The organism is Mucilaginibacter ginsenosidivorans, from assembly GCF_007971025.1.
Lineage (GTDB): Bacteria > Bacteroidota > Bacteroidia > Sphingobacteriales > Sphingobacteriaceae > Mucilaginibacter > Mucilaginibacter ginsenosidivorans.
The window spans coordinates 634,388-692,058 of sequence record NZ_CP042436.1 but is presented as its reverse complement, the minus strand read 5'-3'; the positions used below and the strand labels follow the sequence as shown (position 1 = coordinate 692,058).

General features: G+C 45.0%; 57 protein-coding genes, 1 tRNA gene and 1 pseudogene (2 of these 59 running past the window's edge). 35 read left to right on the top strand and 24 right to left on the bottom strand.

Annotated features, from left to right (window positions below; genetic code table 11):
- From FRZ54_RS03195 to rsfS, 7 genes are all read right to left on the bottom strand, one after another.
- Window positions 1-97 carry the beginning of a PA0069 family radical SAM protein gene (locus tag FRZ54_RS03195; protein WP_147030207.1) on the bottom strand. The gene continues 974 nt to the left of window position 1, outside the view, so only the first 97 of its 1,071 coding nucleotides appear in the window; the start codon lies at window positions 95-97; its stop codon lies off the left edge, out of view.
- Between the two features lie 32 nt (window positions 98-129).
- Complete coding sequence (locus tag FRZ54_RS03190) at window positions 130-768, bottom strand: response regulator transcription factor (protein ID WP_147030206.1); 639 nt, start codon at window positions 766-768, stop codon at window positions 130-132.
- Window positions 737-1,561, bottom strand: a complete 825-nt coding sequence (locus FRZ54_RS03185; protein ID WP_147030205.1) for a sensor histidine kinase — start codon at window positions 1,559-1,561, stop codon at window positions 737-739. The genes FRZ54_RS03190 and FRZ54_RS03185 overlap by 32 nt, the downstream gene beginning before the upstream one ends.
- Before the next feature lie 1,317 nt (window positions 1,562-2,878).
- Window positions 2,879-3,223 (bottom strand): hypothetical protein, encoded by a 345-nt coding sequence (locus FRZ54_RS03180; protein WP_147030204.1) that lies wholly within the window; start codon window positions 3,221-3,223, stop codon window positions 2,879-2,881.
- Between the two features lie 174 nt (window positions 3,224-3,397).
- Window positions 3,398-4,036, bottom strand: a complete 639-nt coding sequence (locus FRZ54_RS03175) for a LutC/YkgG family protein (RefSeq protein WP_147030203.1) — start codon at window positions 4,034-4,036, stop codon at window positions 3,398-3,400.
- A 75-nt stretch (window positions 4,037-4,111) separates the two neighbouring features.
- Window positions 4,112-6,220, bottom strand: a complete 2,109-nt coding sequence (gene ftsH, locus FRZ54_RS03170) for an ATP-dependent zinc metalloprotease FtsH (RefSeq protein ID WP_147030202.1) — start codon at window positions 6,218-6,220, stop codon at window positions 4,112-4,114.
- Between the two features lie 93 nt (window positions 6,221-6,313).
- On the bottom strand, window positions 6,314-6,688 hold the full coding sequence (gene rsfS, locus FRZ54_RS03165; RefSeq protein WP_147030201.1) for a ribosome silencing factor: 375 nt from the start codon (window positions 6,686-6,688) through the stop codon (window positions 6,314-6,316).
- A gap of 15 nt (window positions 6,689-6,703) precedes the next feature.
- Here rsfS and FRZ54_RS03160 point away from each other — a divergent pair, with 15 nt between their 5' ends.
- The 4 genes from FRZ54_RS03160 to pfkA all read left to right on the top strand — a co-directional run bounded on the left by FRZ54_RS03160 (window position 6,704) and on the right by pfkA (window position 10,785).
- A complete protein-coding gene (locus FRZ54_RS03160; protein ID WP_228462609.1) occupies window positions 6,704-7,504 on the top strand; it encodes a biotin--[acetyl-CoA-carboxylase] ligase in 801 nt (266 codons plus the stop codon).
- 9 nt (window positions 7,505-7,513) lie between these two features.
- Window positions 7,514-7,966, top strand: coding sequence for a protein-disulfide reductase DsbD domain-containing protein (locus FRZ54_RS03155; protein WP_147030200.1), 453 nt, complete (start codon window positions 7,514-7,516; stop codon window positions 7,964-7,966).
- 39 nt (window positions 7,967-8,005) lie between these two features.
- Window positions 8,006-9,685 (top strand): protein-disulfide reductase DsbD family protein, encoded by a 1,680-nt coding sequence (locus FRZ54_RS03150; protein ID WP_147030199.1) that lies wholly within the window; start codon window positions 8,006-8,008, stop codon window positions 9,683-9,685.
- 119 nt (window positions 9,686-9,804) lie between these two features.
- Window positions 9,805-10,785, top strand: a complete 981-nt coding sequence (pfkA, locus tag FRZ54_RS03145; protein ID WP_147030198.1) for a 6-phosphofructokinase — start codon at window positions 9,805-9,807, stop codon at window positions 10,783-10,785.
- Here pfkA and FRZ54_RS03140 read toward each other — a convergent pair.
- Together FRZ54_RS03140 and FRZ54_RS03135 are read right to left on the bottom strand one after the other, a co-directional pair.
- On the bottom strand, window positions 10,780-12,561 hold the full coding sequence (locus FRZ54_RS03140; protein ID WP_147030197.1) for a PAS domain S-box protein: 1,782 nt from the start codon (window positions 12,559-12,561) through the stop codon (window positions 10,780-10,782). The two genes, pfkA and FRZ54_RS03140, sit on opposite strands and share 6 nt — an antisense overlap.
- A 60-nt stretch (window positions 12,562-12,621) precedes the next feature.
- Window positions 12,622-13,152 (bottom strand): 5' nucleotidase, NT5C type, encoded by a 531-nt coding sequence (locus FRZ54_RS03135; protein ID WP_147030196.1) that lies wholly within the window; start codon window positions 13,150-13,152, stop codon window positions 12,622-12,624.
- A 149-nt stretch (window positions 13,153-13,301) separates the two neighbouring features.
- Here FRZ54_RS03135 and FRZ54_RS03130 point away from each other — a divergent pair, with 149 nt between their 5' ends.
- From FRZ54_RS03130 to rplS, 10 genes are all read left to right on the top strand, one after another.
- Window positions 13,302-13,889 carry a 30S ribosomal protein S16 gene (locus tag FRZ54_RS03130; RefSeq protein ID WP_147030195.1) on the top strand — a complete coding sequence of 196 codons (588 nt, stop codon included), beginning with the start codon at window positions 13,302-13,304 and terminating at the stop codon, window positions 13,887-13,889.
- Window positions 13,890-13,972: 83 nt separating this feature from the next.
- Window positions 13,973-14,500: a ribosome maturation factor RimM gene (gene rimM / locus FRZ54_RS03125; RefSeq protein WP_147030194.1), complete on the top strand. Its 528-nt coding sequence runs from the start codon at window positions 13,973-13,975 to the stop codon at window positions 14,498-14,500.
- Window positions 14,501-14,801: 301 nt separating this feature from the next.
- A complete protein-coding gene (locus FRZ54_RS24320) occupies window positions 14,802-14,945 on the top strand; it encodes a hypothetical protein (protein ID WP_187359732.1) in 144 nt (47 codons plus the stop codon).
- A gap of 521 nt (window positions 14,946-15,466) precedes the next feature.
- The gene (locus FRZ54_RS03120) at window positions 15,467-16,378 is read left to right on the top strand and encodes a hypothetical protein (protein ID WP_147030193.1); all 912 of its coding nucleotides are present in this window, start codon (window positions 15,467-15,469) and stop codon (window positions 16,376-16,378) included.
- Complete coding sequence (locus tag FRZ54_RS03115; RefSeq protein ID WP_147030192.1) at window positions 16,375-16,809, top strand: hypothetical protein; 435 nt, start codon at window positions 16,375-16,377, stop codon at window positions 16,807-16,809. The genes FRZ54_RS03120 and FRZ54_RS03115 overlap by 4 nt, the downstream gene beginning before the upstream one ends.
- A 2-nt stretch (window positions 16,810-16,811) precedes the next feature.
- Window positions 16,812-17,012 carry a helix-turn-helix transcriptional regulator gene (locus FRZ54_RS03110; protein WP_147030191.1) on the top strand — a complete coding sequence of 67 codons (201 nt, stop codon included), beginning with the start codon at window positions 16,812-16,814 and terminating at the stop codon, window positions 17,010-17,012.
- Window positions 17,013-17,014: 2 nt separating this feature from the next.
- The gene (locus FRZ54_RS03105; RefSeq protein WP_147030190.1) at window positions 17,015-17,491 is read left to right on the top strand and encodes a CoA-binding protein; all 477 of its coding nucleotides are present in this window, start codon (window positions 17,015-17,017) and stop codon (window positions 17,489-17,491) included.
- Window positions 17,469-18,188 carry a VOC family protein gene (locus FRZ54_RS03100; RefSeq protein WP_147030189.1) on the top strand — a complete coding sequence of 240 codons (720 nt, stop codon included), beginning with the start codon at window positions 17,469-17,471 and terminating at the stop codon, window positions 18,186-18,188. Before FRZ54_RS03105 ends, FRZ54_RS03100 begins: the two co-directional genes overlap by 23 nt.
- A 54-nt stretch (window positions 18,189-18,242) precedes the next feature.
- The gene (gene trmD / locus FRZ54_RS03095; protein WP_147030188.1) at window positions 18,243-18,917 is read left to right on the top strand and encodes a tRNA (guanosine(37)-N1)-methyltransferase TrmD; all 675 of its coding nucleotides are present in this window, start codon (window positions 18,243-18,245) and stop codon (window positions 18,915-18,917) included.
- A 167-nt stretch (window positions 18,918-19,084) separates the two neighbouring features.
- Window positions 19,085-19,432, top strand: coding sequence for a 50S ribosomal protein L19 (rplS, locus tag FRZ54_RS03090; protein ID WP_147030187.1), 348 nt, complete (start codon window positions 19,085-19,087; stop codon window positions 19,430-19,432).
- A gap of 163 nt (window positions 19,433-19,595) precedes the next feature.
- On the opposite strand, the gene FRZ54_RS03085 is transcribed toward rplS, so the two are convergent.
- From FRZ54_RS03085 to FRZ54_RS03070, 4 genes and pseudogenes are all read right to left on the bottom strand, one after another.
- Entirely contained in the window at window positions 19,596-20,303 is a 708-nt protein-coding gene (locus tag FRZ54_RS03085; RefSeq protein ID WP_147030186.1) for a phosphatidylserine decarboxylase family protein, read from the bottom strand.
- Between the two features lie 22 nt (window positions 20,304-20,325).
- Window positions 20,326-21,089 (bottom strand): annotated as a pseudogene (locus FRZ54_RS03080) (phosphatidate cytidylyltransferase).
- Between the two features lie 50 nt (window positions 21,090-21,139).
- Entirely contained in the window at window positions 21,140-21,352 is a 213-nt protein-coding gene (locus tag FRZ54_RS03075; protein WP_147030185.1) for a putative signal transducing protein, read from the bottom strand.
- A complete protein-coding gene (locus FRZ54_RS03070; RefSeq protein ID WP_147030184.1) occupies window positions 21,333-22,286 on the bottom strand; it encodes a CPBP family intramembrane glutamic endopeptidase in 954 nt (317 codons plus the stop codon). Before FRZ54_RS03070 ends, FRZ54_RS03075 begins: the two co-directional genes overlap by 20 nt.
- A 42-nt stretch (window positions 22,287-22,328) precedes the next feature.
- Here FRZ54_RS03070 and dusB point away from each other — a divergent pair, with 42 nt between their 5' ends.
- Together dusB and apaG are read left to right on the top strand one after the other, a co-directional pair.
- On the top strand, window positions 22,329-23,321 hold the full coding sequence (dusB, locus tag FRZ54_RS03065; RefSeq protein WP_147030183.1) for a tRNA dihydrouridine synthase DusB: 993 nt from the start codon (window positions 22,329-22,331) through the stop codon (window positions 23,319-23,321).
- Between the two features lie 44 nt (window positions 23,322-23,365).
- A complete protein-coding gene (gene apaG / locus FRZ54_RS03060; protein ID WP_147030182.1) occupies window positions 23,366-23,752 on the top strand; it encodes a Co2+/Mg2+ efflux protein ApaG in 387 nt (128 codons plus the stop codon).
- A 131-nt stretch (window positions 23,753-23,883) separates the two neighbouring features.
- On the opposite strand, the gene FRZ54_RS03055 is transcribed toward apaG, so the two are convergent.
- Window positions 23,884-24,612 (bottom strand): zinc metallopeptidase, encoded by a 729-nt coding sequence (locus FRZ54_RS03055; protein ID WP_147030181.1) that lies wholly within the window; start codon window positions 24,610-24,612, stop codon window positions 23,884-23,886.
- A gap of 61 nt (window positions 24,613-24,673) precedes the next feature.
- Between FRZ54_RS03055 and FRZ54_RS03050 the strand changes: the two genes are divergently transcribed.
- A complete protein-coding gene (locus FRZ54_RS03050) occupies window positions 24,674-25,810 on the top strand; it encodes an NAD(P)/FAD-dependent oxidoreductase (RefSeq protein ID WP_147030180.1) in 1,137 nt (378 codons plus the stop codon).
- A 118-nt stretch (window positions 25,811-25,928) separates the two neighbouring features.
- Here the strand turns inward: FRZ54_RS03050 and FRZ54_RS03045 are convergent, their stop codons facing one another.
- The 3 genes from FRZ54_RS03045 to recQ all read right to left on the bottom strand — a co-directional run bounded on the left by FRZ54_RS03045 (window position 25,929) and on the right by recQ (window position 29,896).
- Window positions 25,929-26,282, bottom strand: a complete 354-nt coding sequence (locus FRZ54_RS03045) for an MmcQ/YjbR family DNA-binding protein (protein ID WP_147030179.1) — start codon at window positions 26,280-26,282, stop codon at window positions 25,929-25,931.
- Window position 26,283: 1 nt separating this feature from the next.
- Window positions 26,284-27,612 (bottom strand): UDP-N-acetylmuramoyl-tripeptide--D-alanyl-D-alanine ligase, encoded by a 1,329-nt coding sequence (locus tag FRZ54_RS03040; RefSeq protein ID WP_147030178.1) that lies wholly within the window; start codon window positions 27,610-27,612, stop codon window positions 26,284-26,286.
- A gap of 127 nt (window positions 27,613-27,739) precedes the next feature.
- Window positions 27,740-29,896, bottom strand: a complete 2,157-nt coding sequence (gene recQ / locus FRZ54_RS03035; protein ID WP_147030177.1) for a DNA helicase RecQ — start codon at window positions 29,894-29,896, stop codon at window positions 27,740-27,742.
- Window positions 29,897-30,300: 404 nt separating this feature from the next.
- Here recQ and FRZ54_RS03030 point away from each other — a divergent pair, with 404 nt between their 5' ends.
- Window positions 30,301-32,796 carry a M14 metallopeptidase family protein gene (locus FRZ54_RS03030; RefSeq protein WP_147030176.1) on the top strand — a complete coding sequence of 832 codons (2,496 nt, stop codon included), beginning with the start codon at window positions 30,301-30,303 and terminating at the stop codon, window positions 32,794-32,796.
- A gap of 71 nt (window positions 32,797-32,867) precedes the next feature.
- Here the strand turns inward: FRZ54_RS03030 and FRZ54_RS03025 are convergent, their stop codons facing one another.
- The 4 genes from FRZ54_RS03025 to FRZ54_RS03010 all read right to left on the bottom strand — a co-directional run bounded on the left by FRZ54_RS03025 (window position 32,868) and on the right by FRZ54_RS03010 (window position 38,130).
- Complete coding sequence (locus FRZ54_RS03025; protein ID WP_147030175.1) at window positions 32,868-35,321, bottom strand: outer membrane beta-barrel family protein; 2,454 nt, start codon at window positions 35,319-35,321, stop codon at window positions 32,868-32,870.
- A 376-nt stretch (window positions 35,322-35,697) separates the two neighbouring features.
- Entirely contained in the window at window positions 35,698-35,994 is a 297-nt protein-coding gene (locus FRZ54_RS03020) for a hypothetical protein (RefSeq protein WP_147030174.1), read from the bottom strand.
- Between the two features lie 77 nt (window positions 35,995-36,071).
- Entirely contained in the window at window positions 36,072-37,730 is a 1,659-nt protein-coding gene (locus FRZ54_RS03015) for a PspC domain-containing protein (RefSeq protein ID WP_147030173.1), read from the bottom strand.
- Between the two features lie 52 nt (window positions 37,731-37,782).
- Window positions 37,783-38,130: a PadR family transcriptional regulator gene (locus FRZ54_RS03010; RefSeq protein WP_147030172.1), complete on the bottom strand. Its 348-nt coding sequence runs from the start codon at window positions 38,128-38,130 to the stop codon at window positions 37,783-37,785.
- Window positions 38,131-38,314: 184 nt separating this feature from the next.
- Here FRZ54_RS03010 and FRZ54_RS03005 point away from each other — a divergent pair, with 184 nt between their 5' ends.
- The 4 genes from FRZ54_RS03005 to FRZ54_RS02990 all read left to right on the top strand — a co-directional run bounded on the left by FRZ54_RS03005 (window position 38,315) and on the right by FRZ54_RS02990 (window position 45,086).
- On the top strand, window positions 38,315-41,563 hold the full coding sequence (locus tag FRZ54_RS03005) for a SusC/RagA family TonB-linked outer membrane protein (RefSeq protein ID WP_147030171.1): 3,249 nt from the start codon (window positions 38,315-38,317) through the stop codon (window positions 41,561-41,563).
- Window positions 41,564-41,576: 13 nt separating this feature from the next.
- On the top strand, window positions 41,577-43,055 hold the full coding sequence (locus FRZ54_RS03000; protein ID WP_147030170.1) for a SusD/RagB family nutrient-binding outer membrane lipoprotein: 1,479 nt from the start codon (window positions 41,577-41,579) through the stop codon (window positions 43,053-43,055).
- Between the two features lie 11 nt (window positions 43,056-43,066).
- Window positions 43,067-43,975: a DUF1735 domain-containing protein gene (locus tag FRZ54_RS02995; RefSeq protein WP_147030169.1), complete on the top strand. Its 909-nt coding sequence runs from the start codon at window positions 43,067-43,069 to the stop codon at window positions 43,973-43,975.
- 139 nt (window positions 43,976-44,114) lie between these two features.
- The gene (locus FRZ54_RS02990; protein WP_147030168.1) at window positions 44,115-45,086 is read left to right on the top strand and encodes a hypothetical protein; all 972 of its coding nucleotides are present in this window, start codon (window positions 44,115-44,117) and stop codon (window positions 45,084-45,086) included.
- Window positions 45,087-45,155: 69 nt separating this feature from the next.
- Here FRZ54_RS02990 and FRZ54_RS02985 read toward each other — a convergent pair whose 3' ends face one another.
- Window positions 45,156-45,563, bottom strand: coding sequence for a DoxX family protein (locus tag FRZ54_RS02985; RefSeq protein ID WP_147030167.1), 408 nt, complete (start codon window positions 45,561-45,563; stop codon window positions 45,156-45,158).
- 61 nt (window positions 45,564-45,624) lie between these two features.
- On the bottom strand, window positions 45,625-46,569 hold the full coding sequence (locus FRZ54_RS02980; RefSeq protein ID WP_147030166.1) for a S66 peptidase family protein: 945 nt from the start codon (window positions 46,567-46,569) through the stop codon (window positions 45,625-45,627).
- A gap of 139 nt (window positions 46,570-46,708) precedes the next feature.
- Here FRZ54_RS02980 and metG point away from each other — a divergent pair, with 139 nt between their 5' ends.
- The 10 genes from metG (at window position 46,709) to FRZ54_RS02935 (ending at window position 54,988) form a co-directional block, all read left to right on the top strand.
- Window positions 46,709-48,781 carry a methionine--tRNA ligase gene (metG, locus tag FRZ54_RS02975; RefSeq protein ID WP_147030165.1) on the top strand — a complete coding sequence of 691 codons (2,073 nt, stop codon included), beginning with the start codon at window positions 46,709-46,711 and terminating at the stop codon, window positions 48,779-48,781.
- Window positions 48,782-48,936: 155 nt separating this feature from the next.
- Window positions 48,937-49,008: transfer RNA gene (locus tag FRZ54_RS02970), tRNA-Arg, on the top strand.
- Window positions 49,009-49,261: 253 nt separating this feature from the next.
- Complete coding sequence (locus FRZ54_RS24875; protein ID WP_317131602.1) at window positions 49,262-49,825, top strand: phage integrase SAM-like domain-containing protein; 564 nt, start codon at window positions 49,262-49,264, stop codon at window positions 49,823-49,825.
- Window positions 49,795-50,478, top strand: a complete 684-nt coding sequence (locus tag FRZ54_RS24870) for a site-specific integrase (RefSeq protein ID WP_317131601.1) — start codon at window positions 49,795-49,797, stop codon at window positions 50,476-50,478. The genes FRZ54_RS24875 and FRZ54_RS24870 overlap by 31 nt, the downstream gene beginning before the upstream one ends.
- A gap of 67 nt (window positions 50,479-50,545) precedes the next feature.
- Window positions 50,546-50,962 (top strand): ORF6N domain-containing protein, encoded by a 417-nt coding sequence (locus tag FRZ54_RS02960; RefSeq protein ID WP_228462608.1) that lies wholly within the window; start codon window positions 50,546-50,548, stop codon window positions 50,960-50,962.
- A gap of 276 nt (window positions 50,963-51,238) precedes the next feature.
- A complete protein-coding gene (locus tag FRZ54_RS02955; protein WP_147030164.1) occupies window positions 51,239-52,210 on the top strand; it encodes an aldo/keto reductase in 972 nt (323 codons plus the stop codon).
- The gene (locus FRZ54_RS02950) at window positions 52,210-53,016 is read left to right on the top strand and encodes a helix-turn-helix domain-containing protein (protein ID WP_147030163.1); all 807 of its coding nucleotides are present in this window, start codon (window positions 52,210-52,212) and stop codon (window positions 53,014-53,016) included. Before FRZ54_RS02955 ends, FRZ54_RS02950 begins: the two co-directional genes overlap by 1 nt.
- Before the next feature lie 76 nt (window positions 53,017-53,092).
- Window positions 53,093-53,944 (top strand): helix-turn-helix domain-containing protein, encoded by an 852-nt coding sequence (locus FRZ54_RS02945; protein WP_147030162.1) that lies wholly within the window; start codon window positions 53,093-53,095, stop codon window positions 53,942-53,944.
- Between the two features lie 87 nt (window positions 53,945-54,031).
- The gene (locus tag FRZ54_RS02940) at window positions 54,032-54,448 is read left to right on the top strand and encodes an OsmC family peroxiredoxin (protein WP_147030161.1); all 417 of its coding nucleotides are present in this window, start codon (window positions 54,032-54,034) and stop codon (window positions 54,446-54,448) included.
- A 39-nt stretch (window positions 54,449-54,487) separates the two neighbouring features.
- A complete protein-coding gene (locus FRZ54_RS02935) occupies window positions 54,488-54,988 on the top strand; it encodes a hypothetical protein (RefSeq protein ID WP_147030160.1) in 501 nt (166 codons plus the stop codon).
- A 66-nt stretch (window positions 54,989-55,054) separates the two neighbouring features.
- Here the strand turns inward: FRZ54_RS02935 and FRZ54_RS02930 are convergent, their stop codons facing one another.
- Window positions 55,055-55,654, bottom strand: a complete 600-nt coding sequence (locus FRZ54_RS02930) for an FMN-dependent NADH-azoreductase (RefSeq protein WP_147030159.1) — start codon at window positions 55,652-55,654, stop codon at window positions 55,055-55,057.
- Between the two features lie 107 nt (window positions 55,655-55,761).
- Between FRZ54_RS02930 and FRZ54_RS02925 the strand changes: the two genes are divergently transcribed.
- From FRZ54_RS02925 to FRZ54_RS02915, 3 genes are all read left to right on the top strand, one after another.
- Window positions 55,762-56,163: a winged helix-turn-helix transcriptional regulator gene (locus tag FRZ54_RS02925; protein ID WP_147030158.1), complete on the top strand. Its 402-nt coding sequence runs from the start codon at window positions 55,762-55,764 to the stop codon at window positions 56,161-56,163.
- A 233-nt stretch (window positions 56,164-56,396) separates the two neighbouring features.
- Window positions 56,397-57,209, top strand: a complete 813-nt coding sequence (locus FRZ54_RS02920; protein ID WP_147030157.1) for an SDR family oxidoreductase — start codon at window positions 56,397-56,399, stop codon at window positions 57,207-57,209.
- 14 nt (window positions 57,210-57,223) lie between these two features.
- A protein-coding gene (locus FRZ54_RS02915) for a helix-turn-helix domain-containing protein (RefSeq protein WP_147030156.1) crosses the window boundary here: on the top strand, window positions 57,224-57,671 show its 5' portion. The gene runs 464 nt beyond the window's last position; 448 of the gene's 912 nt are visible here — the first part of the coding sequence; it begins with the start codon at window positions 57,224-57,226; its stop codon lies off the right edge, out of view.

The window sequence follows — 57,671 nt, the reverse complement described above, 5'->3', positions numbered from 1 at the left end:
CATGCTCAAGTACATATTTGTTCTTCAGGAACTTATTGTGAATATTGACCTGCGCCCCCCTGCCCTTAAAAAAATCGGGATTTTCCTCGTGTGACATAAGACAAATTTGCTAAAAATATTAGCAAATCATCAAACGTCGATCAATTTATTTTTTATCGCGTAAAGGACCAGGCCAATGCGGCTTTTGATCTGGAGTTTCTCAAAAAGCTGGTCGCGGTAGCCGTCAACTGTCCGCGAACTGATGCACATGTGTTCGGCTATCTCTTTGTAGGTAAGCTCGGTGGCTGATAGCTTTAAAAATTCAATTTCGCGGCTATTTAGTTTGGCCAGGGTAAAGTCTATGTTGATATTGTGCACCAGGTGGCGGGTAACGAAATCCGGATAGTATATCTCGTCGTTGGCCACCTTCATTAAAGCATCCTCGAAGTCCACCGGCTCAGCGTCCTTAAGTAAATAGCCTTTTACTCCCATCCTTACCATTGTCAAAACCTTTTCGGCATCTTCAAACATCGAAAGCACAATGATCTTGATGTCGGGATGGTTGGTACGCAGCCATCTTGCTGTCGATATGCCGTCCATTTTGGGCATACTGATGTCCAGCAAAATGATGTCCGGCTTCAATTTGGACTGTATCTTTTTGATCATTTCCTCCCCGTCACCAGCTTCGAAAAGAACGCTGTAATGATGAAAATTATTGATCAAATAAGCTATGCCGCTCCTGAAAAGCCGGTGATCGTCAACTAACGCTATTTGGATGGGGGCCTCCATCGATATATAATTGCTTAAAAGGGTTTAGGGAAACCTTGATACGACAGCCCTCTCCCGGAGCGCTATCAATTGTTGCATTTCCTCCGATCAGTGCAGCACGGTTCCCCATATTTCTTAATCCTGAACCACTTTTATTATTAAGCAATTCAGGCGAAAAACCTGCACCATCGTCTTCGATGCTCAAGGTAAACAAATCATGCTGATATTGCAAGTCGATTTTAAAATGTTTAGCCTTAGCGTGCTTTAACGCGTTATTTAAAGCTTCCTGCAATATCCTGAATAAAACCAGTTCACGCTGCTCACCAAGCGGGTACGGTTGCCCTTCAGTTAAAAATGTAGTTTTTACAAGCTCGCTTTTATTTAATTTTTCAACCTCCCTTTCAATAGTTTTTGTTAAGCCGAGCGATGTTATGTGTTCAAAACTCATGCTTTTTGAAAGGTCGCGCAGGTCGGTTATCGCCTGCGCTATCAGTTCGCGGCTTTCATTCATTTTCGCTTTTTTGGCGTCATCCAGGGTATTCCCCAATGTGCCCATGGAAAGCTTTACAAATGATAGTACCTGTGTAATATTATCATGTATTTCCTTACTAACATGTTCAAAAGTTTGCTCCTGTATCTCTATCTGGGTTTTTAGCACTTCCTGGCGGTAAAAGGCCTCACGTTCTTCCTGATCCTTTTTATTTTTAAGCTGTTTTTTTTGATATAATATCACAAAATATACGATGAACCCGGCCACCAGCGCGAACAGGAACGCGGCGGATAAAACAATAAATCGTATACTTTCATTATCCATGTAAAGGTCTGGCAGGTTTTTTATTGTCAACTAACAGTGAGACGCATATTAAGATGCTGAAAGTATATACACTGCAGGCCCAGAAATAATACAGACTATCTTTTCCCCAATGGTGCCTTGCATAATAACTTAGCAGCCCCAAATTTAGAAACATTGTTATGGAAAACAGTAAAATGGCTGCGTTAAACCAAAAAATACTTTGTTTGATGATGCTTACATTTAGAGGATGCTTTAGCATTTGCCCGAAGAGCAACAAAGCGAGTATGACAAAAAAGGTATTGCTTACCAAATAAACGTTGGATGGAAAGTTTCTGCTGAAAGGTTGTATAAAAGTTGCGTTAATAATAAAAAAAACAATAGCTAAGGTCATCAAAATCAAAATACCCTTTTTGAGGGTTTTATTTTTAATGAGGAGGAGAAAGATGAGCGAGTATAGTATATAATTTCCGATACTTTCAATGTGGGATAGTGAACTGTTATTCTTATGCTGAATGGTAAAGATCTCTCCGGCAAGTTCTGTTAGAAAAGTTATAATCACCGAAAACGTTAAAATTTTAAAAGGATTGGAGAGCCGGCTAAAACGGGTCAGGCCAACTATCAAAACGACGGCGAGGATTATAACATATATTGTCGTTAGCCCAAGCATCTTATTTATGTTATGCGTTATCGACTTTAATTTCTTTATTATCTAAAAGCAGGGATACGCTATTTAAAATATATAATAAATAAAAATTCCCAACCCATAGCAAATAGATGAGGTCTTTTCCCCATTTGTGCTCCGCATAGTAATTCAACAGGCCAAGGTTCAAAAACATAGTAGTGGAAAAGAACAAGATAGAAATGTTGAACCAAAACATGCTCTGCCTCGATATATTTTGTTCAAGCGGATGCTGAAGCATTTGTTTAAAAAGGCATAAAGAAAATATGACATATAAGGCGTCTGTCAAAAGATATATATATGTAGGGAATGATTTAGTAAACGGTTGTATGAAGATAGCGTTTATGAAAAACAATATGAGAATTATTATTACTGAGAAGCGAATAAGATTTTTGGTTGTTTTATTGTAAAAAAAATGAGCATAAATGAGAGCGTAAAAAATATATCCAGAAATGCACTCGAAATGATATATTATATGGTTGTTATTATACTTCCGGGCAAGAATAATTCCTAGCGTCTCCAGGATTAAAGTAACCAGTAACAAGAATGTTAATAATCGAAAAGGAATGGTAAGCCGGCGATAGCGTACCATTCCTATCGCAATAGCAATTCCGAGTAAAATAAGGTGTATCGAAATTAACTTGGACATTTAATATTACTTAATCACACCATGGAGGACAAGGATAAACATTTGTATAAGTGTCACCGGTACTTACAAATGGCGTAGCGGCGCCGGCTTCCGTATTACGTGCTGAACCACTCACCATGAGCGTATTAACGTGATCAGGTTTTCCGGCGTAATCCGGATGCTTTGCTAAATGTACGTGAATTCCATCAACTTTTTCGTTTTTTAAAATACTTTCTAAAGTTTCTCTGTCAATGAAAAATCCGTTAAGATTTTGTCCTTCGGGTGTTTTTAAAGCATGTTCGCCGGCCGCTCTGTTGCGGCTGCGGAACTCTTGCTTAAGGCTTTTAGCCAGTTGGGGATCAATTTTTGAGGCCATGATTTTAGTTAGGGTTTTTAATTAATAATTTAACCACTATACGTGTATATTGAAAAAAAGATACCCCGTGTTTTCACGGTATTTTCAGAAAACATACTTCAATAACTAAATTGTTGCAAAAAAACATCGGATTAGACCGATTCGGGTCGGTTTACTAAAAATTAAAAGAGTGCTTTAACCTTCAAGTAAAAATACGAAAAGTTCCTTAGGGCCGTGGGCGCCCATTACCAGGGTTTTTTCTATATCTGCGGTCCGGCTGGGGCCGGTTACATTACTGATCATAGACGGCAATTGGCTGCCGTATTTATTTTTTATTAATTTAAAGCCGTCTTTCAGATCGGTTAAAATTTGGGAAGTATACGCCAGCACAATATGTACCGGAGGGTATATACTCAACCTGCGGCCTGCCATTCCGGCATTGGACAACAGAATACTTCCATTACGGGCTATTAGGGCCTCGCACAGGGTAAAACCAACTTCAGCTTGCTCAAAATCCTTATCAGTTTCAAAAAAAGGATAATCGTACTTAAGTAATATTTCCTGCAACGCGGGTTCCCAGCAATATATTTTGCGCCATTTTCGCTGGTCGGCAAGGTTCAGCAGGTTATCTATCAGCTGTATCTCGTCTTCACAAAAAACAAATTGCCCGGCTGCTGCGGTAAATTCTTCAGCAAACATTATTTCCGGCGGTTCGTCAGATTGAGGGTAGTGAGGAAGGTCTTCGAGGTTGGGGTAAGGATTGTCACGCTTCTCAAGCAAAGCTTTACGTATCTTTTTTAGCAGCTTTTCTTTTGATGTGGTAATATCCCTCATTGTTATGGTATAAAGCTAAAAGCATAAAGCTGAAAGCCTTGTTTTGGACTTTCAGCTTTATGGTCTCAGCTATTGTTATTCGCTTTTTGCTTCTTTTTCTTCAGGATTCCTGTTAAAAGTACCTGAATGGTCGGCCACACCTTCATGTATCAGGTTTCCGGCAGCAGCTTCCTGGTTGCCACCTTCCGGACCGTTTACAAACTCATCATAGGTTGTACGATGATCGAACGGGCGTTTTCCCAAAATTTCCTCCAGGTCCGATTGGAAAAGAATTTCCTTTTCGAGCAGCTTATTGGCCAGCTTTTCAAGGCCGTCGTGTTTATCAATAAGCAGCTTCTTGGTACGTTCGTACATTAAAGTGATCTGGTTGCGCACTTCAGCATCTATCAGTTCCGATGTTTTCTCCGAATACGGTTTATTGAACTGGTATTCACCCTGCGTGTCGTTAAAAGATACATTGCCTACCTTATCATTCATACCATAAATAGTAACCATGGCATAGGCTAATTTAGTGATCCTCTCCAGGTCGTTCTGCGCGCCTGTTGAGATCTTGCCAAATGTGATGTCTTCAGCCACGCGGCCGCCTAAGGTCATGCACATACCGTCTTCAAGTTGCTCGGTTGTGTACAGGAATTGCTCTTTCGGCAAATACTGGGCATAACCCAACGCAGCAACACCACGCGGCACAATGGAAACTTTAACCAGTGGATCGGCGTGTTCAAGGAACCAGCCTGCAATGGCGTGACCGGCCTCGTGATAAGCAACAATACGCTTTTCTTCGGGGGATATGATCTTATTTTTCTTTTCCAAACCACCGATCACACGGTCTATGGCATCCTGGAAATCCTGCATGTCAACAGCCTCTTTGTTTTTACGGGCGGCAATAAGCGCGGCCTCGTTACATACGTTGGCTATTTCGGCGCCTGCAAACCCAGGGGTTTGTGCTGATAATTTTTTTGCGTCAACACCTTCGGCCAGTTTAACAGGCTTTAAGTGCACCTTGAATATTTGTTCGCGCCCAAGCAGGTCGGGTTTGTCTATAGATACCTGCCTGTCAAAACGGCCAGGGCGTAATAGAGCGGAGTCCAGCACATCCGGGCGGTTAGTAGCTGCAAGGATGATGATACCTGAGTCGGTGCCGAAACCATCCATTTCGACCAGTAACTGGTTCAATGTGTTTTCGCGCTCATCGTTACCACCTACAATGTTATTTTTTCCGCGTGCACGGCCAATAGCATCTATTTCATCGATAAAGATGATACAAGGCGCTTTGTCTTTTGCCTGGCGGAACAGGTCGCGAACACGCGATGCGCCCACACCCACGAACATTTCAACGAAATCGGAACCCGAGAGCGAGAAAAACGGAACCTGCGCTTCGCCCGCGACGGCTTTGGCGAGTAATGTTTTACCTGTACCCGGCGAACCTATCAGCAACGCGCCTTTAGGGATTTTACCACCCAGGTTAGTATATTTTTTGGGATTTTTCAGGAAGTCGACAATTTCCATTACTTCCTGCTTTGCTTCTTCAAGACCGGCGACATCATTAAAAGTTACTGAAACCTGCGCTTCCTTATCAAACAAAGTGGCTTTGGATTTGCCGATGTTAAATATCTGGCCACCCGGACCGCCACCGCTTCCGCCCGACATCCGGCGCATGATAAATATCCACACCGCGGCAAACAACAGGATCATAATGATGCCCTGGAACAGTACATTAGTTAAAATACTATCGTGCTGAACGTAGTCTATCGATACCTTTTCCGAATCGGTGAAATCTTTTTCAGCGGCGTTTATGGCCTGGTTAAGTGTTTCGTACGATGCGTAGGTAAATACATATTGCGGGCCATTATCGTCCGAACCGGTAATGGTTTTACCGCCCCTTACTTCAGCATATTGGGGTTTCGACAAGCTTTCCTTCTTTATAAATACTTCAACCGTTATCAGATCACCGTTTTTATAAGCCTGTAGCTTGGCAACATCATGCTGTTTCAGCATGTTTACTTCAAAATTCTGGTAAGTAGTTGGCTTGGCGTTATTGCTGTTCGAAAACCACCCCACTCCAAGCAGTATTAAAATAACCACCGCATAAAGCCACATAATGTTAAACTTCGGCGGCTTTGACGAAGGTCTCTTATTGGATATCTTCCTTATGGGTTTAGGATTTTCCTGTTTATTATCTTTCATTTTTTCTAAATGCTCAAACGTAAATCATTATTACTATTAAAATTCAGGGGTACAGTCAAGACGCTTCTCCGCAGGTCTCTGTGACTTTCAAACTCAGGCGCTTTTGTAGTATTTAATTTCTGCGTCACCCCAAAGATCCTCTACTCCGTAAAACTCGCGCTTGTCCGTCCTGAAGATATGTATCACTACATCAACATAATCAAGCAATATCCATTCGCCGTATTCAAGCCCCTCTTTGCGCCACGGTTCCTGTTGCGTGGCTTTAAAAATCTCTTCTTCAACACTATTTGCTATGGCTTTTACTTGTGTGGTCGATTCGGCATGGCAAATCACAAAATAATCAGAGACTGAACTGAAGATATTTCTAAGGTCTAATCTCACTATATCGTTTCCCTTTTTTTCCTGTATGCCGTATATGGCCAGTTCAGAAATGTAAGCGGATTCTTTTATCGCTTTGTTTTTTACCATCAAAAAGAATTAGTTTTGAACGCTTTTGGTTTATACATAATTACTTTGCAAAATAACATATTTTCAGGATTATTTGTTGGACAAAATTTAATCACAATTCAACATGTCGATTCTACTAACAATTTCCTGAAAGATTTATTGTCAAATTCCAAGCCAGTTTCCGAAGGTACGGTCATTATGGCAGACAGCCAGTACGCGGGCCGGGGCCAGCAACAGAACCGCTGGCACAGCGAACCCGGGAAAAATCTAACGTTTAGTATCCTGTTAAAGCCGGTCTTCCTGCCTGTACAACAACAGTTCGACCTTACACGGGCCATCAGTTTAGCCATTATTAACGCACTGGAGCCATTTTTGGGCTCAAAATTGAAAATAAAATGGCCTAACGATATCTATTACGGCGATGGAAAACTGGGTGGTATACTAATAGAGAACCTGCTGCAGGGGTCCCTGATAAAGAATTCGGTAATCGGTATTGGTTTAAATATTAACCAGGAACATTTCCCGCCCGAGGCTGCTAACGCAGTGTCAGTAAAACAAATCTTACACAGGGATTATGATTTGAAATTAATATTATCAGAGATTTGTAAAAATGTAGAAATTGCCTATTTGCAGCTTAGGTCAGGCCATTATGACGTTGTAAGGAAAGCGTATTTGTCACGACTGTACTGGCTGAACGAGGTGAAAATATTTAAGGTAAAAGACCGTTTATTCGAGGGAAAGATCGTTGCAGTTCGCGACCACGGGCCGCTGGTTGTTGATGATGGTCATACAACTTCAGAATATAATCAGAAAGAAATTGAATTTTTGAACAAATAATCTATTGATATGAAAAGAATACTGTTGGCTATGATACTGTTTGCCGTAAGCACAGGCGCTTTTGCACAGATCGAACATCCTGTGACCTGGTCATATGCGGCTAAAAGAATTAATAAAAACGAAGCGGTTGTATTTTTACGCGCAACTATACAGCCAGGCTGGCATATATACTCCCAAAATGTTAAAGATGGCGGGCCCATAAAAACGTCCTTCACTTTCTCACCTTCCAAAGAATATGCGCTGATAGGCAAAACAAGCGAACCTGCTCCTCTCACCAAATATGAGGAAGCTTTCAAAATGAATGTTAGCTATTTTGAAAAGACGGTTACTTTTCAGCAAAAGATCAAGCTAAAATCGGCAAATGTTAATGCCGTAAAGGGGCAGCTCGAGTTCATGACCTGTAACGACAGAAAATGCCTGCCACCAGATGATGTTGATTTTAATATCCCCCTGGGTAAATAATTGGTATTGAAAATGACATTTTCCAAAACCCGGGCAGGCATGAAAGCCATTTTATGCACGCTTATAGCAGTTATCGTATTTTCATTTGCCGGATCTGAACGTGCAAACGCGTTTCAAAAAGATCCGGCTGATACAATATCCAGCAGCGACGTTCAGTTTACTACCATTACTACCGCTGCTGATAGTATTGCTGCTGCTAAAAAGAAGCAACAGCAGGAAAAGGTAAAGCCTGCGGCGAAAAGCTACAATGCCCCGGCCAATGAAAAGCCTAAAACTTTATGGCAGGTATTTATAGCGGGCTTTTTGGGCGGTTTTTTAGCCTTGCTGATGCCCTGCATTTATCCATTGCTGCCATTGACGGTTAGTTTTTTTACCAAAAAAAGCGGTAACCGGGCCCGGGGAATATTGCAGTCAGCCATTTACGGCTTATCCATTATTGTTATTTACGTAGCCCTGGGACTGATCATTACGCTGCTTTTTGGTTCCGATGCCCTTAATGCACTCGCAACAAACGGAATATTCAATATATTCTTCTTTTTGCTGCTTGTAGTCTTCGGAATATCATTCCTGGGGGCATTTGAGCTCACACTTCCAAGCTCCCTTGCAAATAAACTTGACCAGAATTCGGACAAAGGAGGCATTATAGGAATATTCTTTATGGCAGCCACCCTGGTTGTTGTGTCTTTTTCATGTACCGGGCCAATAATTGGCTCATTGCTGGTGGACGCTGCTTCGAAAGGCGATCGCTTAGGTCCCGCGGTTGGTATGTTTGGCTTTTCACTGGCCCTGGCGCTGCCTTTTACTTTGTTTGCGCTGTTCCCGTCTATGCTGAAAAGCTTGCCAAAATCAGGCGGGTGGCTCAATAGCATAAAAGTAGTGCTTGGTTTCCTTGAACTGGCGTTTGCTATGAAATTCCTTTCCAATGTCGACCTGGCTTATCACTGGAATTGGTTCGACAGGGAGGTGTTCCTGTCTTTATGGATAGCCATTGGCCTGCTGATGGGGCTCTATCTTATTGGGAAACTTAAATTTTCGCACGACAGCGATTTGTCTTACCTATCGGTGCCAAGGACATTTGTTGCGATCATCGTGTTTTCGTTTGTAGTATATATGATACCCGGATTATGGGGAGCCCCTTTGAAAGTTATCAGCGGATTTTTACCTCCGCCGGCAACGCAGGATTTTGACCTTTCGAGAATTAACACGTCCTCTTCTGCACCTGTACAAAATGTGTCCATTAAAGAAAAGAAGTATGAAGATATGTTTAGCAGGGGTAAGCATGCCGGATTGAACGAATGGTATGATTATGAGCAGGCGTTACAGGTTTCAAAAGAATTGAAAAAGCCAGTTTTGATAGACTTTACCGGATGGAATTGCCCCAATTGCCGTAAAATGGAAAATAGTGTATGGTCTGACGCGGAGGTACGCAAACGTATGCAAAACGATTTTGTACTACTGGAATTATATGTCGATGAAAAAAGCGAACTCCCGGCAGCCGATCAATATACCTCATCATTCAGCGGAAAACATATCACCAGTATAGGGGCGAAAAACAGCGATTACGAAGCCTCAAAGTTTGAAACGAATTCCCAACCATTTTATGTAATTACCGATAGCCAGGGTAACGTGCTTATTCCTCCGCAGGGAGCCAATTACAGCGTGGATAATTACATAAAATTCCTTGATAGCGGGATTGCTGCTTATAAAACTGCGCATTGAGTCAAAAATTAATGTAAATTCGCGGCATAATTGATAGTGTTTAAACAACACCATCAAATACGACTGAATTAATATTAGCGTTTACTTATTTCGGACGGGTGTGAACCTGTCGTAATGCAATGGCCCAAATAAAGAATATCGGACTTTTTACTTCAGGCGGCGATGCCCCTGGTATGAACGCCGCCATCCGTGCGGTGATTCGCACTGCTTTGTTTCACGATGTTGAAGTTACGGGTATCCGCCGCGGATACGAAGGAATGATAAACGGCGATTTTTTCCCGATGGGACGAAGATCGGTATCCAATATCATGCAGCGTGGCGGAACAATTCTAAAAACAGCACGCAGTGCGCAGTTCCGCAGGCCCGAAGGGCGCCAGGCCGCTTACGAACAGGTAAAGAAGTTTAATGTAGACGCGCTGATAGCTATAGGCGGCGACGGCACATTTCGCGGAGCTAAAGCATTTAATGAAGAATTTGGTATCCCGGTTATCGGTTTGCCCGGAACGATAGATAACGACCTTGTAGGCACTGATTTTACGATAGGATACGATACAGCCATCAATACGGTTATTAATGCGGTTGATAAGATACGTGATACCGCCGAGTCTCACGATCGCCTTTTTATTGTGGAAGTAATGGGCCGTGATTCGGGAATGATAGCCTGGCGTACGGGTATGGCAACAGGGGCCGAAGGCATTATTATACCTGATGCCAACATCGGCGTGGACAAGTTGTTCGACCGCCTCGAAAACGGCCGTAAGAATAAAACATCGCGCATTGTGATCGTGTCCGAATGTGAAGGCGAAGAAGGCGGAGCTTTTGAAATAGGCCGCCAGGTAAAAGAAAAATTCCCTCATTTGGATACACGCGTTTCTATATTGGGGCATATTCAACGTGGTGGAAGCCCTACTTGTATGGACAGGGTATTGGCGTGCCGGCTGGGCGCTGCAGCCGTTGAAGCCTTGCTTGAAGGCTATAAATGCGATATGGCAGGCATTATTAACAACAACGTTGTATTTACGCCGTTTGAACGGGCTATCAAACATAATAGCGAGATCGACCCGAGCCTGCTCCGTATAGTAGAAATGCTTTCGCTATAACGAAAACTTATTGTCGATAAACGTTTTATTAACGATCAGGCGGATAACCTCGTCTATTTCCTGGGTGACGGTGAACAAATGCTTGATAATTTGCTCGTTCTCGGGATTGCTGAAGTTCTCATAATCCATAATATTCATTAACCCAAGCATGCTGGCAACCGGGCGGCGCAATTCGTGCGAGCTAAGCGAAGCGATGTTTCTCAAACGCTCATTTTGGTCAAGCAGTGCCTCCTCGGTTCTTAACATTTCGGTTATATCCCTGGCAAAGCAACCCACGCCAATTATCTCGTCCTTGGCCTGTTTATAAATGGGGTTGAAACTTACTTCAAAAAAAGAGATTTTGCCACTTTGCCGGTCAGGGCTTTCATGCCTGGTTATGTATCGTTCACCCGACAATGCGCGCTCGTAATATTGGTGCCACTCGCTGCGTACCTTTTCGGTATGGCCCGAGTGAACATATGCATCATCCCCTTCTTTGGGCATTATACCCATAGTATCGTTAATGCGATTACGATAAGCGGTGTTCATATACACGTACCGGCCATCCCGGTTTATCGACCAGATAAAGTTTTCGGTGTTGTTGATAAGCGCCTCGAGGTTATTTTTGGTCCAGGCTGTTTCTTCGGCCGCTTTTTGGGCATTAACTTCAATTTCTGATACCGGCGTCAGGTCTTGCCCCACGCCTTGTATATCGGTTACTTCGCCGTCATTGCCGGTTATCGATATAAACTCCCATTTGGTTTGGTGCACTTTTCCTTCTTTATCAAGCTTACCATGTTCCAGCCTGATGACCTTTCCTGGGTTTTTGATGCAACTTTTCAGCGCATCCTCACAAAGTTTTATATCGCTTACTGGTGTAATTACGGAGAAATGCTTATTGATGATCTCGGATTTTTTATAACCTAATAATTTCAAAAATTGCCTGTTGGCGAACGTGATGATACCGGACGTATCTATCCTTAAAAGGAAATTGGTTTGGGAATCTATCAGCGAGGTCAGGAACTGTTCGCGGCGTTTCATTTCCTCCTGTTGCGTTACTTTTTCAGTAACATCAAGGGCAATAATCACCCTGCAGCTGTGGTTATCATATTTTATCTCGTGGCCGGTAACTTCAGCGTAAAGTATATCGCCTTTTTTATTCTGGTGACGCCATACCCCCGCACTGTTAAAGCCGTCGAGCCTGCTTTCTGGTATGCCTTTTTTGTATAGGTATTCGTTGAATTTTGCCAAGTCGAACCGCGGGCGTATATCGCGTATGGTCATGCTCAGGAATTCCTGCTCGCTGTACCCATAATGGCGTGTTGCCGAAGCGTTAACCTTTAATATACGCAATGTGGGTAATTCGTATATCCACATGGGCGTAGGGTTGTCATTAAACAGGATGTTAAAATCGCCCAGCGAATCCTGCATCCTGTAATTGATGGCCTTTTGGTCCGAAATGTCTTTGATCACATTCAGGATCACATCATGCCCGTTTGAGCTGTCGCTCAGATGCCTGCGTTTGTGATTTATCCACTTGATCTTGCCGCTTTTGGTAATTGCCCGGTAAGTAAGGTCGAGCCATTCGTCAGTGGTAGCTTTATTGATCTTTTCAATTACTTCATCATGGTCGCGCGGATCAATAACCTTATTCCAGAAATCTTTATTCTGCCCGATATCTTTTGATGAGTACTCCAGGATGGTATGCACACTTGGACTGATAAACAGGTAGTTTTGCGTAGTTTCATCAAAGGCCCAGACACAGTCGTTAAGCGCCGCAAGAAGATCAGTAAGCATAAAGTTTTATCATATTCCGGAACACTATAAAGTTATATCTTTTATTACGAAAAACCCCATTCAGAGTAATTTATCGGCAATTTCGGCCCAATTATTGGCCCTTTCGTATTCGGTTACAAAGTGATTGTGCGGCGAAGAGAACAGGATGGGCCGGCCCTGAAAACCCGCGAAGTTACGGATGCGGTCGTCGATCATGATTCCTACATCTACTATCTTGTTACCGCAAAAAATAATGTTTTTCCAGCCGATATAGGGAAAGTGATCGCCCAGCCAGTCGAGCTTATCCACCAGGGAATTTTTGAACTCCATCGCGGCTGAGACCACGTATACATCGTATTTGGTACAAAGCTCTTTTACCACATCCTGCGCTCCGGGCATCACTTTCAGGTCGCGGAAAAAGCCGGGCGCGTTCACATAAGTGCGCCAGCTGTCGTTCAAAGTGTCGGGCAGCAACTCGTGAAATTCTTTGCCGCTCATTTCTTCCAGTAATATTTCGGTTTGATGATCCTGCCGGTAAACCTCGATGAACTTGTCAATGGTATCGGCCAAAACCTCGTCCATATCTATTGCAAGGCGTATTTTTTGTTCCATAATATCTCCGCCACAAGTTGCCAATAATTTTTAAAATGCGCCTGAACTTTAATTATTTATAACATTTAGAATTTAAAATATATTTTTTTACCTTTGCATCCCCGCAGAAGGAGACTCCGGGGATAATGTTGGATACATAAAAACAAAAAATGGCAACTAAGATCAGACTGCAAAGACATGGTAAAAAAGGAAAACCTTTTTACTATATCGTAGTGGCAGATGCGCGTGCTCCAAGAGATGGCCGCTTCATTGAGCGTTTAGGTTCATACAACCCAAACACCAACCCTGCTACAATTGACATTAATTTTGACAAAACCCTTGATTGGGTAAACAATGGCGCACAGCCAACTGATACCTGCCGTGCGATATTGTCGTACAAAGGCGTTTTGTACAAAAAACATTTACAGGGTGGCCTTAAAAAAGGTGCTTTGACCGAAGAACAGGTCGAGTCTAAATTCCAGGCATGGCTTGACCAGAAAGAAGGCAAGATCACAGGTAAGAAAGAAAACTTAGGCAAAGCTAAGGAAGATGCCCGCAAGGCTGCTTTAGCCGCTGAAGCTAAAAAGAAGGAAGAAAGAGCCGCTGCAATAGCTGCAAAAAATACTCCTCCGGCTGAAGAAGTTGAAGTTGCTGAAGAAGAAACCGAAGCACCTGTTGCTGAGGCCGAAACTGAAGCTCCTGCCGCTGAAGCCGCACCGGAAGCTGATGCCTCTGCAGAAGCTGAAAGCGCCGAGTAATCAGGTAAAACTTTTAGAATAGCGAAGTATTGAAAAGTGCTTCGCTATTTTTGTTTGCCACCCGGCAACGAGAGGAAAAGGACATGACGATAGACGATAGTTTCAAAATAGGCACCATTTTAAAAACCAAGGGTTTAAAGGGCGAACTGCAAATGTACGTAGCCTTTGACAACCTGGAACTGATCGATTTTAATGCCATATTCGTCGATATGGCGGGTAAGCTGGTGCCCTATTTTGTCGAGTCGGTTAAATATCAAGGTCATAACAATACCGCCAATCTTTTCCTGGAGGACCTGGATACCATTGAAAAAGCATCCAGACTGGTTAAGAAAGACGTTTATCTCCCTAATAAACTGAAACCAAAAAAGAAAAAAGGGGACTTCACCCTGGCGGACCTGTTAGGTTTCACCGCTGTCGACGAAAACGAAGGTGAGCTGGGCGAGATCACCCACATCCAGGAGTTACCCCAGCAGTTCATAGCTACCGTACACTATAAAAATTGTGAGGTGCTGTTCCCCCTCAACGGCGAGATCATCAAAAGCATTGACGTAGTGAAGAACATCGTTCTCGTCGATCTGCCCGAGGGCTTGCTGGATATTTACCTTGACTAAGGTACTCATTCATTTTAGGGTGTTCCACGTTTAAATGCGGAACACTATGGAACTTCCTTAACACCACAATAGTTAAAAAAATTAATCGGAAGGAGAGTATTGTATCGGCCGACCTGGCTGGTAAAGCTCCTTGTTATCGTCGCGTTTTACTCCTAAATGGGGCGATTATATGCCACTTGTAAAAAACATGTTACACGATTTGTGGAAAATTTGGAACGATGGCGCATTGCGCCGAAGTTAAACATAGCTAAAAAGCCGCTGGCATTGTAATTGCCTTATTCGCAATGTATCAATTATTCACATGAAAAGAATCAAACAGTCCTTTGTTGAAGTAGTTGCCGGCGAGCCGCGTAAAGAACACTTTATTAATGTTTCTATTGTTATCCTGGCAGTTTCCATTGTAGTTTGGGCGCTTTTGGAATTCACACAATTCGGGCGGGTATAAAATTTTATAAAAAGGATCTCTATCAGGCTTACCCGGGTAATTGGTTTAGAAGCCGTGGTCCATCTAAAATGAAATAGCAATTATTACAACCGTTATATCAGCAGAACGTTTGGACACTGCCTGCATAACCGTTTACTAAACTGCACGCTTTGCAGGAAGTAATCTATTCGCTGCTGATTGGAAAATTCCCTGTTGCTCAATGGCTTAATGCTGTTTTCTCCCTGCTATGCCCGTGCTGGCATCGTTGTTGTGTTATCGTTTGCATTAAAATTATTTCTTATGGAAAAAATCAAACAATCTTTCATAGCGATAGTAGAAGGCGAACCAACGCGTGAGCACTATACCAACTTCTTAATTTTCTTTCTCTGCTTATCGGCTCTGATAACAATAGTTTATTTCGCGACCGGCATGAACCACATGGCGCCACAGTATTAGAAAAATCAGTTGATGAAATTTTTTGTCAAATCTACTTGACATTTGTAAAATAAACTTTACATTTGGTCAATCAAAATTGACAAATTATGAAATCACGGTTTTTGTTACCTAACCAAATGAGGCCGCTGGGCTGGATTTTGGCACTGCCGGGCTTTGTATTAGGCTACCTGGCCCTTTATCGGGATTATAAGATACCCGGTTTTGGTATGAGCGTTCGCCCGCCCGGCCCGGCTTATCACGGCTTGTTTTACCGGGACTTCACTCAAACACTTGCCCTTACACTGGTTATTACCGGCTTGTTTTTGGTAGCTTTTGCCCGCGAAAAAAAGGAAGATGAACTCACGGCGCGTATCCGGTACAATGCTTTGTACTGGGCAGTGCTGGTTAATTATATCATTTACCTGGTATGGCTGATATTAACCATAGCCATCGAATTACTGAAACTTGATAAAGATCCCCTGGGGTCCTTCGCCGATATTATGGGGATGTCAACCTACAACCTGTTTACGCCTTTGCTGATCTTTATAGCACGCTATTATTACTTACGTTACAACAAAAATGGCGAATACAAAGTGGATAAGATGGTTTACCTGCCCGAACGGCCCTATAAGATCATCGGTCAGGCTGTTTCGGTTCCTTTGCTGGTGATTATTTTGTTCGCATTTGTAGGTTCGTGGTTTTTTAAAGGCGATACGGAACCGAAAGATTGGATAACGACGATGTTTTTGCTCCTGCCGCTCACGCTGATGATATGGGGGTACAGCAAAAGGCACAATGAAGACGAGTTTGTATCAACACTCCGCCTCGAGTCGATGCAACTGGCGGTTTATATCAATTACGCTGTTTTACTGCTGGCTAATTTCTTCTTTTACTCTATAGATTTTATGCTGGTAATGTTCCTCAACCTGGGTACCATAGCGCTGTTTTTTGTGCTGCGTTTTAACTATATACTTTGGAAATATAATAAGCAAAACGGGAAAGGAGAATTGGCCGTATGAAAAACCGATTTTTGTTCCCTTACTGGTTCCGCTACTTGGGCTGGGGGCTGGTTATATTGCACGTACCTTTAAGCATGCTTGGTCGTTCGCATGGCATGATCAATATCATGGATGCGCAGCCCACCAGTGGAGGGCCGTTTTCGGGCGAGCACTTATTCTTTATTTGCACATCATTGGTGATGGCTACAGGACTATTTTTTGTTGCTTTTGCAAAAGAAAAGATGGAAGACGAACAGATATGGCAGATCAGGCTCGATTCACTGCGGTGGGCCATATACATTAACTATATCATCCTCATCGCCAGCCTCGTTTTTATTGAAGACGTTGGTCATATGCTCGAACTTAATTTGTGGGTGCCGCTTATATTTTTCATCATCCGTTTCAGGTGGGTTATTTTCCGGCTGAACCGTTCATTAAGCCGGGAGGGATAGCCATGAAAAATAATATACGTGTGGAACGCGCAATCAAAGATATCACACAGGCCGACCTTGCCGAGGCGGTAAATGTATCGCGCCAAACCATCAATACCATCGAAAGTAATAAATATGTACCTTCAACGGTACTGGCGCTGAAGATAGCCCGGGTTTTCGGCAAACCGCTGGAAGAGATATTTATATTGGAAGAAGGGGATTAAATATGGAACAAACAATTGAACAACAAATGCGGTCGGCTAAGACGATCTTGCTCGTCGACTGGCCCGAACAACGCGTTCCGCGTGCTTTGTTAAATGCCGGTTTCTCCGTTTTTGGGTATAGCCCCGAAGGGTATTCCGTAGCAAGTATTGCTGATGAAAAGCCAGGCAAAGCGGATGGACGTACCGTTTTTCAACCGGGAAAGGAAGGCGAAAAAAGCTTTCTTGTTTTCGAAAGTACCGGGGAACGGCCCAGTTCGGTTGATATTGTGAATGTGTACCGGCCCGAAGCCGAACACGCCGCCATACTGGAGAAGCAGGTTTTAACCACCGGTGCCCGGGTAATGTGGCTTCAGCCCCCCGCAACTTCCGCTGCGGTAAAGGATATCGCGGCAGCAAATCATATCATATTAATTGAAGGAGTAGACATTGCTGACCTAGCAGCTAAAATTTTAAATTATGGCGAACATCGAATACCCTAAAGTTGCCCACGGGCGGATATGTTACGTAGAGATACCGGCGCAGGATATTAACATTTCATCAGCTTTTTATCAAAAGATATTCGGCTGGAACATCAGGACACGAAGCGATGGCCGCATAGCTTTTGACGATGGTATCGGCAAAGTAAGCGGCACCTGGGTACAAGGCAGAGAACCCGCAGCACAGCCCGGTTTGATCGTATCCATCATGGTTGATGATATTGAAGCAACTATGCAGGCCATAATTTCGGCCGGGTGCAGCATTGTGAACAAGATACAGATAGGCGAAACGGAGTTTGTTGCCTGGTTTGCCGACCCGGCAGGGAATGTACTTGGCCTATACCAGCATCCCGGTGGCGGGCATGGCAAGATATGTTACCTCGAGATACCAGCTGCCGACATAAATAAGTCGGTTGAATTTTATAAAGCTATTTTCCCGTGGCAAATACGAAGCGATAATCACGGTAATGCCGCTTTTGATGACGTTATCGGTAACGTAAGCGGCATGTGGGCCGGCCACGTTAAGCCGGCGCCATCCGGCCTGGTTGTTTATACCATGGTGGACAGCGTCGCCGAAACGGTGGAAAAGATAGTGGCCCATGGCGGCGCCATAGTTAAACCGCCCCGCGGTAATTCCAAAGAAGACGACGCTATATTCAGTGACCCGGAAGGGAATATCATGGGTATAGGACAGGAGTGACAAATGTAACTTTCACCCTTCGCCTTTCACCTCAAACAAAACTATCTTTGCGCCATGCGCTTTGATCTGATCACCGTTTTACCGGGCTTGCTCGAGAGCCCTTTTGCTCATTCCATTTTACAGCGTGCGCAAAAAAAGGGTATAGCCGAAATAGTGTTACATAACCTGCGCGACTATGCTACTAACAAACATAAAAGCGTTGATGATTACCCGTTCGGCGGGGGCAGCGGCATGGTAATGACCATAGAGCCTTTTGCAGCATGTATCGAAAAATTAAAGGGTGAACGCGACTACGACGAGGTGATCTTTATGACTCCGGATGGCGAAACGCTTAATCAATCCATCGCCAATCAATTATCCATAAAAAAAAACATCATCGTGCTTTGCGGCCATTATAAAGGTATCGATCAACGCATACGCGACTTGTTTGTTACCCGTGAAATTTCTATCGGCGATTATGTTCTTTCGGGCGGAGAGCTGCCCGCTGCAGTTTTGGTGGATGCCGTGGTAAGGCTGATACCCGGCGTGCTGAGCGACGAAACTTCGGCCCTGTCCGACTCGTTCCAGGATGACTTGCTGGACGCACCGGTGTACACCCGCCCGGCCGACTGGAACGGACACAGGGTACCCGACATATTATTGAGCGGCAATACCCCGGAAATAGAAAAATGGCGTTTTGAGCAGGCTGTTGAACGGACAAAACAGCGAAGACCGGATCTATTGAAATAAAGAACTTATCGGTAACTATACTGCTAAATTGCCTTTATTGCCCCGAAAATGTTAACATTTGGCAAAATGTGGAAATTTTTAAATCTTACTTTTTAAATTAAAATAAAATCCCTATTATTGCAAGCCGATTTTTACGGGTTAAAAATTGCGTTTAGAGCTTAAAAATCATGGATTTAATAAAATTTGTCGAAGAGCAATCAGTAGAAAAAAAGCAAATTCCTGCGTTTAAGGCAGGTGATACTGTTAGCGTACACTATAAAATACGTGAAGGTAACAAGGAGCGTATCCAGGTTTACCAGGGTGTTGTTATTCAGCGTAACAGCGATGGCAGCAACCAAACTTTCACCGTACGTAAGGTTTCAAATGGTATCGGTGTTGAGCGTATATTCCCTGTGAATTCGCCAAATATCGATAAAGTAGAAGTAAACAGCTTTGGTAAAGTACGCCGCGCTAAATTGTTCTACCTGCGCGAATTGACTGGTAAAGCAGCCCGTATCAAATCAAAAAGAGTTTAAACTCCTAACCCCTAAAGGGGGAATTTATAAAGCGTACAAATAAAAAATCCCGTTTCATTCCGAGACGGGATTTTTGTTTGCATCTTTTTGTCATTCTGAACGTAGTGAAGAATCTATGCGAATGTTTATTCTACGTGAAACGATGAATAAATGAGTCGCTATATCAGGCTTTCTTCTCTGCCTTTGCTCCCCCTTTAGGGGGCAGGGGGGCTTCCATTAGTTCTGCAAGCACCGTTCTCCCGCCTTTCACAACTTCACCAATCTCAACATTGATCTTGGTCCCCAATGGCAGGAAAACATCCACCCTTGAACCAAATTTGATAAAACCGAACTGCTGCCCCTGGTCCACTTTATCACCTTCTTTCACATACCATACGATACGACGGGCCAATGCGCCTGCTATCTGCCTGAATAATACGGGCACCCCCTTGCTGTTTTCGATAACGATGGTTGTACGCTCGTTTTCTGTTGACGATTTGGGGTGCCAGGCCACCAGGTATTTGCCCGGGTGATATTTAAAATACTTAACCACGCCGGCTATGGGGTTTCGGTTTACGTGGACATTAACGGGCGACATAAACACGGATATCTGTATGCGGCGGTCCTGCAGGTATTCGGGCTCGTCGGTTTCTTCTATTACCACCACCTTGCCGTCGGCCGGGCAAAGTACATGCTTTTCGTCGGCGGTAATGCGTATTCGCGGGCTGCGGAAAAACTGCAGGATGATGAGGAACAAAACTCCGGACAGTATGTAGACGATCCACTTCAGCGTGTGCGCCGAAGGATAATAAAATTGTATAAGGGCGTTAGACACGAATATCAGCAGTACGCAAAGCGCTATAGAGGTATATCCTTCTTTATGAATGGTCATTTACAGGAAATTTTGTGCAAAATTACAAATTTGTAACGAAGTAGAGGTAGGTATAAACAATTGGCGCCGCCAGCAGCAAGCCGTCGAACCTGTCGAGCAGGCCGCCGTGCCCGGGCAATATGTTACCGGAGTCCTTTACATTGATGCTGCGTTTAAACATCGATTCCACAAGGTCGCCCAATGTGCCAAAGCTGCTGATAAGTACGGCAACGGTTACCCATTGGTACCAGGTTAATTCGCGGTAAAAAATACTCAAAATATAGCCGGCTGCGGCACTGATCAATACCCCCCGATGAAGCCCTCCCAGGTTTTTTTGGGCGAATGCCGCTCGAATAATTTAGTCCGTCCGAAGAAATAGCCGCTTAAATAGGCCCCGGTATCGTTGGCCCAAAGCATAATGAAAAACCCAAGAGGGATATGAAAGCAATAGTCGCCTAAAAGCCTTGTATAACCCAAAGCATGAAAAAAAGAAAAAGGTACCACCACGAATATTACACCCAGGAAGGTATAGCCGATATTGGCAAACGGCGTAGCCGATTTTCGGTATAGCTCCTGTATAAACACTGCAGCCGTTATAGGTACAAGCACCAGCAGGTAACCGTGCGGTACATCATTGGCTGAAGAGCTTACCAGGGCGCCGGCCAGGTATACCAATATTCCGGTACAAACGCCTAATACCTGCGCGGGCGAAAAACCGGTTCCTTTTATCAGCCTGTAAAATTCGATGAGTGCCAGGATCGCTAAAAGGAGATAAAAAGCATCGAACACATAGCCCCCAAGCAACATGGAGGCAAGCATAACAATAATAAAAAAGAAGCCGGTAATGGCGCGTGTTTTCATGGGTTTATCTGGTTCAGGATCATCGCTTCAATAGCATCGCCGAAGTCTTTCTGGTGGATATATACTTCGATATGCCCGAATGTACGGTGCGACGAGTCCTGTTTATTCAATAGTACGGTATCTATCTGGTGTTCAATAAGCATCTGCTTCACTATCTCGGCCTGGTAGTAATTGGTTGACGAAAAAATTTTAATCCAGTTCTTCTCCATGATGAGCAGCCTGCCATTTGTCTGAAATATACTTATAAAAAAACAATAATAACAGCGTCACAACAAAACTTGCAACGAAAATGACATTGCTGAATAGCTTTTGCTTGTCGGGGTCAAGGTCGGTTATTTTGTTTTGAAGCAGGTAGGTCCACACCACTACGGTACCGTTATTGACAAAGTGCGCCAGTATCGCCGGCCATACACTGCCGCTCCAGGCCGTAAAATATCCAAAAAGTAGTCCCAGCGCCAGGCGTGGTAAAAAGCCGTAAAACTCCTGGTGAAAGGCGCTGAAAAGGATAGCTGTGATCCAGATAGCCACGTGTATATTTTTGGTCCAGCGGAAAAATACCGTTTGAAAACATCCCCTGAACAATATTTCTTCTACTATCGCGGTCAGCAGGCCAATAAAGAGCAGATCGTATATCATGCTCCAAAAAGTTGGCATCCGCATCATGGTGTCCGATAGTTTTTGCGCTTCGTCCTCGCTCTGGCGCATCCAGTGCTCCACGCCCTTCAGCGCTTCGGGCAATACCATTTTTGAATTAAGATCGCCCAGGAACTGAATAAAGGGAAATACGGCCAGCATCGCCACGAAAACGATCCCCATCAGCATTTGTGGGTAGTCAAAATGATGCTTTATATAATCATCCGGGTCATGCACCACGCGATAAGAAAAAATGATGGGGGTGATCAGTATGGGCAGGGTGGTCCCGATAAACTGGATGGTCCACAACGAACTTTGCACCTGTTGCGAACCGAGTTTCAGGTTAGCGATATCCAGCAATGTGTCCGTACCGTATCTTACAGCAACAATGGCCCCGGCAATAAAATTGCCCGCTATAATAGTCGCTATCAGTATGCCCATCAATATAAGAAATTGCAATCCGGGATGTATTTGCTTGTGTGGTATGGGGTTAGAAGGGCCTTCTGTCATAATTTGAGGTAAAATTCGTAATTTTGCCGGTCAAAGATACGCATGTCTGTACAAATAGGAAATATCGAACTTGGAGAGTTCCCGCTGCTGCTGGCGCCGATGGAGGATGTGAGCGATCCGCCGTTTCGTTATGTGTGTAAGCAAAACGGCGCGGATATGATGTACACGGAGTTCATTTCGAGCGAGGGGTTGATACGGGATGCAGCCAAAAGCCGACAGAAACTGGATATTTTTGAGTACGAACGTCCTATTGGCATACAAATTTTTGGCAGCGATATCGAACACATGCGCGAAGCAACCGAAATAGCTTCACAGGTAAATCCGGACCTGATCGACATTAACTACGGCTGCCCGGTAAAAAATGTGGCCTGCCGTGGCGCAGGCGCCAGTTTATTGCAGGATATTGATAAAATGGTGGCCATGACCAAAGCCGTGGTGGAAGCCACCCATTTGCCTGTAACCGTAAAAACGCGCCTTGGCTGGGACGATAATACCAAAAATGTGTACGAGGTAGCGGAACGCCTGCAGGATGTAGGAATTAAGGCCCTAACCATACATGGGCGCACCCGTTCGCAGATGTACAAAGGCTTTGCCGACTGGACGCTGATACGTGAAATAAAGAAGAATCCGGGAATAAAAATCCCCATTTTTGGTAACGGTGACATCGATTCGCCACAAAAGGCTGCCGCCTGGAGGATGGAATATGGTGTAGATGGAATGATGATCGGTCGCGCAGCCATCGGATACCCCTGGATTTTTAGGGAAATCAAACATTTTTTCAACACAGGCGAATTCCTGGAAAAACCTACCATCGCCGAACGCGTTGATGTTTGCCGCACCCACCTGGAGAAGTCTATCGAGTGGAAAGGCCCTAAAACAGGCGTTTTTGAGATGCGGAGGCACTATTCCAATTACTTTAAGGGTATCGATCACTTTAAAGAGTACCGCATGAAACTGGTTACCGCCTCGACGTTTGAAGAGATAAACGAAATATTATTTGAAGTGGCTGACAATTACAGCGCAGAAATGGCGTGATATTTGAACTGGTAAAGTTATATTAGAATCATTCACAGTTTGCTATGATAACTACAATTACCGACGGCGTCAAAGTTTCTGTAGAGACCATCTACCAGCCGGAGTACTCAAACCCTGCCAACGACCATTATATGTTCGCTTATAAGATCAGCATCGAAAACGTTGGCCATAATGCGGTGCAGCTAATGCGCAGGCATTGGGAAATTTTCGATTCGAACGGTGCAAAACGGGAAGTTGAAGGCGAAGGCGTAGTAGGACAACAACCCGTTATTGAGCCGGGAAGCACACACGAATATGTATCGGGCTGTAATTTAAAAACTGATATGGGCAGCATGAAAGGCCAGTACCAAATGGTGCGACTGATGGATGATGCCGCGTTTGATGTACAGATACCGGAATTTTACCTGGTTGCCCCGTACAGGATGAATTAAATCGATCCACTCAAAATAGAAAGGCTGCCGGAGGAATCCAGGCAGCCTTTTTCATTACAGTATATTTAGTAAAACAAGAAGCCCCATCTGCAAACACAGATGGGACTTAGAGCTCAAGATTTTCGACCCGATCAGTTTCTCCTGTTAAACAAAAACGACGCGTAATAAAGCAAGGTAGCCAGCGAACCCAGCGCGGCAACCACATAAGTCATGGCGGCCCACCAAAGTGCATCTTTTGCCTGTGCGTGCTCCTCGCCGGTTTGCATAACACTGTAATTGTTGTTCAGCCAGGCCAGAGCCCTGCGGCTGGCGTCAAACTCTACCGGCAGCGTTATAAAGCTGAACAGCGTAACCAGCGCCAAAGCGGCAACACCGATGGCCAATACCAAAGGATTTTGCGTAAAGAAAAGCAGCATTACGCCAATGAATAGGGTCCATTGGGTAAGTGTCGACGCAACGTTGACAACCGGCACCAGCGACGAACGCAGGCTAAGCCACGCGTAAGCTTTTGCGTGTTGCACCGCGTGCCCGCATTCGTGGGCAGCAACAGCCGCCGCGGCAATACTGCGACTGTAGAACACATCGGGGCTAAGGTTAACCGTTTTATCCGCCGGGTTGTAGTGGTCGGTCAATTGGCCCTCGACCGAAATGACCTGCACATCAGTAATATTATTATCTCTCAGCATCCGTTCAGCTACTTCCTGTCCCGACATGCCCGACGATAAGCCGATCTGCGCATACTGGTTGAATTTACTTTTGAAGCGCCACTGAACAATAAAGCTTACGACTGCAATAACGATCATGAGCAGCCATGCCGAGTTTAGTGTAATATATCCTGTAATGAATGATAGATGATCCATAGCAATATGATTTAAACGGTATATTTCAAAAACTATTCCATGCTAATTTCTACTTTTGGGCGTGGAGCATACTTTTTCGTATTGGGAGCGGACGGCATTTACAGAGAATGCTGATGTGATCATCATCGGTAGCGGTATTGTCGGATTGAGCGCCGCCCTGCATTTGAAACGGGAACAGCCCGGCCTTAAAGTAACAGTGCTTGAAAGGGGTTTTCTTCCCAGCGGTGCAAGTACCAAAAATGCCGGTTTTGCCTGTTTTGGCACACTTTCCGAGCAAATTGAATACCTGAAACGCTCATCCGAAGAAGAGGTACTGAAGCTGGTGGATTACAAATGGCGGGGCCTGCGGCGCCTGCGGGCAAACCTTGGTGATAACAATATAGATTTCTACCAGTATGGCGGCCACGAGCTTTTCATGGAAAACGAATCCGGAAGGGCCGAAGAGGCGCTCGATCATTTAACGTATTTTAACAATTTGCTGGCACAAGCTGTTGGAAGCCATGACATATATGCAGTTGCCGATGCCAAAATAGCTGATTTTGGTTTCCGGGGAATTAACCATATCATCTATAACCCGTTCGAGGGTCAGCTGCATACCGGTAAAATGATGCGCACCCTGCTGAACCGGGTTTATGAGCAGGACGTATTGGTCCTGAATAATTGCAGCGTCAACCAAATTGAGAATGAGGGCGGCAACATCCGTCTGCAAACTTCGCAGGGCGATTTTAAAGCCACAAAGGTTATCCTGGCCACCAATGCCTTCGCGGCACAGTTGTACCCTGAGTTGGATGTCATCCCTGGCCGCGGCCAGGTGCTGGTTACTAAACCGGTGCCGGGTTTAAAACTCAGGGGCACCTACCATTTCAACGAAGGTTACTATTATTTCCGCAATATCGACGGCCGTGTGCTTTTTGGCGGCGGCCGAAATATCGATTTTAACCAGGAGAAAACCTGGGACTTTGGCCATACTGAAGCCGTCAAAAAACAATTGACTACTTACCTCAACGAAATAGTACTACCTGGTGAAAACACGGAGATCGATTACTGGTGGAGCGGCATCATGGGTTTTGGGGAAGATATCAGCCCGATAGTAAAGGAAATTCAACCAAACGTTTACTGCGCCGTGCGCTGTAATGGTATGGGTGTAGCCATGGGCAGTCTGGTGGGCGAGGAAGTGGCCGAATTAGTGTTGCGATAAGGTGTTCACGCAAAAGCCGCTCGCCAAACATAAAACCACTTCAATTTATTGATTATCAATACTTATAATTTTTGCTCGTCCCGAGAATTGCCCAAAAATGGACCATCGCGTGAACACCTTAGTGTATGCGGTCGTGATATGCTTTAAGTTGGGTTTTGGAAGCACGGTCCATCCAGGCCTTAATTAGTAAACCCTTAAGTTCTTCCGGATCTACTTTGGGCAGGTTTACCAGCAGGCAGGGGTAATTCCGGTAATGATCAGTAAAAAAATACGTTTCCGGGTCCTTTGCTATCCATTTATCCCGCTCATCCGTGCGTATTACCAATACCTCACCGTTTTCCCATAAGCGACAAAGCATTTTTTTCTGTGCATAAAAAGCAGGGGTTCCATGACTCATGCCCTCGGTCGTACCGGGCAATCCAGCCATGGTGTTGCGGATAAATTGGAGGTAAATGAAGGGATCGGTACTCATATCAAAACAGATCTACCAACCGTTCCAAAGCCATCCCCCGCGAACCCTTGATCAATACGGTCGAGTCTTTTATAGGTTCATCCTTTAATGCAGCAATAGCCTGTTCTACAGTGTGATAGAATTTGTCTATGGACCATGGTCCATGGTCCATGGACTCACCTGCTTTGAAAAATTCACCTCCAATAAAAATCCGCTGATTCACTTCCGTTTCCAATGCCTTCCGTATCACAGCCTTATGTTCCGCAGCCGACTCGTCGCCCATCTCGAACATATCGCCCAGAACCAGCACCTTATGTTTGGCATCCAGTTTTCCCAGGTTCTCTATCGCCACGAACATGCTGCTTGGGTTGGCGTTGTAATAATCGCAGATAAGTGTATTGGTAGCCGTTTGTGTTATCTGCGAACGGTTGTTTTTAGGCTGATAGCCACCGATGCCAGCATTGATCTCGGCAGGTGTCAGTTTGAAATATAAGCCGATACAAATGGCCGCCAATATGTTGGGCAGATTATATTCCCCGGTCAATAGCGTTTTTACATCATAGATATCGCCCGTCTTCCTATTTGTCCATTGCAACGTAAGAAACGGTGAATTGGCGATGATCTGCCCTGAAACCAGGCTGCCTGGTTCATTTTTTCCGTAATGAACAACCTGCTTTAGATCGCGTCCATGTTGCATTTCCATCAATACGGTATCATCGCAATTAACAAACGCCACCCTTTGTTCATCTCCTGCCAAATAATCATACAATTCCCCTTTCCCTTTTTTTACCCCCTCAACCCCGCCAAAGCCTTCCAGGTGAGCCTTGCCCACATTGGTTATCAGCCCATGTGTAGGCTGAGAAATGGTGCAAAGGAACCCGATCTCTTTTTGGTGATTGGCGCCCATCTCTATCACGGCCGCTTCGTGGGTTGCATTGATGGATAAGATCGTCAGCGGAACCCCGATATGGTTATTCAGATTACCCTGCGTGGCATAAGTATTAAAATGTTGCGACAGCACGGCATTGATCAGTTCCTTGGTGGTAGTTTTGCCATTTGTGCCCGTGAGCCCGATAACGGGTATGGTCAACTGCCGGCGATGGTAACGCGCCAGGTCCTGCAAAGTGGTAAGTACATCATCAACCAAAATATATTGCTCTCCAAGCCGGTAAGCAGCGTTATCGATAATGGCATAAGCTACACCTGCCGATACCGCCTGTTCTGCAAAAGTATTGGCGTCAAACTTATCGCCTTTCAAAGCAAAAAACAGGCTGCCCGGTGCTATTTTCCGGGTATCCGTACTGATGACAGGATGTTTCAGAAAGATTTGATATAGTTGTTCGGTTGTCATTTAATATTATCATTAATAAATGAATGTCATCCCGAACTTGTTTCGGGATCTCACAGGATATGTCGCCATTGTTGCGTAAACTTAGCAAGCGGGATGCTGAAACAAGTTCAGCATGACATCCTTGTTGCTAATTATTCCCCCTGTTCATCCAGCCTATCACCGCTTTAATTTCGCCATAAGTATAGTTATCTCCTAATACTTCTTTTAATGGCGCCAGCCGTTCCTGCCCATAGCTTTCAACAGCATCCTTTATAGCCGGAATTTTACCTTCATTAACAATCTCCGTGACTTCCAGTTCGCCGGATTGAATAAAATAACCCAGGTGACTCTCAATGGTCATGGGCGACAAGCTGCGTTCGGCAGCAATTTCCATCACACTTTTGCCTGCACGAAATAAAGTAAAACTTGCCAGCCGCGTATCCGAAGATCGTAATTTTCCGGTATTCGGCGCTTTTGGCGCCTTCCGTTCTTTTTTAGCTGATTTTTGTGCGATGCGCGATGCGAGTCCGTGTTTGCCGCAATAGTTTTTAACCGGTATCAAAAACTCGCGACCGTATCGTGCCAGTTTCACATCGCCAAAACCTGGTACCAGGCGCAGCTCGTCCAAAGTTTGCGGCAGATAAGTGGCCATTTCCAATAATACAGCATCGGAAAGGATGATATACGGCGGTACATTCTGCGGGGCGGCGATATCCCGGCGAACAAGTTTCAGTTCATTCAGCAAGCCTGCTTCATAAGGGATAATTTCGGATTCGCGTTCTTCGTTAGTCTGTGTGGCTATCAGTTCAACTTTTTGGAGTCCCTTTAGCACGGCTTCACTTTTTTCGGTCAGCTTTAATACCGGGTATTCATCGTCTGTAGTTTGCAGGTAGCCCTGTGCTACCAGTTCGCGGATGTACCTGAACCAGTCGGCCCGGTGAATATCTGCCCCAACGCCGTAGGTTTTGAGTTGCTTATGCTCCTCGCGTATCTTTTCCCGTTTCGATCCCCTCAAAAAATCGATCACATACGTATTGCCGAACCGTTCCTTCAGCCTTGCCACCGCCGAAAGCGCTTTTTGGGCTATAAGGGTGCCATCAAACTTCTCAACTTCGCTCAGGCAAACATCACACGATCCGCAGTTATCCGGGAAATCCTCGTCAAAATAACGCATCAGGTATTGGCGACGGCAGGTCTGCAGCTGGCTGTACCTCACCATATCGTCCAGCTTTTTCAGCATAATGGTGCTTTGTTCCTCGTTGCCGTCAACCCTGGCGAAGCCTTTCAGCTTGGTTGCGTCGCTATAGGAGTATAAAAGCAACGCATCGGACGCCAACCCATCGCGGCCCGCGCGGCCGGTTTCCTGGTAGTAGCCTTCAATGTTTTTGGGCAGATCGGCATGTACTACGTAACGGACATTCGATTTGTTGATACCCATGCCAAAGGCGATGGTAGCCACAATGATCTTCACATCATCGCGCAGAAAAGCTTCCTGGTTGCGGGCCTTGTCGGCGTGGTCCATACCGGCGTGATAAGCTTCGGCAGCGTAGCCCTCAGCTTTCAGATCGGCCGCCAGTGCTTCGGTCGATTTACGCGATAGGCAATAAATAATACCCGAATCTTCTTTTCGCGGCTCCAGAAAATCAAGCAACTGGTTAAAACTGTTCTTTTTGGGCAGCACGCGATAAGTAATATTGGCCCGGTTGAACGAAGAAACGAATTCGGCCGGGTTTTTCAGGTCGAGTTTTTCGAGGATATCCCTGCGGGTGAGTTTATCAGCCGTCGCAGTAAGAGCGACGACGGGGATATTGGGAAAATCATTCTTTAAACCTGCCAGCATCAGGTATTCGGGCCTGAAATCGTGCCCCCAGTGCGAGATACAATGTGCCTCGTCAATAGCGATCAAGCAAACCGGCAACGACTTCAGAAAATTGATAAGGATGCTGCCCGAGCCAAATAAACGTTCCGGCGCCAGGTAAAGCAACTTGATCGCGCCTTGTTTCAGTTTTTCTGTTATCATTGCCTGTTCATCCGGCGATTGGGATGAATTTAAAAACGCGGCCGGTATGCCGTTTACATTCAGCGCGTCAACCTGGTCCTTCATCAACGCTATAAGCGGCGAAATAACAATGGTAAGTCCATCCATCAAAACCGCCGGCAGCTGGTAACAAAGAGATTTGCCCCCACCGGTCGGCATCAGTACCAAAACATCTTTCCCTGCCAGAATATCCCGGATAATAGCTTCCTGCCGGTGCCGGAATTCGCTATATCCAAAATACTTTTGTAAGGCTTGTGCAGGTGTCATATTGATCGGCGGATGTGCAGATTGCAAATGTGCAGATTTTTGATGTGAAGGAATAGGGTATGCTTAAAATTTTAGCATTTTGTTAATTCACCAGATGTGAAACCCCTTCAGTACCTGCCTTATTACACAGCGCAAAGACAATTAGTCGTAGGCTCTAACGCTTTGTAGAAAAGACAAAGAATGAAATTTATGCTTCAGGGAGATTACCCATCTGCAAGTAAGATAACGAGTTTTTCTGTCCATGCCTTAAATGATGGTAAAAGGTAGCCTCTACGAGGCAATATTGCTTTATTTTTCCATTGACTACAAACGGGTAGACCCGATGGGTCATATAAAGCATTATTATAAAATGCCCCAATCTCATTACCACATTCAATTTTTTATTTTTAGCTTAGCTAATCACTATGCTGAAAAAAGTACTTCTCTCATTCGTTTTCCTGGTTTATGCCGCGTTCACTTTCGCGCAGCAACTCCAATCGCCTTCCGAATTCCTGGGCTATAAATTGGGTACGCAATTCACCCCACATGCACGTATAGTGGATTATTTTAAATATGTGGCCGGGGCATCAAAAAATGTTAAACTGCAGCAATACGGTACCACTAACGAGGGCCGCCCGCTGATGGTGATGTTCATCGCCTCAGACGAAAATATTGGCCGGCTGGAAGAGATCAGGCAGCATAACCTCTCGCTTGCCGGGCAGGGCAATAGTAATACGGCGCTGAAAAATGCCCCGGTTATAGTATGGCTTAGCTATAACGTACATGGTAACGAGCCAAGCTCGAGCGAGGCATCCATGCAGGCGCTTTTTGACCTGGCCGATCCGTCGAACACCCGTACCAAACCGTGGCTGGCAAATACGGTGGTTGTGATAGACCCCTGCCTGAATCCTGACGGGCGCGAACGTTACATCAACTTTTATTGTTCGGTAGCGGGGGTTACACCCGACGCCGACCCTGCTGCACGCGAACATAGCGAACCATGGCCGGGTGGCAGGATAAACCATTATTATTACGACCTGAATCGCGACTGGGCCTGGCAAACGCAAAAGGAAACAAAAGCAAGAGTTGCCTTATTCAACCAATGGCTGCCCGAGATCCATGTCGATTTTCACGAACAGGGCTACAATTCCCCATATTACTTTGCACCGGCTGCTGAGCCGTTCCATCGCGATATAACCGCATGGCAAAAGGAGTTCCAGGTGATCATAGGCAGGAACAATGCCAAATATTTCGACCAGCATGGCTGGCTGTACTATACCAAAGAGGAGTACGACCTGCTTTACCCGTCCTACGGCGATACTTATCCCATATATAACGGGTCCATCGGCATGACGTACGAGCAGGGTGGTATAGGCGCCGGGCTGGCCATAGCTACGCGCAGCGGCGATACCTTAACTTTAGCCGACCGTATTGCGCACCACCTTTCCAACAGCCTCAGCACTGTCGAAACAGCTTCGGCAAACGGTGCAAAAGCTTTGGATGAGTTTAAGAAATATTTTGATAACAGCCGTAACAACCCGCCGGGCGACTATAAAACCTATGTGATCAAAAACGATAACCAGGATAAGATCGATATGCTTGGTGCTATGCTTACCCGCAACGGTATTAAATATACGTTCGGCGTAAGGGATAAAAGTACCGGCTATAATTATGTTACCGGGAAAACGGAGGAGTTTGGGATAGGCGAGAAGGATATGGTAATAAGCGCCTACCAGCCCAAGGCTGTATTATTAAATGTATTGCTTGAGCCCAAAACCTTCGTGGCCGATTCCAACACGTACGATATTACAGCCTGGGCGCTGCCCTATGCTTATGGGTTAAAGGCCTATGGCATTAAGGAGGGTCTTAAAACCGACCAGGGTAAACCAGGCACGCTACAGTCGTCACACGCCAATAATGAGCATGCTTATGCTTATGTATCGCCCTGGAGATCGTGGTATGACGTGAAGTTTCTGGCCGAACTGTTGCGTAATAATATAAAAGTCCGCTATTCGGAAAAACCGTTCGAAGCAGGCGGCAAAAAATTTGCGGCCGGGTCGCTGATCATCGCCCGGGCCGGGAACAATGAAAATTTTGATAACACGGTTCGGAAAGTGGCCGCTGATTGCAACCGCGAGCTGACGCCATTAAGTTCGGGTTTTGCAGACAATGGGGTCGACCTCGGTTCGCACGCCATCAGGTTTATTCGCGCGCCGCGGATATTGCTCGTATCCGGCGACGGCGTTTCTGCTGAAGCGATGGGCGAGATATGGTTCTATTTTGAAAAGGAGATCAATTACCCCGTTACCATAGTAAGGTATAAAGACCTGGACCGTATAAAATGGAACCAGTTTGATATTGCGATATTTCCGGATGGCGATTACGAGGACCTGCCTGCAGACAAATTGCAAGGCTGGGTTCATGACGGCGGTAAGTTGATAGCCATGCAAAACACTATCTCGCTTTTGACCGATAAAAAAAGCTTTTCCATTAAAGCGGTGAAGGATGATAAAAGCGATACGACAAAGGACCGGTCGGACCTGGTAAAAACCTACGCCGACCGCGATCATGAAGCTATCCGCTCAAACATCCCCGGCGCTATCTATAAATTAGATATGGATAATACCCATCCGCTTGGTTTTGGACTTGACAAATATTATTTCGACCTGAAACTTGATGATGATTTGTACAAATACCTGGGTGACGACGGCTGGAACGTTGGAACGGTGAGCAAAAGTGGGTATGTCGAAGGTTTTGTGGGGCAGAAGGCTAAAGAAAAGATAAAGAACGGCCTGTTATTCGGCGTACAGAATTTGGGACGTGGCTCGGTTGTTTATATGGTTGATGACCCGTTGTTCCGCAGTTTCTGGGAAAATGGCAAGCTGCTGTTTGGCAACGCAGTATTTATGGTGGGGCAGTAGTATAGTGGCAGTTTAAAGTTGCAGTAGCAGCCCGATTATTGATTGACTGCCACTGCAACTGCCTCTGCTACTTAATTAGCTCCTTTCACCCTGTTATTCAGATCATCTGCACCGGTTTCATGCTTGCGCATTTTTATCTTGGTGCTTCCGAAATTGTAAGTAAATGTCAACCTGCCTATACGGCTTTCGCGTTTCTGCCTGATATCAAAGTCAACACTTTGGTATTTGCTGGTAACATCGTTGCGGCGCATGTTGAAAATATCGCTTACCGACAATTTAAGATTTGCCTTTTTATTAAGGAACGAATGGCTAACGCCGGCATCTATGCTATACTGTGGTTTTACATAAAACAGTGCATAAGTGAGGGCCGATTGGTAATTGCCCGAAAGCTCGAACCTGTAGCCCTTTATCGGCGTAAAGGTTTCGTTGGCCCTTACCTGGTAAGCGGTTTGGCCTCGGTCAAGGTTGCCGCCTTCCAGCCCGTTCGATTTGAAGCCGAGGTAAAATGCTGTCACATTTACATTACCGCTCCACCATTTGTTAATGGTATAGGGTGCAAAAAGGTTGGCGCTGTAATTTATCTGCGTCTGTAAGTTCTGGCTGGTTACAAAGCCGATCTTTGTTTTTGGGTCAGCCCCGGGTATTTCGGATATCACATCGGTTGTACGGCTGTACCCCAGGCTTAAATTGATACTCTTGTTATAGGTATAGTTCAACTCGAAGTTGTTGGTGTACTGCGGTTTCAAATATGGGTTGCCCTTTTGATAGGTATACGGGTCAAGGTGATACACAAACGGGTTCAGGTTATCATACTGCGGGCGATCGATACGGCGGCTGTATGATATACCTATTTCGTTCTTATCATTTATGGTATGGTTGATAAATACACTCGGGAACAGGTCGAAATAATGCCTTGATACAACCTGGGTAACATTAAGCGAGTCGCCGGTAGCGTTCGAACTGGTGTATTCGCCGCGCAGGCCCAGCTGAACCGAGGTGTTTTTATAATCCTTAGAGAAGTTGATGTAACCCGCGTTTATCTTTTCATCATAAATAAAGTGGTTAACGCTCAGGTATTGCCCGCCTTCAACAACAGATTGCTGCAGATCATTATCTGTTTTTACATCGCTCAGTTTCACACCTGTTTCAAATTTCACCGATTTGGTGATGGGCAGTGTGTAGTCGGCCTTTGCCGTGTGGATATCAATGTTTGATGGGGTAAGGTTTCCCAAGAAGGCTGACGGGTGCTGAATGCTGCCATCGGCCAGGAAGAAATTGGTCATATAATAGGCATTCGAATTGTTTTTGAATTTCGAATAATCCAGGTCGATGTTCAATTGCTGGCCGGCTGTATCCAGTTTCCAGGTATCGTTAAGGTTAACCGCGATATTGTGATAGCTTTGGTTGAAAACGGCAGCGGTTGTCAGCGACGAGTCTACCTGGCTAAAATTGGGGCCGATATGAGTGGTGTTGGTATTATTGTCTATTTCTGAATTGAAGTACCCGCTTACAACGAAACCCACAGTGTTCCTGTCCGAAATATCATAATCAGCTCCTATGCGGTAGCTATTATTATGATTGGTTTGGGGCAATTCGCTGAACTGGTTAAAAAAGGTTTGCCCACCAACGCTATCGGTAACAATACGTTTTATGCCTATATTCTGGTATCTCTTGTTATCGTTATGGCTGAAAGTGCCGAACAGGTTCAATTTACCTTCTTTATGATTTAATTGGAACGTTTCGTTGTCTTTACCGTTCTTGCCGTAACCAACGCCTGCGGTTATGCTGCCGTTTGTGCCGGTTTGTTTATTCTTTTTCAGCTTGATATTGATGATGCCCGAGTTGCCCGAAGCGTCGTACTTAGCCGATGGGTTGGAAATGATCTCTATCGACTGGATGGTATTTCCGTCGGTCGACCGCAGTAATGTGGCCAATTGGGCCGATGTCAGGTAGGTCAACTTATCGTTCAGCATCACGGTAACACCCTGTTTGCCTTTCAGGCTGATATTATCGTCCTTGTCAACGCTCACGCCGGGAGCCCGCTCCAATATATCCATTGCCGAATTTCCAGCTGCGAGTACGCTGCCGGCAACATTAAGCACCACCCTGTCCGATTTCTGCTCGATCAGCGGTTTGGCGGCTACAATGCTTACCGTACTTAAATTATGATCGTTAGGCTGCATGGTTATCTGCGGTACCGCAACGCTTTTTGATGCCTGGCTAATGGTGAAGGTCCCGCTCGTTGCCTTATCGTACCCAACGGTAGTTGCTTTTACCAGGTATTGCCCGTCTTTAACGTGCTCAAATACATAAACGCCGGCGTCGTTGCTAATGGCTCCCTTTACAATCGTGGAGTCTTTTGCATTCAACAGGCTGGTGGTGGCAAACATCATGGGCTTTCCGTGCTCATCAAGCAAGGTACCCGAGACGCGCCCACCGGGTGCGGCAGTTTGCGCCAAAGCAGTGCCCGATATTCCGACGATAAACAGGAGGGCATAAAATATTTTAAGGATAGTTGGTTTCATGTCTGTTGTGTTTTAAAATTTGGGCAATAAAAAGCCCGCCGGGGATTTTCCCCCGTTTTTTTGGTTTGTTAATAAATTGCCTGGTTCACCGGTTATTCAACCGTTTTTGTGGGATGAGTAACGGGTGCTAATTGTGTCTGCTTTGTTCTTTATCCATTTGTAGTTCTCGTATATTTCGGCAATACCACTCCCCTTCAGAGTATTTCTCTGTTTTTTTAGAAAAACCTTTAAAATGAGGCTTGCGGATATTACCGCGTTATTATTTTGTTATTTGTATTAAGATGCAGTAATAGGTTGAATGGTTACAGCCAATTTTGCGTTTTTCGGCGAAAAGTGAGATTTGCATACGCGAACGGCCTGTTTTCGTCGGTCAATGTCAATTAAAGTTTTTTAATGCCGGCGCCACACCACTTATTACGTCTTTGAAAAACGAAAATCCGCCTTCGCTTATCCCGGCCTGTTCCTGCGTGTTCCCATCGTTCTGATTTTTATTCAAATAAACATCAGTTTCCTCTGCCGGTAAATATTTTTTGACCACCGGCTTGCTGCTTTTGACCATTGGACGAACCTGGCCCAGTTTCGCAATACCGGCCGATCCCTTGTGCGTATAATAAAAGAGAAGGATAAGCCCGCACAACAGCAGCAGGCTTATATAGGTTGATGGCATTTTCATGAGCATGCTTTTTTGGTATGAAGCAAAATCATGAGCTGCTTTATTCAATTACCGGCAGCTCATGAATCTTTATATCATTATTTGATCTTCGAACTGTCAACCGGCAGGTGCTTCCTTATAATAGTATCGGTTACCAGTGTATCTACTTTGCACTGTATGCCGTTGTCGGTCATCACAAACGTGGCATCGGTTACTTTATCATAATCCTTTTTATTGATCTCGTTGCAATCATGAATGCTGAAGTTCGCAATCCTGTCCACATCGTGGTCAATAACCACTTTGGCATTTTTAGGTAGCTTGAGCGTAAGATCGATCTCTTCGTCATGCCATAATTCGTCGTTTTTTCCATAAAACCGCTGATCGAATTTGAGTACCGTGTCCTGCTGGCTGAATATATACTTGATACTGCGTGCGTTGTTAAAGGCATCTTCGTAATAAGGACCCCTTGCCCGAGATGATTTGATCAACACCGGCTGACCTGAATCGCTGGTTTCAATATTAAGCCTGATGTTGCGGTGATAAAAACTTTGGAAGTCGTTATCATCATCGTCGGCAACCTTCATATTTGGCGAAAGGTTTTTGATGTTCAATCTTACGCTGTCCTCAGCCGAGAAATATTTCAGGTCGTTCAGTTTGATATAGTAAACATTGTTCTTTGTCGGCGTTAACGCTATGGTCTCAACAACGCTGGCATGCGACCTGAACTCTGAAGCAATTCCAACCACATTGTATACAAAGGCGCCCACTGCGCAGAGCCAGATGATAAGCGCCGCTGTACCGCCCGAGCGGCTGATGCTGCCTACATTAAATATGCTTTTTAGCACCAGCATCATGATACTGACAAGCGGAACAACTACAACCACAAAGGCTGCTATAAATATGTAGTCGGCATGGTGATGACGAAGTATTTCATAGGGCAGGTCATGAAACGGTCCGAAATAGCCCACGCTTAGTAATGCGATGAACGCAACGGTAAAGAAAACCAGGAAGCCGGCACAGGTTAATATAAGGGCTATGCCGATGAGCTTTAGCAGCACTTTCGCCGCCCCGCTAAAAAATGTACCCAGGTGGTGCACAAAGTCGCCTGTAAAATCACGCGCCTTGTAAACAAAAGGCCGTGCCTCGTGGTGGAAGTTGGACAGGTTATTGCGCATGCTGCCCAGTTCTTCTTCAAAATTCTTTTTAAAACCCTGAAGGTTCAGCTTCTCACCCTTCATGGCCATACGGTCGGCCCGGGTAACAGCTTTGGGTATCACTATCCATAGTATGACATACAGTATGATGCCGGTGCCTGCAAAGAGGAACGAAAGGGCAAACGCCAGGCGTATCCATACCACGTCGACATCAAAATAATTGGCAATGCCGGCGGCTACACCGCCCAACAGGTGGTCGTCCGGGTCGCGGAACAACCTGCGCGAGCTGGTACTGCTATAATAGGTATCGCTGAAAGTAGGCTCGGTATCCATTTCAGATTTTTCAAAATCTTCAACGGTACCCATCTGGCCGATAACTGAGTTTACATCCTGCTCCACAATAACCTGTTTGTTTTCGCCTGCAAGCAGTTCGTTAAACATCTCGGCAATGCGGTTTTCTATATCGGTAGTTATTTCCAGGCTATCGGCCGAATTCATAAAATGACGTTTTACGTCCGTCATGTAGTTTTTCAGTATTTCATAAGCATCTTCCTCGATGTGAAATACTATACCGTTTATATTTATGATAATTGTTTTGTTCATGATCTTTGTTTCTTAAATGTCATTGGGTCATTAGTCGTTAAGCAAAATGCTTTTACCTTTCTGTTTTCACCTTTCTCTCTCCGATAGATGTTTGGACGGCAAATGCCAGTTCCTGCCAGGTTTTGTCCAATTGTTCCAAAACATTTTTACCCTCGTCCGACAGGACGTAATATTTTCGTGGCGGCCCCGACGTTGACTCGACCCAGTTATAGCTAAGGAGTCCGTTGTTCTTTAATCGGGTTAGTAAAGGATACAAAGTTCCCTCAACAACAAGCAATTGGGCCTTCTTAAGTTCAGCTATAATATCTGAAGCATATATTTCGCCCTTTGCTATAATGGAAAGAATGCAATATTCCAAAACACCTTTCCTCATTTGCGTTTGTGTATTTTCGACAATCATATCACAAAGATATATGTTTTAAATTGTATTATGCAATACATAGTACTAAAATTATTAACTTTTATATACGAAAGAGTCTTTTTTTCGAAAAAAACATGTTTTTGTAAGATTTTATTTGACTTTTTAATAATGTAACACTACTTTTATCTTTAATTAACTATTAACTGATCTTATTATTAACGAAATGAAAAAACTTCTACTAGTAAGTTTGTGCTTTCTGATGTTATGCGTAACGCAGGTATTTGCACAAAACCGTACTATTACAGGTACGGTTACGGCCAAAGAGGATGGCCTTCCCATTCCGGGAGCCACAGTAAAGGTGAAGAATTCGACTGTAGTTACAGTATCTAACTCAGCCGGTAAGTATTCACTAAGTGTGCCACCAGGTTCCTCAATCCAGGTTTCCTTTGTGGGCTACACCACCCAAACAATTGCCGTAGGTAATCAATCTACCATTAATGTGGTATTGGTTTCATCAGCAAACCAGTTGGGCGAGGTTGTGGTAACCACTTCACTGGGCATCAGGCACCAGGCAAAGGAATTAGGTTATGCAGCAGCAACCATTACTCCTAAAGAACTGACCCAAACCAACGTTACCAACGTTGCACAGGGTTTGACAGGTAAAGTTGCCGGTTTGGGTATCTTTACGCTGGATAACGGTGTTGATCCTCAGATCTCGATCAACCTTCGCGGTTTCCGTTCGTTAGAAGGGAACAATGGTGCGTTGATCGTTGTTGACGGTGTTCCGGTACCGAGCCAAACTATTGGCGCGCTTAACCCTAACGATATTGCTGACGTTACCATCCTGAAGGGTGCGGGCGCTGCGGCTCTTTATGGTTCACAGGCATCTAACGGCGCTATCCTGATCACCTCTAAGAGGGGAACAAATGATGGGAAGCCGGTTATTACCTACCAAAACTCATTCCAGCTTGAAAAGGTAGCGTTCTATCCAAAATTACAGAACAGTTTCGGTCCATTCGGCGGCGAACCAAACTACATCGATCCGATTACCGGCGCTTCACAGTATGTTCCTTATGAGAACCAATTGTATGGCCCGCGTTTTGACGGATCAACCGTACAGGTAGGTGCTCCCCTGGACAGCGCAGCAGGTTTTTTAGGTGCTACACATGATGGCAGAATTATTACCGCAACTTATTCGGCCCTGAAAACCAACCCGATAAAACAGTTCTTCCAGACTGGTTATACTGAGCAGAATGATATTTCTTACCAACAGGGTGATGCTAAGAATTCGTTCTACATGTCTGCGCAGAATGCTTACAGGACAACTGTTGTGCCGGATGACAAAAATATAAAAGATGCTTTTAGCGTTAGGGGACACCGTACTTACGGTATTTTCTCGGCTGATTATTCAGTAAGTTATACCAAAACTACGGTAAGTACTTATCTGCACAATAATAATATCTTTGGTATACCGGGAAGCTTTGTAACAAATGCGGGCGCCGCCGATCTTTATTCATCGATATTGCAATGGCCGGCCTTTTTGAATATCAAGAATTATTCAGACCCGGATTCAGATATAGGCAATGCAAGCAATTTTTATGATGCTTATGCAATTAACCCATACTGGATACTTAAACATGCAAGGGACAACTATGTAAGAGATCAAATTTTATCGCAGATCAAATTAAAGTTAGAGCCTACCGATTGGTTGTCAGCAAGCTACCAGATATCCGATAACTTTGGTAACTTCCGTGATAGGATAACCAAACAGGAAGTTGACTTCACTCCTTACGGCATCAACGATTATTGGGGCGCCGGCAATACTGCTTCAGGTTTTACAAGCGGTAAATCATTAGGTAGCGTATATGACTATTTTACCTATGGTGACGGTACTATTAACAACCCCGACCGCATAGAAGGTGACGCTGTTATCGACTTGCATCATACTTTCTTTAAAGACTTTAAGACGGAATTGATCGTGGGTAACACCATTTATCAAACATTTCAGAAAGGGCAGTTTACAGGAAGCAACCAATTGCTTATAAAAGATCTGTATAACATTAATTATATCGGTGGTTTGATCCAGGCTGCAGAGTTTGAAGTAAGACAAAGGCAAATCGCTTATTTTGCCGACTTGAACGTTAGCTATAAAGGATGGTTAAACCTTGAAGCTACCTTCCGTAACGAACAGGATTCGCGCCTTGCAAAAGCACAGCGCTCATTCAACTACCCTTCAGTTAAACTGTCGTTCGTACCTACGGACGCGTTCGCAGCTTTGAGGGATAATAAAATACTGAGCTTTGCTAAAATATACGGATCAGTGAGCCAGGTGGGTAACATCAATATCGGTGCGTACCAAATCAATAACAACTATCTATTGGCTGGCGGTTTCCCGTACGGATCGCTTGGAGGGTTGGTAGCAAGTACAACCAACTTCAGTTCATCACTGAAACCTGAGCTGACCCGTGAAATTGAAGTTGGTGGAGAGGTTGGCTTATTTAACAATCGCTTGTATTTTAACTATAGCCATTATCAGCAACGGGATAAAAACCAGACAGTATACATAGGCACATCTATTACTACAGGTTACAACTCAACGCTGATCAATATCGGCGAAACACAGTCAACTGGTAATGAACTCCAGGTAAAAGGAGACATTTTGACACAGGCGGCTAACCACTTTGGGTTCACCATGGAAGTTAACTTCTCGCAAAACGAATCGAAAGTTGTTTCGTTGTTGCCTGGGGTTAATCAGTTGAGCCTTGGTAATAACCAATACGCCATTGTTGGCCAGCCATTCCCGCTGTTAAGAGGTACAGACTTCCTTCGTGACGGCCAAGGTCATGTGGTGGTTAGTGGTACTACTGGTTATCCTATCCAGAACTCAGGAGTATTGACTACCTTCGGAAGAACCACACCTGAATATGTATTCAGCGTACACCCGACATTTAGCTACAAATTTGTTAGCTTGTCCGGATTGTTCGAATACCGTGGCGGCGATGTAGTGTTTAACCAGATCGGTGGTACTATGACGTTCGCTGGTTCATCTTACCAGTCAGCTTCTGCCGGCCGTCAGCCTTTCATTTATCCAAACTCAGTTATCCAAACTTCACCCGGCGTTTACACGCCTAATACTAACGTGAACGTGGTGAATGGTAACTACGGTTTCTGGCAGGGTTCATCATTCCCAAGCACAAACAGTCCGTTTGTATCAAGCGGTGCTTTCTGGAAATTGCGTGAGATTAACCTTGCATTCAGGTTAGACCAATTTGTAAAACAAAGTAAATTTATAAAAGGAGCAACCTTTGCATTAACCGGCCGTAACCTGTTTATCTGGGTTCCGAAAAGTAATCCATGGACCGATCCCGAGTTCTCGAACGGTGGCGCTAACGGAAATACACCTGGTGTAAACAACGTTAACCAATTGCCGGGCACAAGGATATTTGGGGCTGATCTTAAATTAACCTTTTAATTGAAGTAAAGAGATGAAAAAATATATTTTAATTGTAGCAGCATTTTTTACGGCGGGCATTTCCGGATGTAAAAAAGACTTTTTGAGTCTTGAGGTCAACCCCAATACTCCATCTGTGACAACACCGGATCTGACATTGTCAGCTGCTTTGAACAATTCGGTAGCCATTGTCGAGACCAATTACAATCATTTTGGAGTGTGGGCGGGTTTTTGGACCACCAGTGGTAACTATGTTCCAAACCAGTCTATTAATCAATTCCAGTTTACCAACAATTCGTTTGCCGGTGATTGGGGTAACTGGTATTCAAACCTGACAAATTATAATAACCTGGAAAATTTATCTTCCACTCCTGATCTGGCGAATTATCAGGCTATAGCCAAGATCATGAAAGCGTATGGTTTTCAGCATTTGGTTGATGATTATAATAATATACCTTACAGCCAGGCATTCCAGCCTTCTACAATCCTGTTCCCTGCTTATGATAAGGGAGCAGATATCTATGAGGATCTGGGCAAACAATTGGATGCAGCTATCGCATTGATCAATGGTGCGCCTGCTTCTGCTCCCAAACCGAGCGCCGCAGACATCGTTTTCCATGGCAACATGACGGGTTGGAAAAAACTTGCTAACTCTTTAAAACTTCGCCTGGCAATTCGCGTTAGTACAAAGACTCCCGGTGATGCATTGGTAACAGATCTTGCCGCTACTCAATCAGAAGGTTATCTTGATGGTTCCCTTGATGCACAAGCAAATCCAGGTTATTCAAATACAAACGGCAAGCAAAATCCATTTTATGGTAATTATGGTTTTGATGCATCGGGTAACCCGGTATTTGGGAACGTTTATTACAGGGCGAATAATTTTGAGGTAACTATGCTTACCAACTTTAACGACCCCCGCCTTCCTAGATTGTTTACTTTGGTTCCTACTTCGTCCAGCGACGCAACACTAAGGGTACACGGTAATATTTTCGGTGACCCCGGAGTATTATCAAACTCTTACACAAGTGCTCAGGGTCCGGGGCTGTTACAGTCGCCTTCGCAGAACGCATTGTTGTTTTCAGGGGCCGAGTCGCTGTTCCTGCAGGCCGAAGCAGCAAACAAAGGCTATATTACCGGCGATGCAAAAACGTTGTACGAAGCTGGTATAACAGCCTCGTTCGTTCAACTCGGTTTAACGCCTGCCCAGGCAGCTACGTATTACAACCAGGATATTGCTAATGTTAGCTGGGCTTCTTCAGGTAATAAAGAGCAGGCTATTATTACCCAAAAGTGGATATCGCTAACTAGCTTGTTCAACTTTGAAGCATGGAATGAATATCTTAGAACTGGTTTCCCGGCTCACCCATCTTCAATTGACCCTGCTGCAATATCTGCTACATATCCGACAAGAATTGGATATCCACTTTCTGAATTGACTACAAACCCAACCAATTTGGCTAAAGAGGGAACGATAGACGTATTCACAAGCAAAATATTTTGGGCCCAATAATTTTAAAGACAATGAAAAAGAGATTATATTTTATTTCCACACTACTTTTGGCCATGACGGCGCTTAGTTTAAGCTCATGTCTTAAGGACCCCCGGTACGTAGATTTCAGCAAGGCTGGAAATGTGGTTAATATGCCTTTTAGCGGTCAGGCTTATTTTGGCGGTGATGCTATCACCGAAGCTCCGGCTGACGACGAAAACGGAACAATTGTAAGGCAGTTCTCCGTCAATGTGGCTACGGCTAACCCACCAACGACAGATACAAAAGTTACGTTGGCGGTTGATTTTTCTTTAGTGGATTCCTATAATGCGTTAGGTGGCGCAGTTCATTATGAACCAATGCCAAGTGAAGCATACTCGTTCACTACTACAGAAGTGACCGTACCGTCCGGTAAACAGTATGCCGTAACATCCGTAACCTTTTATAAAAATTTGCTTGATCCTTCAAAGAGCTATATGCTACCTATAAAGATCGCAAGTACAACAGGTGGTTATACGATAAGCGGGAATCTGGGTGTTCATTATTATCACTTTATTGGTAATGATTTTGCAGGCGCTTACCTGTGGGATTATACACGCATACCCGCAGCAGGCAACTTTGTTGGTGAAACCACTACATTATTCCCTGTTACACCGACACAATTTGAAATGAATTCGGGTTATTTTACGCAAACCATCCGTTATGAAGTTACCTTCACTAAAAACAGCGATGGTACATATTCGGATTTTGCAGTCGACCTAAATGCAGATGACATCCAGAATATATTGGTTGCCAACGGTCTGACATTGGTAAAACATCCTGTACTTGTAAATTATGATCCTACTCATAAGTACACTTACGATGAGGTGGTACACGGTTTGCTCAAATTGAATTGGACAACTGCGACCAGGGATATTACTGACTACTTCTATAAGCCATAGAGTAGCGGTTATACATTAACAATAAAAAAACCGTCCATATTTGGACGGTTTTTTTTGTAACACAATTGTTAAACTAAAAATTTAATTTATTGTTGCCGCAATATTTTTAAGATATTATATTGGAGGCGAAATTATTAATATGAAGAAAATTTTTCTACTGTGCCTTTTAGCCTTATCAGCGGCACATATTGCATCGGCGCAGGTTACAACAGCGACCGGCTCGGTAAAAGACGATAAAGGGAACCCTTTACGTTATGTATTTGTATTGGATGCTCAACATAAAAATGCCGCCCTGACAGATTCACTAGGAAATTTTAACATCAAAGCACAGCCCGATTCGAAACTGCAGTTTGCCTTACCTGGTTATAAGGACGAGACGCTTCAGATGGATAAGGGCGGCTCAGGTTTACAGGTGGTTTTAAAAGAAACCAACCCTGGCGCGGTTAAGGCATCGGATACGGTAGCGGCGCAGGTTGTAAATAAGGTGGATGAAGTTGATGTAACAACACTCCGTATGGGGGGGCAAATTGCACCTGGTCATCAAAAAGGGAATCTGGTTGGAAGCCAGTATTTTTTTGAGTTTTTTGCACACGGATTTATTGTAGAGCCATCGGGCAACATTGTTTACAATTCTGATAACCTGCTAAACTTCGACAAGATAAGAGGGGGCCTTTTATTAGCTAAGGACCCAAAGTCGATAGAACTGGTTGATTGGGATCGTATAAAGGGATTTACGTTATACAGTCCGGTTGGTGCTCGCTTTGACTTTGAAAAAGACACCGCTATTAATCAATCACATTTTTTGCAGGTAATAGCTACCGGTCCGAAATACAAAATATACAAGCTTATAAAAACGAAGTTTGTTCGATCCGATTATGTGAACAATGGCGCTGCACCCCACGGCCACGATTATGACGAATTTGTGGATGATGCAGATTATTTTGTGGTAGATGTGCAGGCAAACAAACACATGGAATTGTCACTTAAGAAGAAATCACTTAAAGCAGATTTTGCTAAGGAAGCAGATAAGATCAACAAATACTTATCGGATAATTCAGGTAGAATTGACGATGCTTATCTGACAAAACTGGGCGCCTATATGAACCAGTAGTATAAAATATGTCCCTCTGAAAACAGCACGATGCGGCCCCAAAGCCGCGTTTGCTGTATTAGGTAACTTCTATTTCTTATCGGCGCTGTATTTACCCGGGCCAAGGAAAAGGAGCCCTGCAAACATAACGGCGGTTTCTATGGCTTGTGCGGCATCGCCAAGGTTGCCACCTTTACCGAAGTGAGAAAAAGCCGCAACAACAAGGGTGATAACCAATAACAGGCAAACCGGTCTGAAGGCCAGTCCTATGATGACAAGAAAACCTCCGGCAGTTTCAACCAGCGCTGCCAGCAGCCCCCAAACTACGGGTAAAAAGTGAATGCCGACATATTTTGTAGATTCCCCCAAACCTTCCCACGTTTTTACGCCGCCGGTCAGCAGGGGCCAGCCATGGTAAATAAACATACCGCCCAGGCCAAGGCGTATGATAAGTAGTCCGAAGTTTTTGTAATTTCCTAAAGTGCCAAATAGTGTCATATTAGTGATTAGTTAGTTAGCGATGAGAGATGGGTGCCTGCCGTTTAAAGGTGATTTATATTCATTTGTAAACGGCTTCCACATGATTTTTATTTACTGATAAAGTTAGCGTTTTCCCCAATATCAGCGATTGATTGTCGGGTATGTGCCCGGCCGGGAAATCGAAACACGCCGGGTAATTGTAATTTTTAACTACCTCCATTACAATTTCCGGAACAGATTGCCCGAAAGGGATGTCGTTATCCTTTAGCTCGGTAAATCCGCCAACTACCAGACCCGCCAGGTTTTTCAGTTTGCCGGCACGGTCAAGCGTGCGCACCATCCGGTCGACAGAATACAGGTATTCGCCCACATCTTCAATGAAAAGTATTTTCCCATCATATTCATAGTCGGATACCGAACCAAGCACAGCCACCAGCAGGCTCAAATTTCCACCAGCCAGCGTGCCTGTACCCGTTCCATCCCTATTTAACTGATGTGAATCGAATTGATAACCGAACGTTTCGCCGAACAATGCTTTTCTCAGGGTCTCTAAAGAATATTTTGAAGCATCGGGCACCGTTACCGGCATTTGCCCATGAATGGTTTGCGTATTATAATTTTTATAAATGTGCGCATGCAATACGGTAATATCGCTGAAGCCAACCAGCCATTTTGGGTTTTTTTTGAAATTGCTGAAGTCAACTTTATCTATCATCCGGATGGTGCCGTACCCGCCGCGCGCGGCTATGATGGCTTTAATACTATCGTCGTCGATAAATCTTTGCAGGTCGTGTGCACGCAGGTCGTCGTCTCCGGCAAACTGGTGATAAGATGCATTCAGCGTTTCACCCAAAATCACTTTAAGCCCCCATGATTCTAAAAGGGCCACGGCGTCGTCCATCGGCTTTGGGAGCTTTTTTGCCGGGCAGGTGATGGCTATCTGATCACCCTTTTTTAAAAACGGGGGTGTTAGTCCGGAAGCCGGAAAGTCCGGGAGCCTGGAAAAATCGGTGGGTTCATGCATAGCTGATCATAAAAACTTACGGTTAACCTGGTTTATTCAAACAGAAAATCTTTCGGACGTCCGGACGTCCGGTCTTTCCGGCTAAAATAAATTATCTTTGCAATCCGTCAACCGGGCGGATCGGACGCAATTTAATACAATGTCACAACTTAATAAATTTAAACGCTATACTATTACATCGGCCTTGCCCTACGCCAATGGCCCATTGCACATTGGTCACCTGGCAGGGGCATATTTGCCTGCCGATATTTTTGTGCGTTACCTGCGCCTTAAAAAGCAGGACGTGGTATACATTTGCGGCTCGGATGAGCATGGCGCCGCCATCACCATTAAAGCCAAAAAAGAGGGCACTACCCCGCAGGCCATTATTGATAAATATCACAAGCAGATAAAACAAAGCTTTGAGGATTTCGGCATAGCCTTCGATATTTATCATCGTACATCGTCGCCTATTCATCACGATCTGTCGCAGGAGTTTTTTCTGAACCTGTACGAAAAGGACGAATTTGTAGAGAAGCTTTCGGAACAATATTTTGATGAGGATTTTCAGCAGTTTTTAGCCGACCGGTACATTACGGGCACCTGCCCCAATTGCAGTAATCCCAACGCTTATGGCGACCAATGCGAAAATTGCGGTACATCGCTTAATCCTACTGATCTGATCAATCCCGTATCAACGCTGAGCGGGAAAGCTCCAATTTTGAAACTCACCAAACACTGGTATCTGCCATTGGATAAATATCAGCCCTGGCTGGAGAAGTGGATAGACGAAAAGGAAGGCGAATGGAAGGTGAACGTATTTGGCCAATGCAAATCGTGGCTCAAGTCGGGTCTGCAGCCGCGGTCGATGACACGCGACCTGGATTGGGGTATAGATGTTCCGCTGGAAGAAGCAAAAGGCAAAAAACTATACGTTTGGATGGACGCCCCCATAGGCTATATTTCGGCTACCAAACAATGGGCTACCGATCACAATAAAGACTGGAAATTATACTGGAAAAAACAGGATAAAGAAGAAGATAACGCCTGCCTGATTCATTTCATCGGCAAGGATAATATTGTTTTCCATTGCATTATTTTCCCTGCAATTTTAAAAGCACACGGCGAATACATTTTGCCGCAAAATGTACCTGCCAATGAATTTCTGAATTTAGAGGGTGATAAACTATCCACCTCCCGTAACCATGCGGTTTGGCTGCATGAATACCTGGAGGAGTTCCCCGGCAAGCAGGATGAGTTGCGTTATGTTTTGACATCTATTCTGCCCGAAACAAGTGACAGCGAATTTACCTGGAAAGATTACCAGGCAAGAGTGAATAATGAGCTGGTGGCAATTTTAGGCAACTTTGTAAACAGGGTAATGATCCTGATGCACAAATTTTTTGACGGAAAAGTTGAAAACGCTGATGGTAATATAGTTTTGGATGAACCCGCTATCGACAACGAGTTAGGCAGACTTTATGACGAACTGGAGCGCAGCATCGAAACGTACAAATTCAGGCAGGGTATGCAAACCGTGATGGATATTGCGCGGCTCGGCAACAAATACCTGACCGAAAAGGAACCCTGGAAGACCATAAAGACAGACCCTGATGATGCGCGTAAAACCCTGCATAACTGTTTGGTGCTGATAGGTCACCTGGCTGCATGTTTGCAGCCTTTTTTACCTGGAACAGCGAAAAAGACATTGAACATGCTGAACTGGCCAACAGACCAGATAGGTTTTGATGAAGAGGTGGTCTTCCCGTCGGGACATCAGTTGAACCCGGCTGCCTTGTTGTTTGAAAAGGTAGAAGACGGCCCGATAGAGGCCCAGATTGCTAAGCTTGAATCAAAAAAGCAGCAGTCCGCCCAGGCTAAAACTATCCACGTACCCGAACCTAAGGAGAATATCAGCTACGAGGCATTCGCCACCATGGATATCCGTATAGGTACGATACTGACGGCAGAAAAAGTTGCGAAAACGAAAAAGCTGCTCAAATTGACCATTGATACCGGTATCGATCAGCGCACGGTAGTATCCGGCCTTGCCGAACAATACGAGCCTGAAGCCATCATCGGTAAAAGGGTTAGCATACTGGTTAACCTGGAGCCGAGGGAAATAAAGGGCATCCTGTCGCAGGGAATGATCCTGATGGCAGAGGACAGCGAAGGCAAGTTAAGCTTTGTACAACCTGCCGATGATCTGCATAATGGTTCTGTTGTTAGGTGATTTTTTTGATGTGCAAATGAGTAAATATGCAGATGTACAGATGTAAAATGTTCGGATATGTGTCCGGTTTGACATTTTAAGCCTGATAATTTCATCAATATTTTGCACATTTGTACCTTAGAATTTGCATATCTGCACATCTGCACATTCGAAATGGTCCCGTAGTTCAACGGATAGAATAGGAGTTTCCTAAACTCTAGATATGAGTTCGATTCTCGTCGGGACCACTGAAATCAATATCAAAAAATGGTAAAAGCCTGCAAATCAAATGATTGCAGGCTTTTGTTTTTTGGTCAAAACGCCAAAAAATGCACCAAATCACACTAAAAAGGTGAGTAATTCGGTGAGTACTTTCAGGCGGGACTACTACTCACCGAATTTTGCATTAATACGTTGATATTCAACATGTTCAAGTGGTGAACATCTTGATGCAGATTAGCTGCAAGCCTACATTTGTTTCACTTTTTAATGCTTGTAATTATGAAAATGAATTTCAGTCTGCTTTTTTACTTGAAAAAGCAAAAAATCTATGAGTCGGGGCCTAAGCCTATTTATATGCGCATTACTGTTAACGGGAAGCGCGTAGAAGTCTCTGCGGGGAGGGATTGCGAACCGTCCGTATGGAATAGTCATGCGGGTCGAGGAATTGGCAGTAAATCAGAAATAAGGGCTTTAAATAGCTATTTGGACACCCTGCAGGGTAAGATATTTAACGCACACCAACAATTGTTAGCCGCCGGAGAAGAGGTCACCGCAGACAGGTTACGGGATCAGTTTACTGGCCGTTCCGAAAAGACAAATTTTATCGTTGAATTATTTAGTGAGCATAATGAACGTATGAAGACTTTAATTGGTAACGGCTTTGAAGCCAATACCCTTAAAAGTTATCGAAGCTCTTTTAAGCATTTGTCGGCATTCGTTCTGTATCAATTTGGGAAAAGCGATATAGACATCAAGAAATTAAGCCACGCCTTTATCGTTAATTATGAATTCTACTTGAAAACGGTGTGTAAGTGCAGTGGGTATCTGCGGCTAAATATGTAAAGCATTTAAAAAAAATTGTCAACTATTGCCTGGCTAACCAATTGCTATCCGATAATCCTTTTATCAACTACAGATCAAAGGCAAAAGCGAAAGCGAAAGAGTTTTTGATGTCTGAGGAATTGGAGGCAATTGTCGTCAAGAGCATAACTATTGAAAGGCTCAGACAAGTCAGAGACGTATTTGTGTTCTGCTGTTACACAGGTTTGTGCTACGCTGATGTTCAGAAACTTGAAAGGCACCAAATTGCTAAAGGCGTCGACGGCGACCAATGGATATTTACAACGAGGCAAAAAACAGAAACAAGTTCGAGGATACCTCTCTTGGGGATTGCGGTCGACATTATCGGCAAGTACGCAGATCATCCGCAATGCGTTAATAAAAATCTTGTTTTACCTGTCTTAAGTAATCAAAGAATGAACAGTTACTTAAAAGAGATAGCAGATATATGCGGGATTAATAAAACGCTTACCTTTCACATGGCAAGGCACACTTTTGCTACTACTGTAACGCTATCCAATGGAGTTCCGATTGAAAGTGTTAGTAAAATGTTAGGTCACACCAGTATCAAAACAACGCAGCATTATGCGAAGGTTTTAGATTTGAAAGTGAGTAAGGATATGGCACTCTTGAAACAGAAGTACGCTGTAAGTTAATTTATTCAGCCTTCAAGGGGGCCATTTAGGCCCCTTGAAGGCAACTGAAATTTATAGAATCATAAAAATGGAAGATCAATTTATACCTGATGAAATCATTATGAACCAAATATATTATATACGAGGTCAAAAAGTTATGCTGGCAAGCGATTTGGCAGAGTTGTACAATATTGAAACACGCGTTTTAAATCAATCAGTGAACAGAAATTTAAAACGATTCCCATCTGATTTCATGTTCCAGCTGTCGGAAAATGAATATTCCTCTTTGACATCACAATTTGTGATGTCAAAGAAAGGGCGTGGCGGGCGACGAGTTTTACCCTTTGCGTTCACTGAACATGGTGTTCTTATGCTTTCAAGTGTTCTTAACAGCGACAGAGCAATACAAGTAAATATTCAAGTAATGAAAATCTTTACTAAAATTCGCCAAAGGCTTCTGGACAATACGGAATTGAGGCTCGAGATTGAAAAAATTAAATCTTAAATCGATAATCAAGATAAAAATATGGAAATAGTATTTCGGTATCTCGATGAGCTTGTCGATAAAAAGGAGACCGATATGCCAAGAATCAGGATTGGTTACAAACCGGACGAATTATGAAGAATTTGGATAAGCGAACTCGTTATTGTATGGAAATCGCCTCAATTTATTTTATGCTATAATGCGACCGGCGCAAAGCAAAACATGAGCTTTCCGGTCAATAAAATTGAGCCGTAGAGATAAATCCCCGCGCTATGTTTAAGTGACCTTTGTATCACTATGGAAGCCATTAAAAGAATACATTTGGGCCAGAACGGCCCTTTAGTGTCCAAACTGGGTTTGGGCTGTATGCGCATGTCGTCCGTCTGGGGCAGCCAGGCGCCGGATGAGCAGGAAGCGATCGCGACGATCCAAAAAGCGTTAGACAACGGTATCAACTTTTTGAATACCGGCGATTTTTACGGTGCGGGCCATAATGAACTGCTGGTGGGCAAAGCGATTAAAGGCCGCCGTGATGACGCTTTTATCAGCGTCAAATTCGGGGCGATATTTCATAATGGTGCCTGGTTAGGCCTGGACCTGAGGCCTGTCGCGATCAAAAATTTTATCAATTATTCACTGGTGCGTTTGGGTGCGGATCACATCGACCTGTACCAGCCCTGCCGGATGGACGGCAGCGTACCGGTGGAAGATATTATCGGCACCATTGCCGATCTGATCAAAGAAGGCAAGGTGCGTTATATCGGGGTTTCGGAGATCACGCCCGGGCAGTTGCGGCAGGCCCATGCGGTGTATCCTATCAGCGCTCTGGAGATTGGTTACTCGCTGGCCGACCGCCAGATCGAAAGCGAACTGTTACCGGTTGCCAAGGAGCTGGACGTTGCCATGGTCGCTTTTGCCAATACGGCTGAGGGCCTGCTGACCGGCGATATGAAAGCGCCCCTGCCACCGGGTAGTTATCATACCCATTTTTCGCGCTTTCAGGGAGATAATCTGGTAAAGAATTTGGAGAAAGTGGAGGTGCTGAAAGACCTGGCTGTGGCCAGAGGCGTTACGCCAACCCAATTGGCGATTGCCTGGGTGAATGCGCAGGGCGAACACATCATGCCGCTGGTGAGTATGAGCAGGCGGACCCGTTTACCGGAGAATATGGCAGCCATGGCCATCCAACTGACCCCGGAGGAAATGAACCGGTTAAACACTACTTTTGCTCCCGGTGCTATTTTAGGCGGCACCTATTTACAGCGTTAATGGTCAATCCCAACGAGATACTGCCCGGTGTGATCTTCTATTCCTATCTTTCTTCTGAAAGAAAGGATAAGGTTTGCTTCTGGAACCACCACACGTTTGTTCTGATGGTTTCGGGGCAACTGAACCTGGTCACTGCCAGGCAGACGCTGGTGGTCAATGCCGGCGAACTTTTACTGGTGGGCCGCAACCAGTTGGGGACACTGACCAAGAAACCGCTTGACTGCGGCTCCTATGAAAGTATCGTGATCTCCCTGCAGGAACCCTTGCTGCGACAGATCGCGCTGGAGGAACATCTGGATGCCGGGCATCCGTACGATGGGCCGCCCAATATCCCGATCCCTTCTAATGAATACCTGCAAGGTTATTTCCAGTCCATCTTACCTTATACGCGAAGCGCCGCGGGTACCCTGAACGAACAAATGGGCTTACTAAAGGTAAAGGAAGGTGTTAAACTCCTCCTGCACACCCTGCCGGGGCTGCGTGACTTTCTGTTCAATTTCGCCGCACCGCATAAGATCGACCTGGAGCGTTTCATGCTGGCCAATTATCATTTTAATCTACCGCTGGAAGAGTTTGCGCGGATGACGGGCCGGAGCCTTGCGGCATTCAAACGTGATTTCCGGCAATTGTTCGGTATGCCGCCGCGGCGCTGGCTGAAGGAAAAACGACTGACTGAGGCGCACCGGCTGATCGGGCAGCAGCAAAGGCCATCGGCGATCTACCTGGACCTGGGTTTTGAAAGTCTGGCGCATTTCTCGCGTGCGTTCAAACAGAAGTTCGGCAAAGCGCCTTCGCTGGTAGTATGACCGGGGCGCAAGCATCCGCTTTTTTTCGGTATTTTAGCCATTCGAATTTACAGCCCCGATGGGAGTATTTAAGAAAATGCAAAGTAACTATAAAAAGATCGATCTGCTGGGAAAGCCTTTCCTCCAAAAGGTGGTGGTAAAACCGCCCTTTGCCTATGATTTCCCGGTAGAAGAACGTGCCTGCTTTTTATATGTTTTGCAGGGCGAAATGCGGTTTAAGTTTGAGGATGACCAAACGGATATTCCTGTTAATCACTCGTTATTATTGAATTGCCTCGACTCCGGGAAACAAATTCGTAACACCGGAGACGCCAGCGCGGGCGAAGTGGTCATCGTTACTTTTCACCCGGAAATTTTAAAGAAGATCTACGAAAGAGAACTCCCCGCTATTATTCAACCGGGCAGATCCGTTTCCAATCAATCGCACGGCAAGATCAGCAATGATTACCTGATCCAGAAGTATATTGAGGGGCTGCTCTTTTATTTTGAGAACCCCGCATTGGTCAATGAGGAGATCATGATCTTAAAATTGAAGGAGATCATTCTTTTATTATCCCAAACGCAGCAGGCTGAAACCGTCCAGGTTATTTTGTCCCAGCTTTTTTCTCCTGCAAAATTTTCCTTCAAACAAGTTATCGAAGCCCATCTGTTCGCCCAGATCAACATTGAAGAATTGGCGCAAAAAACCAACTTGAGCGTTTCGTCATTTAAAAGAGAGTTTGCCAAATTATACAACGATACGCCAGCAAATTATATCAAAAACAAAAAGCTGGAGAAAGCCGCCGAACTGCTTTTGGCTTTTGATAACCGCATTGCTGACGTTGCCTATCAATGCGGGTTTAATGATCTGGCTAACTTTACCAAAAGCTTTCATGATAAATACCACGTCTCGCCAACCCATTACCGGCTGAACCAAATTGCCAAGTAGTTGACCTGAATTACAAAACGCGTTTCCCGGCTGCGCTGCACCTTTGTATTGTCAATATCGACAATCAAAATTTAAAGCATAAACAATATGAAACGCACAGCAAAAGCACATTGGGAAGGCACAGTTAGAGATGGTAAAGGCCGGTTAACTACCCAAAGCGAAATTTTAAATCAAACCAATTACAGTTTTAAAACCCGTTTTACAGGGGAAGAAAATGGGACTAATCCGGAAGAATTGTTGGCCGCGGCACATGCCGGATGTTTTACCATGGCAGTTAGCCTGGGGTTAACAGAAAAAGGATTCAACCCTGCATCCCTGGATACTGAAGCCACTTTATTAATGGAAGATGTGGCTATTAAAAGTATCCATCTTGCTATTACAGGCGTTGTACCGGGAGTTGATGTAGCAGAATTTGAGGCCATCGTAAGCGGTGCAGAGAAAAATTGTTTGATCTCAAAAGTGTTGAACATACCGATCAGTTCGGACGCCACCTTGGCATCTTAATCCTTTGTTTCATTACATCACTCCTCAATTTTTATTAAAATGGGCTTATCTAATTTAGGCATATTTCATACGATCATAGGCATCACGGCCATTATTGCCGCTGTGATATCCTATATCAGGTTCGGTAAAATAAACTTAAGTCATAGTACCGGCAGGATCTATTTTTATACAACGGTTGTTACTTCGTTAACAGCTTTAGGTATATCCAAACATGGCGGCTTCAATGCCGGTCATATTTTTGCCCTGTTCATCGTGGTGTTGGTTGGAATCGCTTACCTTCTTCATTTAAGAAAACAGGGGAATACAAGAGCCCGGTTTTTCGAGAATTTCCTTTTGTCTTTTAGTTTTTTCTTATCCTGGGTCCCTACGGTTAATGAAACATTGACCCGTGTTCCGGTCGGACATCCACTTGCAAAGGCACCTACAGACCCTATTATAGCGAAAACACTGCTTGTTATTTTCATGCTATTTATTGCAGGGTCGGTTTACCAGTTTATAACGCAGCGGAAAATTAAAAGGCAATCCCGGCACAACGCATAGCCACCAGGCAATAGGTTTAATGAAATCAAAGGAGAACGATCGCCAGTCGTTCTCCTTTTTAGTTGGTCAGAGCTCGATACTGTCCAGTCCTTTTTGCAGGGCGGCTTCCGCCTGTCCCGGATAGGCCACGCCCTCTGCCCGGAAAATCTTGAGATCGGTCATGCCCATAAAACCGAGTACACTTTTCAGGTAGGTGGAGACGAAGTCGTAGACCTGATAGGGGCCGCTGGAATAGACCCCGCCCGAAGCCATGGCGACATACACGGTTTTACCTTTCACTAAGCCTTCGGCGCCGGCCTCACTGTATTTAAAAGTGACCCCTGCGCGGGCGATGTGATCGATCCAGGCTTTGAGTACCGACGGGATACTAAAATTCCATAAGGGAGCACCGATCACGATCAGATCCGCTGCCATCAGTTCCGCAATGGCTTCATCAGAATGCCGGAGGGCTGCTTTGGTGGCCGTGGTTTGTTCGGAGGCGGGTGTATAGAATGCCGCCAGTGTGGCCTCTTCCAGGTGAGGAAAAGGATGTTTGGTCAGGTCATGCACCTGAACGGTACTGTCCGGGCTGGCTGCTTTTATTTTGTCGATGATGGCGTTGCCCAGCTTGATACTGTAGGAGTTTTCGCCTTTGGGACTGGAAATGATATGCAATATCTTTTTCATGTTTGCTTTTTTTTTAACACTGCAAACCTACCCGTACGGGGTATCAAAAAGATAGGAGTTTCCCGGAGGATACCGGTATCGTTCGGGATACTGTGTACCTTTGAGCCATGAAATCGGATCTGACCAATGGACTTGGAGAGGCACATCCCTGCGCTGAAAATGCCTGTATCGAAGGCGTAAATGGCATTCGGGACGCGCTTTATGTATTGAACGGCAAATGGAAGCTGCCGCTGATCTTCACGCTGACGGAGGGGCCGAAGCGTTTTAAAGAGATTCAGCGTTCCTTAGGCGATATAACGGCCAAGGTGCTCACTAAAGAACTCAAGGAACTGGAGCTGAACGAATTCGTGGTGCGCCGTGTGCTGCCGACCACACCGGTCACCGTCACCTATGAACTGATGCCCTACAGCCGCAGTCTGCGTAAGGTCTTGCATGAACTCAAGGAGTGGGGGATCCAGCACCGGCAGCGGATCGTCGCCAGCCGTAAAAGCCAGCTGCCTGCCGTGTAAGCCCCGGCGCTCAGTTTAATGCTGCCCTGAACTCCCCGGGGGCGACTGCCGGGTCTTGCTTTTGAAGAGTTTGCTGAAAGATTATCTGGGGGTATCTGGGAAAACCCTGAGCCGGCTAGGTTAGATGTTTCGTTAATGCGCTTCATGGGCACATCCTGCCTGATCCGTGAAATGTATCCGGAGTTCCGTGAAATGTATTCGCGTGTCTGCAGTTAACGGCGGAACTTTGGGTTATGAAAAACACCGTATTCATAACCGGCGCTTCTTCCGGGTTTGGAAGAGCCGCCGTACAACTGTTCCACCGGCAGGGCTGGAACGTGATAGCGACCATGCGTTCGCCGGAAAAAGACCAGGAATTGCAACTACTTGATCATGTGTTCGTCGTTCGACTTGATGTAACGGACGTGACCAGCATCCAGGCGGCCGTCGAAAGCACCCTTAAACGCTTCGGCCGCATCGATGTGCTGGTCAATAATGCCGGTTACGGCACCCTGGGCGCACTGGAAGCGGCGTCGGCCGAGGTCATTCGCCGCCAGGTTGACACCAATCTGATCGGCCTGATCCAGGTTACCCAGGGAGTTTTGCCGGTCATGCGCAAACAGCGTTCGGGTACCATCATCAACGTGTCCTCCGTAGGCGGACGGCTGACCTTTCCGTTCTCTACGCTATACCATGCAACCAAGTTCGCCGTAGAGGGGCTAACCGAATCGCTGCAGTATGAGCTCAATCCGCTCGGTATCCGGCTGAAGATTGTCGAGCCGGGCGGTTACAAGACCGATTTCGTCAGTCGTTCCATGGATTATTACGGCGCGGGCGGTATCGAAGATTATCAACAGGCTTTCGATCAATTCGCCGCTAAGCTGGAAACCTGGCCGCTTTCAGAAAATATCGGCGAGGTGGCCGAAGCGATCTTCGCTGCCGCCACCGACGGAACCGAGCAGTTGCGTTATCCCACCGATGCGCACGGCAAACAATTGCTGGAAGCGCGCGCGCAAATGGATGATGCGGCTTTCAAACACATGATGACTGCTCAATTGGCCGGTTAAGCGTATCTTTAGCCATGCAAAAGCCGGACAGGTTTCATCATTTTGAATCGATCAGCGAGTTGAGCCGTTTTATGCAGATGCCGGAGCCGCGACACCCGCTGGTCAGTGTCATACCGGACCATACCGACTTTTATGCGCTGCGGCCGCGCGAGCAGACGACGTACCGGTTCGGCTTTTACACTATTTCCTGCAAGCAGATGGAAGGCCAGCTGAAGTACGGCCGCGGGCATTATGATTTCAGCAGCGGCTCACTGCTTTTTACCGCGCCTAACCAGCCGATCGCCGCAGGCCCGGAGGTCAGCGTGGATAAAGGCTGGGCGCTGTTTATCCACCCGGACTTGTTGTATGGTACGCCACTGGCTAAACGCATGCAGGATTATCATTTTTTTCATTACGAGGTGAACGAGGCGCTGCATGTGTCCGAGGAGGAAAAGGGCCTGCTGAAAGATTGCCTGGACAAGA

Coding starts and splice junctions, on each gene's coding strand:
- FRZ54_RS02995 (WP_147030169.1), top strand. CDS start 43,067: ATGAAAAAGAGATTATATTTTATTTCCACACTACTTTTGGCCATGACG.
- FRZ54_RS03045 (WP_147030179.1), bottom strand. CDS start 26,282: ATGAGTACCGATCCCTTCATTTACCTCCAATTTATCCGCAACACCATG.
- FRZ54_RS03020 (WP_147030174.1), bottom strand. CDS start 35,994: ATGAAAATGCCATCAACCTATATAAGCCTGCTGCTGTTGTGCGGGCTT.
- ftsH (WP_147030202.1), bottom strand. CDS start 6,220: ATGAAAGATAATAAACAGGAAAATCCTAAACCCATAAGGAAGATATCC.
- FRZ54_RS02955 (WP_147030164.1), top strand. CDS start 51,239: ATGGAAGCCATTAAAAGAATACATTTGGGCCAGAACGGCCCTTTAGTG.
- FRZ54_RS03000 (WP_147030170.1), top strand. CDS start 41,577: ATGAAAAAATATATTTTAATTGTAGCAGCATTTTTTACGGCGGGCATT.
- metG (WP_147030165.1), top strand. CDS start 46,709: ATGTCACAACTTAATAAATTTAAACGCTATACTATTACATCGGCCTTG.
- rimM (WP_147030194.1), top strand. CDS start 13,973: ATGACGATAGACGATAGTTTCAAAATAGGCACCATTTTAAAAACCAAG.
- FRZ54_RS03180 (WP_147030204.1), bottom strand. CDS start 3,223: ATGGCCTCAAAAATTGATCCCCAACTGGCTAAAAGCCTTAAGCAAGAG.
- FRZ54_RS03110 (WP_147030191.1), top strand. CDS start 16,812: ATGAAAAATAATATACGTGTGGAACGCGCAATCAAAGATATCACACAG.
- FRZ54_RS03175 (WP_147030203.1), bottom strand. CDS start 4,036: ATGAGGGATATTACCACATCAAAAGAAAAGCTGCTAAAAAAGATACGT.
- FRZ54_RS02935 (WP_147030160.1), top strand. CDS start 54,488: ATGGGCTTATCTAATTTAGGCATATTTCATACGATCATAGGCATCACG.
- FRZ54_RS03030 (WP_147030176.1), top strand. CDS start 30,301: ATGCTGAAAAAAGTACTTCTCTCATTCGTTTTCCTGGTTTATGCCGCG.
- FRZ54_RS03015 (WP_147030173.1), bottom strand. CDS start 37,730: ATGAACAAAACAATTATCATAAATATAAACGGTATAGTATTTCACATC.
- FRZ54_RS02950 (WP_147030163.1), top strand. CDS start 52,210: ATGGTCAATCCCAACGAGATACTGCCCGGTGTGATCTTCTATTCCTAT.
- FRZ54_RS24875 (WP_317131602.1), top strand. CDS start 49,262: ATGAAAATGAATTTCAGTCTGCTTTTTTACTTGAAAAAGCAAAAAATC.
- FRZ54_RS02940 (WP_147030161.1), top strand. CDS start 54,032: ATGAAACGCACAGCAAAAGCACATTGGGAAGGCACAGTTAGAGATGGT.
- FRZ54_RS02990 (WP_147030168.1), top strand. CDS start 44,115: ATGAAGAAAATTTTTCTACTGTGCCTTTTAGCCTTATCAGCGGCACAT.
- dusB (WP_147030183.1), top strand. CDS start 22,329: ATGTCTGTACAAATAGGAAATATCGAACTTGGAGAGTTCCCGCTGCTG.
- FRZ54_RS03120 (WP_147030193.1), top strand. CDS start 15,467: ATGAAATCACGGTTTTTGTTACCTAACCAAATGAGGCCGCTGGGCTGG.
- FRZ54_RS03010 (WP_147030172.1), bottom strand. CDS start 38,130: ATGATTGTCGAAAATACACAAACGCAAATGAGGAAAGGTGTTTTGGAA.
- FRZ54_RS02985 (WP_147030167.1), bottom strand. CDS start 45,563: ATGACACTATTTGGCACTTTAGGAAATTACAAAAACTTCGGACTACTT.
- apaG (WP_147030182.1), top strand. CDS start 23,366: ATGATAACTACAATTACCGACGGCGTCAAAGTTTCTGTAGAGACCATC.
- FRZ54_RS03085 (WP_147030186.1), bottom strand. CDS start 20,303: ATGACCATTCATAAAGAAGGATATACCTCTATAGCGCTTTGCGTACTG.
- FRZ54_RS03100 (WP_147030189.1), top strand. CDS start 17,469: ATGGCGAACATCGAATACCCTAAAGTTGCCCACGGGCGGATATGTTAC.
- FRZ54_RS03075 (WP_147030185.1), bottom strand. CDS start 21,352: ATGGAGAAGAACTGGATTAAAATTTTTTCGTCAACCAATTACTACCAG.
- FRZ54_RS03135 (WP_147030196.1), bottom strand. CDS start 13,152: ATGGAACAAAAAATACGCCTTGCAATAGATATGGACGAGGTTTTGGCC.
- FRZ54_RS02920 (WP_147030157.1), top strand. CDS start 56,397: ATGAAAAACACCGTATTCATAACCGGCGCTTCTTCCGGGTTTGGAAGA.
- FRZ54_RS03070 (WP_147030184.1), bottom strand. CDS start 22,286: ATGACAGAAGGCCCTTCTAACCCCATACCACACAAGCAAATACATCCC.
- FRZ54_RS02930 (WP_147030159.1), bottom strand. CDS start 55,654: ATGAAAAAGATATTGCATATCATTTCCAGTCCCAAAGGCGAAAACTCC.
- FRZ54_RS02945 (WP_147030162.1), top strand. CDS start 53,093: ATGCAAAGTAACTATAAAAAGATCGATCTGCTGGGAAAGCCTTTCCTC.
- FRZ54_RS03105 (WP_147030190.1), top strand. CDS start 17,015: ATGGAACAAACAATTGAACAACAAATGCGGTCGGCTAAGACGATCTTG.
- FRZ54_RS03185 (WP_147030205.1), bottom strand. CDS start 1,561: ATGGATAATGAAAGTATACGATTTATTGTTTTATCCGCCGCGTTCCTG.
- rplS (WP_147030187.1), top strand. CDS start 19,085: ATGGATTTAATAAAATTTGTCGAAGAGCAATCAGTAGAAAAAAAGCAA.
- FRZ54_RS03190 (WP_147030206.1), bottom strand. CDS start 768: ATGGAGGCCCCCATCCAAATAGCGTTAGTTGACGATCACCGGCTTTTC.
- FRZ54_RS03130 (WP_147030195.1), top strand. CDS start 13,302: ATGGCAACTAAGATCAGACTGCAAAGACATGGTAAAAAAGGAAAACCT.
- FRZ54_RS24320 (WP_187359732.1), top strand. CDS start 14,802: ATGAAAAGAATCAAACAGTCCTTTGTTGAAGTAGTTGCCGGCGAGCCG.
- pfkA (WP_147030198.1), top strand. CDS start 9,805: ATGGCCCAAATAAAGAATATCGGACTTTTTACTTCAGGCGGCGATGCC.
- FRZ54_RS02980 (WP_147030166.1), bottom strand. CDS start 46,569: ATGCATGAACCCACCGATTTTTCCAGGCTCCCGGACTTTCCGGCTTCC.
- FRZ54_RS03005 (WP_147030171.1), top strand. CDS start 38,315: ATGAAAAAACTTCTACTAGTAAGTTTGTGCTTTCTGATGTTATGCGTA.
- FRZ54_RS03040 (WP_147030178.1), bottom strand. CDS start 27,612: ATGACAACCGAACAACTATATCAAATCTTTCTGAAACATCCTGTCATC.
- FRZ54_RS03140 (WP_147030197.1), bottom strand. CDS start 12,561: ATGCTTACTGATCTTCTTGCGGCGCTTAACGACTGTGTCTGGGCCTTT.
- trmD (WP_147030188.1), top strand. CDS start 18,243: ATGCGCTTTGATCTGATCACCGTTTTACCGGGCTTGCTCGAGAGCCCT.
- recQ (WP_147030177.1), bottom strand. CDS start 29,896: ATGACACCTGCACAAGCCTTACAAAAGTATTTTGGATATAGCGAATTC.
- FRZ54_RS03115 (WP_147030192.1), top strand. CDS start 16,375: ATGAAAAACCGATTTTTGTTCCCTTACTGGTTCCGCTACTTGGGCTGG.
- FRZ54_RS03055 (WP_147030181.1), bottom strand. CDS start 24,612: ATGGATCATCTATCATTCATTACAGGATATATTACACTAAACTCGGCA.
- FRZ54_RS03150 (WP_147030199.1), top strand. CDS start 8,006: ATGAAAGCCATTTTATGCACGCTTATAGCAGTTATCGTATTTTCATTT.
- FRZ54_RS02960 (WP_228462608.1), top strand. CDS start 50,546: ATGGAAGATCAATTTATACCTGATGAAATCATTATGAACCAAATATAT.
- FRZ54_RS03155 (WP_147030200.1), top strand. CDS start 7,514: ATGAAAAGAATACTGTTGGCTATGATACTGTTTGCCGTAAGCACAGGC.
- FRZ54_RS02925 (WP_147030158.1), top strand. CDS start 55,762: ATGAAATCGGATCTGACCAATGGACTTGGAGAGGCACATCCCTGCGCT.
- FRZ54_RS03025 (WP_147030175.1), bottom strand. CDS start 35,321: ATGAAACCAACTATCCTTAAAATATTTTATGCCCTCCTGTTTATCGTC.
- rsfS (WP_147030201.1), bottom strand. CDS start 6,688: ATGGTAAAAAACAAAGCGATAAAAGAATCCGCTTACATTTCTGAACTG.